The following is a 57,195-nucleotide window of genomic DNA, read 5'->3' on the forward strand; positions in this document are numbered from 1 at the left end:
ATGCGCACGGAGATCAAGGCCCTGCACCAGCGGCTGAAGACCACCACGATCTACGTGACGCACGACCAGATCGAGGCCATGACCATGGCCGACAAGATCGTGGTGATGCATGACGGCGTGGTCGAGCAGGTCGGCGCGCCGCTCGACCTCTACGACCGCCCGGCCAACCTCTTCGTCGCAGGATTCATCGGCTCCCCCGCCATGAACTTGATCGACGGCCAGGTCTCGATCACGAATGGCGAGCCTATTGTGATGACACAGGACGGCATCGCCCTTCCGGTTTCGGTTGCCCCGCGTCTGCTTCGGGATGGGCAGCGGGTGGCCTACGGCATCCGGCCGGAGCATATCTCTCTCGGGCACGGTGGCCCTGCAGCGCACGTCTCCGTGATCGAGCCGACAGGGTCGGAGACGCAAGCGTTCATGAAGCTGGGCGAAAACCCGCTGGTCGGCGTCTTCCGAGAGCGGATTGCCCCGCATCCGGGCGAGCGACTGGACATCCGTTTCGATCCGGAAAGAGTTCACCTGTTCGACAAGGCCTCCGGGCAGAGACTGGCCTGAAGGTCGCCGCGGCGGTGGAAATCCGGGGGCTTCCGAAAAGGGTATGCAGTTTCGTGCGACTAGATCGCAGGTTGATGTGTTGGTGAGGAACGAACATGGACTTCCAGGGAAAGAGTGTTCTTGTGACAGGGGCAGGGAAGGGGATTGGCCGGTCGACGGCGAAACTTCTTGCCGAGCGTGGTGCGCAGGTAGTGGCGATGACACGCACGAAAGAGGATCTTGACAGTTTGGAGGGTGAAATCGGCTGCCGCTCCATCGTCGTCGATCTGGCCGACGCGGCGGCCACGCGGGAAGCCGCGCACGCCGCCTTGCCTGTCGACTACCTGGTAAACTGTGCGGGAACAACCGCGCTCGATCCCTTCCTCGACGTGACTACGGAAACGTTCGATTTGATTTACACGGTCAATACGCGCGCGCCCATGATCGTCGCTCAGGAATATGCGCGGGACCGCGTGAATCGTGGCTTGCCGGGGGCGATCGTCAATGTCTCGTCGGTGTCGTCCTTCATCGGGTTTGCCGACCATGCGGCCTATTGTGCCTCGAAGGGCGCCCTCGATGCCCTCACACGCGTGATGGCCAACGAGCTGGGCCGCCATAGGATCCGGGTGAATGCCATCAATCCGACAGTCACCCTGACGCCGATGGCGACCAAGGCTTGGAGCGACCCCGACAAGGCTGCCAGGATGCTCGCGCGCATTCCTCTCGGGCGATTTGCCGATCCTGAAGATGTCGCGGAGGTAATCCTCTACCTGCTGAGTGATCGGGCCGCGATGCTGAACGGCTTGGCAATGCCGGTCGACGGCGGCTTCATGATCAACTGATCTCAAGGGCGAGCCGGCGGAGGCCTTCGCCGGATTCAGATGAAATGGCACACTCTATCGCTTGCACATCCCACAAGCCTTCTCGGGAAGAGGAATGACCTTCGCTCTGGCCCACGGACTCAATGCCCTGGAGGCTGGCGGCGGCAGGATCGGCAGCCTTTCCGTCGCCGGTCGCGCTTCTGCCCAGGCGTGCTTTGTTAAGCTGGCCATATTGCGACCTGAAATCGTCCTTCGCAGCGTCCGTCCCGATATGACAGGCTCCGGTGAAGCACAAGAGATCTGGTCCCATTTGCGTATCGATTCTGACAATAAAAACAGAGACAGGAGACGCACCGATGACACTCAGCGACGGCAATTCTCAACGTTCCAACCGGAGAATGACCGCAATCGTCTGTCACGGCCCGGAGGATTACCGCGTCGCGCAGGTAGAGCGTCCCGTGCCGGGAGAGCGCGAGATGGTGCTGCGCATCGCGTCCTGCGGCATCTGCGCCAGCGACTGCAAGTGCTGGTCGGGCGCCGCGATGTTCTGGGGAGGTGACAACCCGTATGTGAAGCCCCCGGTGATCCCAGGGCACGAATTCTATGGCCATGTGGATGAACTGGGCTCGGGCGCGGCGGAGCATTTCGGCGTCAGGATCGGCGACCGTGTCATCGCGGAGCAGATCGTGCCCTGCGATCAATGCCGCTTCTGCCGGACCGGGAAGTACTGGATGTGCGAGGTCCACAACATCTTCGGTTTCCAGCGTGTCGTGGCGGATGGTGGGATGGCCGAATATATGCGCATACCGCGCACCGCCCGCGTGCACAAAATCGACGAGGGAATCCCAGCGGACGACGCGGCGATCATCGAACCTTTGTCGTGTGCGATCCACACAGTCAATCGAGGCGATATACAGCTCGACGACGTCGTGGTGATCGCCGGGTCGGGCCCTATCGGCCTCATGATGGTTCAGGTGGCGAAGCTCAAGACGCCGAAACTCCTCATTGTCATCGATATGATCGATGAGCGGCTTCAACTCGCGAAGTCATTCGGCGCGGATGTGATCATCAATCCGCGCGAGCAGGATGCCCTGGCGGTCGTCCGGTCCGTGACCGACGGCTATGGCTGCGACGTCTATATCGAGGCAACCGGCTCGCCGACCGGTGTCGAGCAGGGGCTCAATCTCATCCGCAAGCTCGGTCGCTTTGTCGAGTTCTCCGTCTTCGGCGCACCCGCGACGGTTGATTGGTCGATCATCGGCGACCGCAAGGAACTCGATATTCGGGGCGCCCATCTCGGACCCTATTGCTATCCTATTGCCATCAACCTGCTGTCTCGTGGACTGGTCACCTCGAAAGGAATCGTCACTCACCGTTACCGACTTGACGAATGGGATCGTGCTATCGCAGTGGCGAACTCGCTCGACAGCATAAAGGTTCTGATGGAAGCAAGGAGCGGCAAGGGATAGACGTGCAATGGGTTCTCGTTTGCTGGAGCTTGACCGCATGAGCAAGGATGCGGAGTTCTGGGCGTCGCTCGAACCCTCATGATGAAGCGCCTCTTCCATGAAGGGTGCGCCTAGGACTTGGACTGCTGCCCTCGGCTGGTTCTTTGCTGCTTATGCGCTGCTCACCGGCAACTTCATCGTTCTGGAGAGCAGGCGCCCTCAGGCAACCCTCGCCTGGATGCTGCTATTCCTGACCCTGCCCGGAATCGGCCTTGTGGTCTACGCGCCGTTCGGACGCGACCGCAAGGCCCTTGGCCGCCAGCGCAAGCTCGCGCGCCAGAACCTGCGGGGCACGGCGGCGCCCATCGTGGAGCAGCTGCTGACGCGGCAGGATGAGGAAATTGGCGGGCTTGAGACGCAAGGCCCTGCCTGCCGGGGCTCATGTCACGGGTGCGGCGCAACTCCCATTCCGCTCTGACCACGCGCAACCGGGTCGTCATCCAGCAGAACGCATCCGCGTTCTGTCCCAGTCTGATGAAGGATCTGAGAAATCGGCTATACGGGCGTCATGAACATCGGCCAGGAGCACATCCACGGCGCGCCGACCTTCGACCTGTGGCGGGACACGCAGGTCCGCCGCGAAGGGGAGGGAGCGGCGGTGCTGCAGGCGGTGTTCCTCTTCGGCTGGTACAACGCCACCAGTGAGGACCTCTCCGCAGCGGATCGTTTCCCGTCGCTTGAAGCACTAGGGATAAGGCGGGAAGACGGACTTCCAGTCACGTTTCATGTCGACGACAACCCAACGATCCAACGCTGCAGCATCAAGCGCCTTGTCGAGCTTTCCCACATGCGACTGGCGATCGTAGGCATATTCCCGCTCCGCATCGGTATGATGCACCACGAGACCGAGCCTGCGCTTGCCGGCCTCGGTCGTCCATTGCAGCATCTCGAGATCACCATCCGAGTTCCCGAAGGCGGCGATCGGCCGCCGGCCGATCTCCTGGTTGATGCCGACCGGCTTGCCGGGGCCATCATCGATGAAGTCGACCTGCGGCAGGCGGAACAGGATGGGTTTGCCGTCGCGGCGCTCGAACTTGGTGACGATGCGTGAGCCGATGACCTGCTCGGGTGGGATGCCGTAGCGCTCTTCGGCAAAGGCCCGGATGAACTCGGCTCCGCCGCCGGACGTGATGTAGGTCTTGAATCCGTTGGCGCGCAGGTAGGTCAGAACCTCCAGCATGGGCTGGTACACGAGTTCGTCACAGCGGCGGTCGAAGCGCGGGTGCTTGGCGGTCACGAGCCACTCCTTGACGCCTTGCCGGAACTCCTCCGGCGTCATGCCCGCATGCGTCACGGCAACGATCTCAACCGCTCCTTTCTCGCCAGCCGCGGCGAGTGCCGCCATGTCGCCTTCGAGCACCGCCTTGAAGGGCTGTGTATTCTTCCACTCCGGATGCTGCGGCGCCAGCGCCTTCACCCGGTCGAGCGCATAGGCGAACTGCACGTAGATCGGCTGCTCGATCCACAACGTCCCGTCGTTGTCGAACGTGGCGATCCGCTCCGCAGGCGGAACGAAGTCCGGCGATCCCTCCCGGGTCACGTCGGTGACGAAGGCGACGATCGCCTGCTTTGACGGGCCGTCGTTCCATGACGGCAGCGGATCAGTCTGGGCGACCGCCGTGGAGGCCCACGCAATGACTAGGGCCATCGCCGCGAACCGGAATAACCGAACGTGCATGTGCGCCTCCCTTGGGGCTTCCAATCAATCGGGTCGTGCAATGCACCGCGTCAGGAGTCGTCGGACCCATCCTTGCAGCGGTAGCCGATGAAGCATTGCGGATTGTTCGAGCTCGGCACCCATGCCGGTTCGGGGAACTGGTCGACCGTGCATTCGGCGCCGCTTCTGACGAAGCGGGCATAGGTCGAGGGCCCGGTATCGAGGACGACGGCGCCGTCCCTCATGACAAGTTGGCGGTTGGCAGAGCAGGTTCGCTGCGACGTCGGCGGTCCAGCCTGCGCCATCGCCGTTGTCGTGACTGAAGCGAGTATAAGGGCTGACAGTAGAATTCTCATCGCCGTTTCCTCCTCGATTTCCGAACTGCGATTTTCCTCAGCAATCCGTGCAGATGCCTTTCATGACCTTGCGGTCGATCTGCCTGTTTTGCCGCTCCATCTGCCGGGCGGCGGCCGCGTCGTTCGTCGAGAACTCGTTTTTCGGCGACGTCACGGCGTCCCGCTCAAGGGTTCTTTCCGAAGGGATCGTGATTTCGCCCTGGCGCGGTGGGGGCCCAGAATCCTGGTTCTGAGCGCGGCTGGACGTGACCGCCACCAGACCGAGGAGAACAGCGAGCAAAATGACACGGTGCATTGTTGATCCTCTTGCTTTCGAACGGCTCACTCCAGCGCGCGTGATGGGCACGTCGATCTGAACCAGTCCATGATCGAGGTTTCTCGGCTTAGGTCGAAATGCGGGGAGGGCCATGCAGGGCACAGCCCTCCCCAATCAGGTCAGTTGCCGGTGGGCATCGGCACGTTGACGCCTTCCTTGGCGAGCACCTCGCGGACGGTCTGCAAGCGCTCGTAGTCGGAGAGTGTGATCGGGCCGGTGTAGCCGTAGCTCTGCACTTTCCGCGGCGGATACTCGACATAGGTCTTCATCACCTTCTTGAGTTCCTGCTCCATAACCACGCCCATCCAGGTGCGTTCGGTGAAGTTGTTCATGAAGATGTCGTAGCGCTCCTGCGGATCCTGGAAGAGGTCGAAGACCTGCGGGACCGTGGCGACGTACTTCTCGGCACCCTTCCAGCCGAGATTGGTGTCGACCGCGAGGCCGCCGGTGGAGGCGCCGTCGTCGCCCCGCAGGTTGAACAGGAACTTGTAGTTGTTGACACGGACCGCGCCCGGCGACAGCTCGTTCTCGGTGAAGTAGAACCATGACTTCCGCGGCGACTGGCCCGTCCCGAACAGCACCGGCGTCATGTCCTGGCTGTCGAAGATGATCGGCTGGCCCTCGCGGTCCCTCTCCGGCAGTTTCGTGCCTGCAACCGACGCGAACGTCGCCATCAGGTCGAGGCCGCCGAGGATCTCATGGTTCTTGGTGTTGGGCGCGATCCGGCCCGGCCACCATGCCATTGCCGGCACGCGGTTGCCGCCCTCGCGCAGGGTGCCCTTGGTGCCGCGGAACGGGGTGTAGCCGGCATCCGGATAGACATCCTGCCAGGCACCGTTGTCCGTGGTGTAGAACACGAGCGTGTTGTTGCCGCCGACCTGCCGGATCTTGTCCATGATGCGCCCGATCCGAGCGTCGAGCTCGACCACCGAGTCGGCGTACTTGCTCTTCGACAACGACTTGTGCTCGAACTCCGGCGCCGGCATGTTGGGCTGGTGCACCTTCATGAAGTTGATGCTCATGAAGAACGGCTCTCGCGACTGCGCCGCCCGGTCGAGATAATCGAGCGAGGCTTTCTCGACATACTCGTCGAAGAACGGGATCCCGACGACGCCTTCCTTGCCGTTGATCACGGGTGTGTTCACGTACTGGCCGTTGACCTTGAACTCCTCCCGCGCCGGCTGCCCGGCATTGCCCGACAGCGTGCCCTTGGTCACCCGCTGGAACGTCGCCCGCAGCTCCGGGGGCATGTCTGGGAACCAGGTCGGATCGGCATAGGTGTAGGCGTTGAGGTGGTAGAGACCGCAGTACTTCATCTCGTCATAGCCCTGGGCATTGGGCAGGGCATAATCGGCCTCGCCAAGGTGCCACTTGCCGGTGAAGAACGTCCGGTAGCCCGCCTGCTTGAGCACCGAGCCCAAGGTCCACTCGGCTGCCGGCAGGCCGCCGCCCTGGCCCTGGAACGCTACGGTGGTCATGCCGCTGCGGTTCGGAATGCGTCCGGTCTGCATCGCGGCGCGGCCCGGGGTGCAGCTCGGCTGGGCATAGAACGAGAAGAAGGTCATGCCCTCGTTGGAGAGCCGATCAAGATTGGGCGTCGGCATGCCGCGTCCGGGGCCGCCGCCGTAGGCGCCAAGATCGCCGTAACCTGTATCGTCGGAGACGATCAGCACGATGTTGGGCTTCTGCGGCTGCGGGGTCTGGGCGAAGGTCGGGACGGCCATTGTCGCCGAGACCAGGGCCGTGGCTCCGACGAGGGCAGCCTTGGCCCGCCTGCGCCGGAGGCGGAAACGTCCGCCCGGCATTTGTGAGGACGCACGATCACTGGTCATGGGATCTTCCTCTCTCTCTGATGATGCAGCGGAAGCCGACATGGCTCGTCGAGGTATCGACCGGCTGCGGGTGACGCGCTGCCGGACGGTAGCGACGGCAGTAATTAGGGGCGCACAGGTGTGAGCCGCCCTTCAACACCCGGCGAGGGATCCGCGTTTGCGGCTGGCAGGGGTCATAGCTCTGGCCTTCATCTCCGCCGCGCGGGTTCTCGGGAATGCAGCAGGCCTTGGGAGCGTCGGTCGGATGCTTTGGGGCGTAGAAGTCACTGGTCCATTCCCAGACATTGCCGATCATGTCGTAGAGGCCATAAGCATTGGGCGGAAAGGCGGTGACCGGCGACGTGCGCTCGAAGCCGTCCTGCGCGAGATTCTGGAACGGGAAGGCGCCCTGCCACGTGTTCGCCATCTGGCGTCCGTCCGGCGTGAGTTCGTCGCCCCAGGCAAACTCCGCCTGGTCCAGTCCACCGCGCGCCGCGAATTCCCACTCGGCTTCGGTCGGCAGGTACTTGCCGGCCCAACGGGCATAGGCGAGTGCATCGGCATAGGCGACATGCACGACCGGATGATTGTCGAGGCCGTGGATATTGCTCTTCGGGCCAGTGGGATGCCGCCAGTCGGCGCCCTTGAGCAGGATCCACCACTGGCTCCAGTCCCGAAGATCGACCGGATGATCGGGTGGCGAGAAGACGAGCGAGCCCGCATAGAGCATGTGCGGAGGGGCCCCGGGATAGTCCTTCGGATCGGGTCGCTTCTCGGCGAAGGTGACGTGTCCGGTGGCGCGAACGAAGTCGCGGAACTGACGGTTGGTGACCGGTGTGCGGTCGATGAGGAAGCCATCCACAGTGACGCGATGGACTGGCGCCTCTTCCGGATAATGCCTGTCCGAGCCCATGCGAAATGTGCCGCCGGAGATGCGGATCATGTCGGCGTATGAAGGCTCTGTTTGCCCGTGGCCGTGATGGTGCCGAAGTGTGGCCTGCGACATGGATGTTGCTCCTGTCCTGGCAGGACCGCAGTATCGTCCAGCGCCCAGTCATCGGGCTATCAGGGTCTCTCCTGAAAATGATGGAGGCAGACCCTGATTTCCGCCTCTCCCTGATCTGCGGACCGACGCATAGCCAACCGAGCGGGTGCGTCCGCCTATGGTAGGTCGACAGCAGGTGGGCTCAGGGTTTAACGTATGTTATCGGAGCGAGGGCCCCGTCGCGGCCCCGATCCTGTTGCGTTGCCCTTGCGGCCGGAGGTCGCCGTCATGAGCGATGGCACCGTGCCGATAGTTGCGCGCTCGCTCCCGGGCGTGCCGACCCGCTTGCGGGGCCGCGTCGCCCTGATCTTCGCGGCCATCATCGTGGTGACCTGCGTTGTCGCGGCGGCGCTGCTGCTATCGAATGCCCGGCATGAGCGCCAGATCGTCCGGGAGCATACCCTGGGGAACGCGATTGCGCTGTCGTTTGCGTTCGACCAGGAGGTGGCAGCAGGCAACGCCCTGCTGAAGGGCCTGTCCTCGTCGCCGGCCCTGAAGTCCGGCGACGCCAGGGGCTTCTACGACCAGCTCAAGGCAACGCCGATCCCCGACGGATCCTGGCTGATCCTTCAGGATCTGGACGGTCAGGTCGTCAACACCCTCCGGCCGTTCGGGGCGGCGCTCCCGCGGCACCGGGACTTCCCGACCTATCCGGAAGCCCTAAACCGGGTGCGGGAGCGCGGGTGGACGGTGTCGGGCCGCATGGCTAGCCTCGCGAAGCCCGGAACGACGATCATCGCGCTCAGCCTGCGGATCAACCACGACGACGGCACGATGAAAGGCTTCATCACCACCGTCCTGTCGCAGGATCGCCTCGGAGCCATCCTGGGAAGCCAGGACGTCCCTGCGGCATCGACGCGAGGCGTCTACGACCGCAAGCTCCAGCCCATCGTGACTACGAGGGGAGCCGAGACATCGTCGCGGGTTCCCATGCCAGTCGCCCTTGCCGCGCGCCTCGCCACCGCAAACGGGAACGAGACGGTCGAGGGCTTGATCGAGGATGTCGACGAGCGCGGCATCCCGATCCTGGTCGCATACCGCAATTCCGGAGCCACGAACTGGACGACCATGGTCGCGGTCCCGCTTTCCGGTGTGAACGCTCCCGTCGCGGGCGCCCTGCGCCAGATGGCCGGGATGGCGGCCTTCCTCCTTCTGGCCGGCGGCCTCGCCGCGCTGTTCACGGCCCGTCAGGTGGAGCAGCCGCTCCGAACGCTGTCCGATCAGGTCGCTGGCGCGAACAACAAGGTCAGCGAGCTGTCCGGGCAGTTGCTCGCCCTCCAGGAGGAGGAGCGGCAACGCATCGCCCGCGAGCTGCACGACTCGACGGCGCAGCACCTTGTGGCGGCAAACCTCGGACTGTCGGGCCTCGAGGCGGAGGTTCGGCAAAGCCCGGCGGGCCACAAGACCCTGAGGGAGGTCGAAGGCCTGCTGACGGAGGCGCTGCGGGAGCTGCGTATTTTCACCTACCTGCTGCATCCACCGAACCTGGAGAAGGACGGCCTGCAGGCCACGTTGCGGGATTTTGCCGAAGGCTTTGCGGGGCGAACGGGACTCGTTGCCCGGATTCGCATTTCGGAGGAGGTGGACGATCTGCCGCCGGACCTCCAGCGGACGATCCTGCGCGTGATGCAGGAGGCCCTCACCAACGTGCATCGGCACGCCGGCGCCTCGCACGTGTCGGTCGATGCCCGCATTGTCTCCGGTCGCTTGGTCGTGCGCATCCGCGACAATGGGCGCGGGATCACCGGTGCTGCCCGGCTGGAAGGACCGATCCGGCTCGGCGTTGGCGTTGCAGGCATGCGAGCCCGCCTGGAGCAGTTCGACGGCGAGCTGCGGATCCGAACCGGTCGCGGCGGCACCAGCATCGTCGCGATGGTCCCCGTCCGCGGGACTGGTCGAGCATCATCACGGGCCGGAAGCTTGCGGATGCCATGGCTGTCGAGCCGGGACAAGGCGGACGGCCAGGCCCTTTCCTGAAGTTTCAGGGTCTGCCTCCGGCACTTTCAGGGTTTCGCGCGGATGGGTTTGGCGGCCCAAAGGTGTATCCTGCCTCTGGGGCTCGGGGGACTCGGGGGCTCGGACGCCAGACCCCAGTCGGAGGAAGTCTTGCGATGACGCGCATTCTGATCGCAGACGATCACGACGTGGTCCGCTCTGGCGTCCGGACCATCCTGGAGGGGCATGAGGGTTGGGAGGTGGTCGGCGAGGCCCGGGACGGCAAGCAGGCCATTGACCAAGCCCTGGCCCTGCGACCCGATGTCGTGATCCTCGATTACTCGCTGCCTCTGGTGAACGGCGTGGAGGCGACCCGCCAGATCCGGGGCCGCGTGCCCGGCGTAGAGGTGTTGATCTTCACCATGCACGACACCGACAGCCTAATCCGGGATGTCCTTGAGGCCGGCGCCCGCGGCTTCCTGCTCAAGTCGGATGCCAAGGCACTTTTGGTCTCGGCGGTGGAGGCACTGGCGGCCCACAGGCCGTTCTTCACTGGCAAGGTCTCCGAAGCTCTGCTCGAAACCTATCTATCGAAGGGAAGCGTGGACGAATCGGCGCTGACTGCGCGGGAGAAGGCGGTCGTACAACTGATCGCGGAGGGCAAGACCAACAAGCAGATCGCCGACATCCTGAGCATCAGCACCAAGACGGTCGAGACCCATCGCGCCCTGGCCTTGCGCAAGCTCAACCTCGACACGACCGCGGCCCTGATCCGCTACGCGATCCGCAACGGACTGGTGGAGGCGTAAGCTCCGGAAAAGAGACCTCTGTACACGCGTGGCAACTTCGCCGTCCTCATCCGCTGCCGCGGAGCAGGAGAATGCTTTCGACAGGAGATCTATCATGAACCCGACGCTTCATCCTGCGGCTCCGCATCATCTGCCGGCGTTCATCGTCAGCCCTGGGGAGACGGACGTCTTCATGGTGGTCATGGCCGTAGTGCTGGTCATCGCCGTGATGGCCATCGGCCTGCTGTTCCTGCGCCTGCACACCTTGCCCGAGCGCATCGCTCACAAATCTCACAAGCTGCAGTTCGAGATCGTCGCCGTGCTCGGCCTGCTCGCCCTCTTCACCCACATCCATCTCTTCTGGGTCGCCGGCCTGCTGCTCGCCCTGATCGACATTCCCGATTTCGGCTGGCCCCTGCGCCGGATCGCCGGATCGCTCGAGACGATCGCCGGCATCCCGCCCGGCCGGGGCGCCGACGGGGAGCCCGATGCGATCGCCGCCGATCCCGCCCCGGACGACACGGCCGAAGTGCCGAAGATCATCACGCTCCCGCGCATGCCGAAGGACCGGACCGATGCTTGAGCTCCTTCTCTGCTCCCTGCTGACGATCCTGCCGGATTATCTTTTCCGCCGCTATGCCCAGGGCAAGCGGCTCGGCCGCGAGATCACGCTCTACTCGGTCTGGTTCGAGCTGCGCTGGGGCATCATCGCCTGCCTGATGCTCACGGTCGGGCTGATCACGGTGATCTTCTACAACCATCCCTCCACGACCAGCGCCACCCTGTACTACCGGACGGTGCCGATCCTGCCGGAGACCAACGGACGGGTCGCCGAGGTCTACGTTGACGGCGTGACCGGCGAGGTGAAGCAAGGCGCGCCGATATTCCGGCTCGACAGTTCGACCCAGGAGGCGGCGGCGGAGGCCGCCCGGCGCAAGATCGCCGAAACCGATGCGGCACTGGCCGTCGCGCGGACTGATGTTCTCGCGGCCGAGGGCCGGATCCAGGAGGCGCGCAGCGCCCATCAGCAGGCCGTGGACGAGCTGGCGACCAAGCAGGAGATCTACCGGCGCAACCCGGGCGCCGTGGCGATCCGGGACATCGAGCGGCTTCAGGTCGCCGTGCAGGGGCGCCAGGGCGGGATCGACGCGACCACTGCCGCCAAGAGTTCCGCCGAGGCGCAGATCTCCACGCTCCTGCCGGCCCAGAAGGCCAGCGCCGAAGCCGCCCTGGCGCAGGCCGAGGTGGAACTGGCGAAGACCGTCGTGCGCGCCGGCGTGACCGGGCGCGTAGAGCAGTTCACCCTGCGGGTGGGCGACATCGTCAACCCGTTCATGCGCCCGGCCGGGGTGCTGATCCCGCAGGGCGCCGGACGCAGGGCCATCCAGGCGGGCTTCGGGCAGATCGAGGCGCAGGTGATGAAGGTCGGGATGGTGGCCGAGGTCACGTGCATCTCGAAGCCCTGGACGGTGATCCCGATGGTGGTGACGCAGGTGCAGGACTTCATCGCGGCCGGCCAGTTCCGGGGCGGCGAGCAGCTGATCGACCCGCAGCAGGTGGTGCGGCCGGGGACCATCCTGGTGTTTCTCGAGCCGCTCCACGCGGGCGGGCTCGAGGGGGTGACGCCGGGCAGCTCCTGCATCGCCAACGCCTACACCAGCAACCACGATCTGATCGCCTCGGGTGAGGTCGGCGCGACCAGGGGCGTGGTGCTCCATGCGGTGGACGCGGTCGGGCTCGTGCACGCCATGATCCTGCGCATCCAGGCGCTGGTGCTGCCGATCCGGACCCTCGTGTTCACCGGACACTGAGACCTCGGTGCATCATACCGGCTGTCCCTGACCTCTTCAGAAGATGTCGGCAGTTGGTGAGCGACGGCTTGTGCACTGGGCTGACATCGCCCCTGCGTTCGGAGACGATGGGGTGAGGAGACGGTCGGGAAAGGCAGTTGAAGCACGCCTCTTACAACAGTCGCGGCGGGGCCCCTCCTGCTGATTGGACAGAGAGGGCACCCGCCTTGATCCCGGCGGTCAAGCTACCTCTTATATCGGAGGTGTCGAGCCAGGAATGCAGGAATCCTGCGTTGAAAGCATCGCCCGCTCCCGTGGTGTCGACCACGTTGACAGGAAGCGCCTCTGCGGAAACATAATCAGTCCCACAGGATGCCATGGCGCCGTGTTCGCCGCGTTTCAGGACAACCACCGGAAAATGCTTCTGCAGATGATGCAGGATGGCCTCAGCTGATCTTTCACCGGTCAGCGCCTCTCCCTCCTCGACATTCGGAAGGAAGACATCGATTCCTGAACATATCTCGAAGAAGCCTGTATCCCGACGGATCAGCTGGTCATCCCAACTCGGATCAAGCGAGATGGTCAGGCCCTGGCCCTTTGCCATGGCGATCACGTCGGGATTGTCCTTGAGCGTGGCGAACTCCGCGATATGTAGATGCGCGATATCGGGCACCGAGAGGGCTTTTTCGAGCGATGCCGGTCGGGATGTGCCGGCGCGTCGGGAAATGAAAGCACGCTCGCCGTCCTTCACCAGAGCGACGGTCGGCTGGGGCCCTGCGTCGTGAGAACGCTCGACAAGGGCGAGATCGATGCCGCTGGCTTCAAGCTCTGGATCGAGAGCCAGCGAGAGAGGGTCGGTTCCAAGGCGCGTAAGCAATGCTGCTGGCCGGCCAAGGGATGCAAGATGAGCCGCGGTGATATAGGCACCGCCGCCTGCGACGATGGTCACGTCCCTGGCAAAGCGCTCGCGGCCGAGCACCGGCATGTCATGCAGGCCCGTGAAGATGATGTCGCAATAGGTGCGTCCAAGGCACAAAACCTTGTTCCGCTCAAGGGACTTCGCGGTCATTGGGCAGCCAAGGCCTTCTCTGTCGCCCTGTCGAAGTAATAGAGCCTCTCGGCCGGAACGTGCAGGGTCAGCTGCTCGCCGATTTTCGGGATGTGCCGTCCGGGTGCCGAGCCGATGACGGTCTGATTGCCACTCTCGATGTGAACGAGGGTCTCGGAGCCGAGCGTTTCCACAACGACGACCGTGCCGGACACGGACAGGCCCGGCCTTCCAGATGTTCCCGGCGTGAAATCCTGAGGACGAGCTCCGATCAGGATCTCGGGCGACGATGCCGGTAAAGATGTGACTTTGACGGAGCCGCCTACCGATAGATCAGCTCGGTTCTCCTTCAACGATGCCGGAAGCAGATTCATCGTCGGGCTTCCGATGAAGCGCGCGGTGAAGACGTCGACAGGCTTCTCGTACAGCTCAAGAGGTGATCCGACCTGCAGGATCCTGCCGTCACGCATCACGACGATCCTGTCGGCCATGGTCATGGCCTCGACCTGATCGTGGGTCACGAACACGGATGTGGTGCCAAGCCGATGATGAAGTCGCTTGATCTCGATGCGCATCTGGGTGCGCAACTGAGCATCGAGGTTGGAAAGGGGTTCATCGAACAGAAAGGCCGCAGGATCCCGGACCATGGCGCGCCCGATAGCGACGCGCTGACGTTGGCCGCCCGACAGCGCCGACGGGCGGCGGTCCAGGAGTTGGGACAGGCCGAGCGTTTCTGCCGCCTGCTCCACCCGTGCACGCTTTTCGCTCTTCGAAAGTTTCGAGCGGTAAAGACCGAAGGCGATATTGTCGGCAACGGACACATGCGGATAGATGGCATAGTTCTGGAACACCATGGCGATGTTCCGATCCCTGGGCTGGAGCTCGTTGACGACGCGTCCGTCGATCCTGATCTGGCCGCTGCTGATCTCCTCGAGACCGGCGATCATCCGCAGCGTGGTCGACTTGCCGCATCCCGAGGGACCGACCAGCACAACGAACTCGCCGTCCTGAATTGCGAGGTCAATGCCGTGGACCACGGCTGTCTGCCCGTACTTCTTGACGAGGCGATCGATTTCGATAGTCGCCATTGTCAGGCTCCAAGAAGTGCGTGGAAACGGGATTGAAGATCTTGGGCAGATGCCTCGGCACGGCTCTTTGTGTCCTGCATTCGCGCACGGCATCCTGCGATTTCCTGACCGTATCCGTCAATCGCCTGAGCCAATGCCCTTGGCGCCGGTCCGCCGAACCGGTCGCGCACGGCCACGAAGTTTTCAGCGGAGACGATCTCGGCGAACCGGCCGGGCGTGACGCTCGCGTCACGACCCGTACAGCGGTTGAAGGCTCCACGAAAAGCCTCATAGCCATCGCTGGCAATGTCGCCGCCGATGGCGACGACCGCGCGTGCGACCTCGGCGGCAATCTCATGCGCCTCGCGGAAGGATAGACCTTCCAGGCGCACGAGGCTGTCGGCAAGTTCCGTCACCGTGATGCAGCTGCGGCGGATGTTCTGACGCACGCGTTCGGCATCGACCTTCAGCGCGGGAACCAGCGCGGCGAGCAGGTCGAGAACGCGCCCGCCGCTCTCGAAGGCGCCATAGCCGAAGCCCTGGCTTTCCCCCTCGCTGTCGTTCATGTCGGTGAAGGGCGTGTTGTGCATGATCGTGAGCATCGCCTGCGCTCGACCGACGGTTTGCGACGCGAGGTGGCGCATATGTTCAATGGGAACGGGATTGCGCTTCTGTGGCATGATCGACGAGATCTGCACGAAGGCGTTGGGGACATAGATCTGTCCGACCTCGAAGCTCGTCCAGAACTGCAAATCCTGGATGAAGCGGCCGAGATGCAGGAATATGAGCTCGATGGCCGAATAGGTGGATGTGATGTAATCGATGGATGCGATGCAGCTATAGGAATTCTGCAAAGGGCGGCTGAAGCCGAGCAGGTGGGCCATCAGTTCGCGATCGATGGGAAAGCCGCTCGTGGTGATGGCGGCAGCGCCCATCGGGCTCCGGTCGACGATGTCTCGGGCCGCTTCCAGGCGGGCAATATCGCGCAGCAGGGTCTCGAGAACGGCGGACAAATAATGCCCGAAAACGGTCGGCTGCGCCGGCTGCCCGTGGGTATAGGCAACGATCAGCGTTCGACTTTCCCGTTCCGCCACGGACGCGAGGGTCTCGGCCAGACCTACCAGGCGCGCCAAAAACGGGTCGATGCGATGTTTGAGGCCGAGCTTGAACAGGGTGTGATCGATGTCGTTGCGGGAACGTGCCGTATGTAGGCGCCCTGCGAGATCCGGCCCGAGGCGGGCGCGAAGCTGTTTCTCGATGAAGAAGAAGAAGTCTTCCACTTCGCCGGTATAAGTCAGGCTGTTCACATCGACCTCGCGCTCGATGGCTTCGAGAGCCTGGGCGATAGGCCGCGCCTGCTCGATGGTCAGGATCCCGGTTTCGTAGAGCATCACGAGATGCGCCCGGTCTATCAGCCGGAATCCGTCCACGTGATGGTCCTTTGCTCCGTCAAAAAGAGGGCGAAGGACGGTCTCCTTGTAGACGGGATCCGGGAAGGTGGATGTATCGTTGAAGGAGCCTGCGGTCATCGGCTTCACCCTTTAAGTCCGGCCAGCATCACGCCTCGGACGATGTAACGCTGGAGGAACAGGAAGATGATGAGGGTGGGGAGGGTGGCGATGCTTGCGCCTGTCATGATCTTCTCCCACTGGATGGATTGCTCTACCGCGAAGCTGGAGAGCCCAACCGGCAGCGTGTAGAGCTCCGCGCTCGTCGTCACGATGAGCGGCCAGAAGAAGGCTGTCCAGTTGCCGAGGAAGGTGAAGATCGCGAGTGCCGACAACGCGGGGGTCACGAGCGGCATTGCAATCTTCCACCAGATGGCGAATTCGTTCAGGCCGTCGATCCGTGCAGCTTCCAGGAAGTCGTTCGGTATGCCTTCAAAGAACTGTTTCATCAGGAAGGTGCCGAAGGCCGTCATCATGCCTGGGAACATGATGCCCCAGTAGCTGTCGAGCCATCCGAACTGGCTCGCCATGAGATACCACGGGAGCACAAGCATCTCGGTCGGGATCATCAGCGTGGACAGGATGGCGACAAAGACGATGTACCGGCCCCGGAAGCGGAACTTTGCCAGCGTATAGCCGACCAGACTGTCGAAGAACACATTCGAGAGCGTGACGATGATCGCCACGATCATTGAGTTGACGAACCATCGCGTGAAGCGGCCGTCGCTCAGGATCTCGATGTAATTGTCGAAGGTCGGTGCCGCCGGAATGATGCGCAGATCATAGACCTGCGAGGCGTCCTTGAGGGAGGTCGACAGCATGAAGAGCAGGGGCGTTACCATGATGACGCCACCGATGAACAGGAGCGTCCAGGCGATAATGCGGCCAGGCCTGACACGCGGCATGGGAAGAGAGGACCTCTGAGACGGTGCAGCGCGAGTCATCAGCGATCTCTCATGAGGCGCAGTTGAACGAGGGAGATCACGAGCAGGATCAGGAACAGAACGACTGTCTGGGCGGCCGCATAGCCCATTTCGTAGGAGCTGAAGGCCGTCTGATAGATCATCAGCACAAGTGGCTTGGTTGAATTCAGCGGGCCACCGGGATCGTTCGTGTTGATGTTGTAGACCTGATCGAAGATGCGCAGGAAGCCGATGGACGAGAAAACGACCAGGAAGACGAGGGTCGGCTTGAGCAGCGGAAGGGTGATCTTCCGCAGGATCGCGCCCTCCGACAGGCCGTCGATCCGCGCGGCTTCGTAATAGGTCACCGGAATGGCGCGCAGTCCGGCGAGGAAGATGATGATCTGGAAGCCGAGGCCCGCCCAGACGGCCGGCGCAAGAACTGCCGGCAGCGCCTGAGTGGTGGAACGAAGGAAGGGCTGCTGCGGGATGCCGAAACCTGCGAGGACGTCATTGATCACGCCGATGGGGACGGGCTGGTAGAACCAGCGCCAGACCCATGCCATCGCAGCCGCGGTCGTGAGAAACGGCAGAAAATACAAGGCGCGGATGAACGTGTGCATGAACCTCACCCGGTCGAGATAATACGCCACGATGAACGAGATCATCAGGCTGATCGGCGTACCGAGAATCAGGTATACGAAGGTATTGCGAAACACCTGCCAGAAGAGCGGGTCCGCAAAGAGCCGCTTGTAGTTCTCCAACCCGACGAATTCGGCCGGCTTGGTGATGGTCCAGTCCGTCACCGACAGGTAGAAGGCCTGGAATGTCGGCCAGAAGCGAATGACGACGTAGAAGAGAAGGGGAACTGCGAGGAAGCCCCATGCCCATATCAGCTGTTTCTGGCCAAGGCTCGTTCTCGACCAGAAGCCGCCGGTGGTGGCCTCTCGATGCGCGACAACGGACATGAGATTGTTCCTCGCGGCTCGCTTGATCAGCGCTTGGCGCGGTCGAGGATCGCCTGCTCGGCTTCGGCAGCCTTCGCGAGCGAGGCCTTTGGCTCTTCATTGCCGATCAGGACGCGGTTGACCATGTCGATGGCAACCTGACGCTGGGCAAGTTCGTCCTTAAAGAGCGTGGTGTGAGCATATTCCAGCCCCTTGAGGAACGGGCCATAGATCGGGTGCGCGATGTTCTCGGGCGTGAGAGCCGCGGTGCGGCGTGCCGGCAACTCACCCACGACCTCCATCCAGATGTTCATGGCTTCCGGAGAGGAGACATAGGCCAGAAACTTCTCCGCCGCCGCCAGCTTCTCGCCTTCCGCCTTCGTGGTGATCGCATTGGCGAAATAGCTCGCATAGTTGCTGCGCACGCCTTGGGCATTGGCGGGAAGCTCGGTCACACCCCATTCGAAGCTCTTGATCGTGCCGAAGGAGCCAAGACGGAACGTGCCGTCGATGGTCATAGCGGCGAGGCCAGCGCGGAATGCAGCTTGACCTTCATCCATGAAGCCAGCTTGACCGACCTTATGCTTCTTCTGGAGGTCCGTGTAAAAGGTGAGCGCTTTCAGGCCTGCCTCGTCGTTGTAGGTGACCTTGGTGTCATTCTCGGTGTAGGGAGTGCCGCCGAACTGGCGGATCAGGACTTCGCGCCACCATTGGTGATCCTGCCCGGTCATGTCGAGCGTCATGCCGGCGGAAGTGATGTTGCCGCTGCCGTCGCGCTTTGTGGTTTTCTCGGCGGCCGCGATGAGCTCCTCAAGCGTCTTAGGCGGGTTGTTGGGATCGAGGCCTGCGTCCTTGAAGGCCTTCTTGTTGTAGAAGAGCGCCAACGAGCGCACGGCCGTCGGCAGGCCATAATAATCGTTGCCGCGCTTCATGGCGCTGACGATCGGGAAGAAGTCGCGCTCGATATCTGCGGCCGGGAAGGCTTCGGCCCGCAGAGGGCGGATCATCTTGCCGGCGATGAAATTGTCGGTCCAGCCATAGAAAAGCTGCACCACGTCCGGTCCTTGACCGGCAAGGATCGAGGCGGCGACCTTCGTCTGATAATCGGCATAGGGAAAGGTGGTCTGCTTGACCTTGATGTCCGGATTGGCCTCCTGGAACTTCGCGATCAACTGGTTCATCGCCTTGACGCGCGTGTCGAAGACATACTGCCAGTATTCGATCTCAACGGCCCTTGCGCCAGAGGCTGCCAGAGTGGCGACGCCCAAAGCGACGCTCGCGATCAAGTGACGAAAACGCATATCCCTCTCCATTCTTCTGGCGCGGGGCGCGCCGACATTTCTCTGGTGGCGGTCTTCGAGAGGACCGTTCCAGGACCAAGGCTCCTCTAGAGTCCTGAGACTGTCAATAAGATAATTCACTTGAGTTATTCGATGCCCCGGGCCATCGTCCACTGCACGGAGTGGTGGAGATGCTGAGAAAAGCAGAAGGCGGAATGTCATCGACGATCGGCAGCAATCCGGAGCGGAATCGCTCCCATAACCGGCGCGTGGTGCTCGACGTCGTGCGCCAGCTCGGCCCTGTCGGGCGGATGGAAATTTCGCGTCATGCGCATCTGAGCACCCAAGCCGTCTCGAATATCGTCGAGGAACTCGTTGCTGACGGGCTGCTGATCAAAACCGGCCGGCTTAGGGCCGGCCGTGGCCTGCCGCCGATCCAGTTCGCGGTCAATCCGAACGGCGGGATGACGGCGGGGGTCGAAATCGCGGCCGATCACATCTCCACGCTTCTGGTCGATATCGGCGGCCGCATTCGCGCGCAGCGAAGCGTCTCGATTCGGCAGAACGATCCCGGGACGGTGCTTCCCGTCATCGAGACCGAGATCGAAGCCGCGCGGGCGCAGTTGAAGTCACCTGTGCCGCAGCTTCTCGGCGTCGGTATCGTCATGCCGGGTCCCTTCAACGTCGAAGGCATGACATCCGTCGGGCCGACGACACTGTCCGGATGGCTCGACTTCGACGCAGTCGCCAGCATCGGGCGGATGCTGGATGTGCCGATCACGCTTGAAAACGATGCCACCGCCGCCGCAGTCGGCGAGCGCCTTCACGGCGCGGCCAAGGAGCTGAAGAACTTCTGCCTGATCTACTTCGGGCAAGGACTGGGCTTAGGGATCATGATCGACGGCCGTCCGTTTCGAGGTGCGAACGGAAATGCCGGCGAGATCGGGCATGTGCTGGTCGAGAAGGGCGGGCGCCTCTGCTCGTGCGGGCAGCATGGCTGCCTCGAAACTTATGCCTCGTTTCATTCCCTAGCGCAGCAATTATCCGGGGCTGGAGTCGAACGGGTCGAATACGCGGACTTGGAGCGGCTTCACCGCGAGAAGCACCCCATCGTCCTGGAATGGATCGAGGTTGCCGCAGGTTATCTGGCGCCACAGGTCGCGATGCTCGAAAACCTGTTCGATCCTGAGGCCATCATCCTCGGCGGCGTTCTTCCGACCGGCCTGCTGGAGGATCTCGTGCAGGCGATGCACCCGCTTCCCCTATCGGTCGCCCGGCGCAGGAACCGGAGCGAGGCCCGCCTGATCCATGGGCGAACCGGCCGCATGACGGCGGCGCTCGGCGCCGCCGCCCTGCCACTCCTGGAAACGATGACCCCGCGTCTCGACACCGCCCACGCGGCCAGACGTGAGCAACCGAACGAGGAGATTTCCCTTGCTGGATGACCATAGCCGTCTCGCCCGCGCTGTTCATCAGCCAGCTCTTGTCCGTCTGCATCGTGCGTTGAGCCGGCTCCCGTCAGTGCTGACCGTGATGAACACGGGCGCGCATCCCGACGACGAGGCAAATGGACTGCTCGCAGCCCTGCGTTTCGCTTATGGCATGCGGATCGTGGTTGCGTGCTCGACCCGGGGCGAGGGAGGTCAGAACGCGCTCGGACCGGAGCGGGGTGGCGCGCTCGGTGTTTTGCGAACCGCCGAGATGGAGGAGGCCGCCCGCCGCATCGATGCCGATGTGGCATGGCTCGGTCATGGACCGGACGATCCGGTTCATGATTTCGGCTTCTCCAAGAATGGCGACGACACCCTCCTGCGATGGGGCAAGGAGCGGATCCTCGAACGGCTCGTCCGAGCCTATCGCCAGTATCGGCCCGACATCGTGATCCCCACATTCCTGGACGTGCCGGGACAACATGGCCATCATCGCGCGATGACCCGCGCCGCCGAAACAGCGTTGGCGCTGGCGGCCGATCCCGCAGCCTTTCCGGAACATGCGGAACTAGGCCTCACACCGTGGCAGGTGTCCAAGTTCTATCTGCCGGCCTGGTCCGGGGCGGGCTACGCCTATGACGACGAAGTGCCGCCGCCGCCTGCAACGTTGAACATGCAGATTGTTGGCGGCGATGCGGTGACCGGCCTGGCTTATAAGCAGCTCGGCGAGTGGTCCCGCGCCGCCCATGCCTCGCAGGGAATGGGTGTGTGGCGCGATGATCCGGTCGACCAATGGAGCCTTCATCTAAAGCTTCGTGCCGGCGCTTCGCCGGGCCCCGAGCACGACATCCGTGATCACCTTCCTGCGAGCCTTCGCGATCTTGCCGGAACGCCGGGCCTGATGGACGCTGCGGGCTCGGCTCTGCGCGAAGCACAGGCGCGCATCGATGCTGCTATCGCGGCATTCCCCGATCGCAAGCTCATCGGCGGCTCGCTCGCTCACGCGGCGCTGTTGATCGAGGATGCACGGAAGGGCATGGATCGGTCGATTCTCAATCAACCGGGGCATCGTCTCGACCGCAAGCTTCGCGAGATCGATGCTGCCCTTTTCGAGGCGAATGCCAACACCGCAAGAGCGTTCTTCCATGGTGCAGGATATCCCGGAGCACAGGTTGGGTTAGAAGTCTCCATCGATGCGCCCGGCCTTGCGAACCTCTCGGTCGAGCCGCGGCTTCCCGAGGGGATCGAAGCAAAGGAGGTTTTCCATGAACCGCGGCGTGTTCGCTATGCTATCGCGATCCCAGAAAAGGCTTCTTATACGGGACATTATCCGCCAGCCTTCGATCCCATGGGCGGCAATGGCCCGGCCGGCCTTCATATCACCGGTGATCTCGACGGCCGCAGGATCGAGATCGATCTCGATCCCGAGAAACTTCTGACGATCGGTCCGCAGCAATCCCTGTCGCTCGATCCGGTTTTCGCAATCGTGAGGGCCGATGCACCGGCATCCAGCATCCGTGTCCAAGCTGCGGGCGCAAATCCCACGGTCTGGCAGGTGCCGCAGGGCTGGAGCGTTCGACGTCAGGACAACTATTGGGTCATCGATCCGCCGCAGCAAGCGAAGGCCGGCGTGTCAACTCTCGTTCCGATCCTCGACGGCAGGCCGGCAAGCTCTGTGCGAATCATGGCCTATCCGCACATCCAGCCGGTTCCGTTCATTGCGCCGACGGAAGTAAAAATTCTGACGCTTGACGTCGCTCTGCCGAACGGCGCCCGCATCGCATATGTCGGTGGCGGCAGCGACAATGTCGGGATGCATATGCGCCGCCTCGGGCTCGATGTGACGGATCTCGGGGAGGCGGATCTGAGAACCGGATCCCTTTCCGATTTCACCACCATCGTCATCGGCATCTTCGCCTTCGGGCTAAGGCGCGATCTGCAAGATGCGGCCGGCCGGCTGCATCGGTTCGTGGAGGAGGGCGGCCATCTGGTGACGCTCTACCATCGCCCGACGGACGGCTGGGATCCGGATCGGACGCCCCGCCGTCTCGTCATTGGCTCGCCGTCACTGCGGTGGCGCGTGACCGACCCGTCGGCTCCCGTGACGGTTCTTAAACCGGACAGCCCGCTGCTGACCTCTCCGAACAGAATCGATGCGGGCGATTGGCATGGCTGGGACAAGGAGAGGGGACTCTACTTCGCCGCCGATTACGATCCCGCCTATGAAGAGCTTCTGTCTCTCAACGATCCGGATGAGCCTCCTCTGAGAGGTTCGCTGCTTTCGGCTCGAATCGGTCGCGGGCGGCATACCCATGTGGCGCTGGTGCTGCATCATCAACTGGACAAACTCGTTCCCGGCGCCTTCCGACTCCTGGCCAATCTCGTTCAGCCAGCCTGAGGGGACATGGAGCCCGAGCCGGAAAGCAGGTCGAGCGCACGTCCCGTTCCTCTGGGGATCAGCGCAGGATGGTTGTTGCTCGACATGGCGCTGGTCACGACCATGCAGGCCATCGTCAAGGCCGAGGGCGAGACCTATCCGGCAGTCCAGTTGGTCTTCCTCCGCTCGCTCGTCGGATTCATCTCGGTGGCGCCGCTGGTGTGGCGCCACCGCCGGAAGCTGACGAGCCTCTCGAATATTCGCGGCCACCTGGTGCGGGTCGCCTTCAACTCCGCCGCATTGACCCTCAACTTCGCAGCCTTCGCGGCTTTGCCTCTGGCACTGGTCACCGCCATAGGATTTACCCGGCCGCTCGTGCTGCTCGTGATGGCAGCCATCATGCTGGGAGAGCGGGTAAGCCGGACGCGCTTTGTTTTCACGGCACTCGGATTTCTCGGCGTCATCGTCATGCTGCAGCCGGACGCGATCCCCTGGAACATGGGAATTCTCGCGGCTTTCGGATCGGTTCTCTTCGGCTCCCTCGCGGTCGTCCAGACGAGACGGCTCGCCGGTGAGAGCACGGTCATCCTGATGCTCTTCTACACGGTCGGGCTCACGCTCCTGACATCGATTCCCGCTGCGGTCGTTTGGGTGCCGATCCCGTGGAGCGAGTTGCCGAACATCATCCTCGTCGGCGTGCTGGCGCAACTCGGGCAATATTGCTGGCTGCAAGCCTATCAGAAACAGGAGGCGCGTCTCCTCGCGCCGATCGGCTACCTGTCGATCCTCTTCTCGGGATCTGCGGGATGGCTTTTCTTCGGCGAGATCCCCTCCCTGTCCCTTTGCATCGGGGCCGCAATCGTGGTTCTGACCACGGTCCTGAGCACGCCGGCCGAACGCTGGCTGAAGAACAGGAACAGGGCTTAAGACCCTGGCCTGATGCCGGCCACGATTGCCATGTGCCAGCCACAGTCCCGTTTCCGTGCAGGAGGCTTGGCAATCGCGCGCCTTGGAGAGATCTGCGTTCGCTTCGAGGGCATAACTATTCTTATCCGACCGGCATCCTCGCACAGGCGGGCGACCGTGCGGGATCGCAGGACATCGGCCTTCCCGGAATCTCCGATGCTCGCGAGCGAGGCGGCCGATTGCAGGAAAGCTCGAACGAGGTGCCGAACGCCGAGGTCGCCGTCGTACGCCTCGACCCCACAAGCGCAGAGCCGCAGGTGGTCTTTTCGTCCTTATCGGCCGGCGCCCCAGGCGGTTTGCGGCAGGCCACATGGGTACCGGAACCAGGCGGCGGGGGTTATCGGGAATAACCCCGAAGCGAAGCCACGGATGACCCGGGTTCGCATGCAAATAATCTCTCCTTCGGCAGGTGATCGCCGGATCCCTGCGAAAGGGAGTGGGCGCTTGGGGCGGGATTCGGAGACCGCGACGCCGGCTTGACCTTTCAGGGAGGTCCACCGCGGCATGGCGGTTCTCCCCGGCCTCCATGGCGGCTCTGCGCGCTTTCTCGGTATTGACCTGAGCAACATCGCTCGCAGCGGCGGCGTTACGTTCCGATCGCAACCAGGGGCAGGGAGTCCGCCATGCGCCTCCCGATCGTCATGATTACGTCCCCCTCCCTCCGTTGAGAGACCGCCTCTAACGTATGCTACATCGGCAGGACCCAAGGCACCATGATCACGCAAACGATAAGCACGAGGATGGAAAAAGGCACGCCAAGCCTTATGAAATCTCCGAACAAGTAATTTCCTGGGCCGACGACAAGGGTGTTCACCGGCGACGACACCGGGGTCATGAAAGCGGTTGATGCGGCCAAGGCGACGATCATGGCAAATGGATACGGCGAGGCATTCAGCTCCTTGGCGATCGCAAGGGCGACCGGTATCATCAGGACTGCGGTCGCGGTGTTGGAAATGAACATGCCCAGCAGGGCGGTAATAATAAAGAGGGTCCCGAGGACAACACGCGGCCCTGCGTCGCTGATGACGCTCATCAGGAAGTCAGCAGCCAAATCCACTCCTCCGGTTCTCTGCAATGCGATCGAGAACGGCAGCATGCCGACGATGAGAACGATGGTTTTCCAGTCAATGGAACGATAGGCGCTGGGAAGATCGATGCACCCCAGAAGCCCCATCAGCAGGCACCCGATCAATGCAGCATGTACGTTCGGGATGACTCCGCTGACCATCAGCCCGACGACGAGCGTCAGACAAGCAACAGCTTGAAGGGCCTTTCCGGGTACTGGAAGAACCTCGTCGAGTTCCGAGGGGAGCCGGATAATGGCCAAGTCTCCGTCATCCGACCGAAGTTGCTCGATGTCGTTCCAGGTCCCGACGAGCAGCAGCATGTCGCCAACCTCGAGCCTTTCATTGACGAGATTTCGGTCGTGCACGATACGGCCTCGCCTGAGGCCGATGACCGAAAGTCCGAAGCGACTCCGGAAATGCGCTTCGATCACCGAGCGTCCAACCAGATCCGACGATGGCGGTACGATGACCTCCGCCAATCCGATTTCCTGCGAACGATCGCTGAAATAGGTTCCGTCCAGCGGCAGCTCCTCGAGGAGGAAATCGTCCCGAATGGAGTGGATGTCCCTGCTGTTCGGGAGCAAGTCGATCAGCAGTACATCGCCGACCTTGATTTCCATTTTTGCGGTCGGCCGGAGCAGTTCCCTCGAGAAGTTGCGGCTTCTCTCTATGGCGATGATGTTTGCTCCGGACGAGCCACGCAGGTTGAGCTCCTCCAAGGTCTTGCCGGCGAGCGGCGAGCGGTCGGTCACGAGAAGGCGATATTCGCGGTTCGCGAGGCCATACTCGTCGACCCACGCTGCGAACGTCGGCCGGTTGGCGGTCTTAGCCCGATTTCCAGCCGGCAACCAGCGCCGTGCGAACGCCATGTAGATGATGCCCAGCACCAGGACGGGAACGCCGAAAGGCGTGAAGCTGAAGAACGAAAAGCCCGCGATGCCGTGACGCTCGAGTTCGCTGTTGACCACGAGGTTCGGTGCCGTTGCAACCAGGGTCGTCATCCCGCTGATCAGGGCCGCGAAGCTGATCGGCATCATCAATCGACCGGGCGGAATGCCAGTGCCTTGCGCGATCCGCAGCGCCACCGGGATGAAAATCGCAGTCACGGCAGTCGAACTCATGGTCGCTCCGAGAGCGCAGACGACCGTCATCAGTAGAGTTGTCAAACGCAGTTCGTTAGCCCCCGCCTTCGTGGTCAGCCAGTCGCCGAGCCCCTGAGCCACGCCCGTTCGCACCAGTCCCTCACCGATCACGAACAGGGCGGCAATCAGGACGATATTGGGATCGCTAAAGCCTGCGAGCGCTTCCTGCACCGTGAGCACGCCCGTCAGGGGCAGCGCCGTGAGCATGATCAGCGCCACGGCGTCCAGGCGAGGCTTGTTGATGGCGAACATCACGATCGCGGCGGCAAGCAGTCCAAGGACGACAGCAAGTTCGGACATTCCGGGATTTCTTCGTATGGCCGATCGTTACGCTAGTGAGCGCCAGATTGAGTTGACGCAGCGCCGACGGCAACCAAATTCTGGGGGGGGCGACGACTGAACGGGACGCTCGGCAGGCTTTTGGGATGGGAGGCTAAGCAACTTAACCCTTGGCCACTCATGGAACGGCAGACGATGTACTCCTGATCGAAAGTTTTCTTCCCGATGAAAGATCGGAACATCACCATGATGAGTGTTGTAACTCTTCCCGCGATCCGTTCACGCGCTCTTCCGACGGACGCCATCCCTGAGCATTCCTCGCTCCGCAGACGCCGGGGCGGCGAGAAATGAATGGCCGTGCGGCCCCTAAGACTGTGTCGGTACTCACAGACGGCCCCCGGCCCATAACCCCGCGAGTCCGGTGCTCGTGACATAGATGACCAGGAAATAGAACAGGACATAGAGGGCATAGGTCTGACCGTTGCCAGAATAGAGCCCCCGTGCCCAATCTGCTACGGCAAGCGTGCCGTCCGCGACGCTCCGCCAGAAGACGATAGCGACAGGGGGCGAGGCGATGCCGATGATGGGACGATAGAAGGCGAAGAACCGATGAAGATCGGCGACGTTCCGCTGGCTGCCCGAATATGCGAGCCAGGCGATCAGCCCAAGGACCGCCGCGACCGTAACGGCGCCAGTCATGATCGGCGTCGGATTCCAATAGCCATAGACCGTCTCCAGGGACATCCCCTCCCAGACCAGCGTCGAGGCAAAGTGCGGGTCGATTGCAGCGGAAACGGGATCCATCAGCAATTTCGGGTAGAGTGATAGAACGAGGATACCCGTGATCAGCACGAATTGCGGGACGAGGAGAGCCGTCGGCGCCTCGCTGACTTTCGTCTGCTCGCCCCTATACGGCCCAAAGAAGAGGCCGCTGACGAGACGAATCATGTACAGGAAGCCGAGAAAGGTCGCCACAAGCCCGGCGACGGCGAGAAAGTGCCAGCCTTTCTCCGTCATGGCGCTCAACAGCAACCACTTGCCACCAAAGCCCATCAGTGGCGGCAGGCCCGACATCGAAATGACAGCGACGAGCACGGTCGCGAAGGTCACCGGCATCGCGCGGAGGAGCCCGCCCCCTTCCGGGAGGCTGCGCGAGCCGGTGCGGAGAATAATGCCGGCGATGGCGAGGAAGAGGACTCCCTTCACCATCACGTGGTTGGCGACAAGATAGAGCGCAGTAACCCAGCCCAGATGGCTCATCAGCGCTGTTGCGGTGATGATATAGCCAAGCTGGCTCATGCTGGAGAGGGCGAGGAGACACTTGATATCGGTCTGCTGGAGCGCCATCAAAGCTCCGGCAATCGTCGTCAGCATGCCGACCCAAGCGATGGCATGTGCGAGCTCCAGCCCAGCCTCGGACCGGATTGCGAGATAGGTCCCCATGAGCAGACCGAAGACAGCAACCTTGCTGACCACGCCCGAAAGCACTGCGGTGAAATCGTCATCTGCCTCGGAATAGGCTCCCGGCAGCCAAACATGTACACCGATCGCACCCGCCTTGATCAAGAACCCGGCCGCGAGGAACGCGAAAGCGACGCTGGCGTCCGGGCCGCTGGTCATCAGCGCGCCGAGGTGGATCGAGCCGCTGACCGCGGCGATTCCGGCGAATCCCGCCAGCACAAGAAAGGCAGACAGCAACGAGAACAGCAGGAAACTCAGCACATGCGGCCCCGCACCCCGGCCCTTCGCTATCAGAAAGCAGGTCGATAAGGTTATGATCTCCCAACTGAAGAAGAACTCCAGGCTCGTGGACGATCGAAGCAGCGCTTGGATGGAAAGCATGAGGATCGCCAGCATCGGATAGTAGCCAGGGCGGTCATCAACTCTGTAGAGGCCCGCTGCGGCTATGACGAGGCTGCCAGCGAGCAACAGGATCGCGAAGAGCCAGGCAATGCCCTGGGCGGCTTGCGCCAGGAAGCTACCGACGGCAAGAACGACGGCAAGCATCAGCACATTCTTGGCACGGCCCGGCATGCGGTCGAGCGCGTAGAGGATGATGCGGGAAAGGAGCGGGCCGAACATCCAAGGTGCGCCTGCTCCCGAGGCGCGTGCCGCTACATAGCCGGCGATACACAGGAGGAGTGCGACAGTCACGATGGGAAACAGCGCGGATGCGGACGGCATCTCTGTCGGTCCGCTTTCCTGTGTGCAGAGGGCGCGGGTGAACCAGCGGAACATATACGCCGCTTCCAGCAGCGAACCGCATAGGATCAGCACAACCCAGGGCAGCTTTGCAGCGCTGGTCAGTTGCATGATAAGCGCCCATTTGGCCCAGAAACCGGGGAATGGTGGCAGTCCGGCAATGGCCACGAGGAAGAGGGTCAGCAGCGCTGCTAGGAGGGGATGGCCGGCGATGCCGACTGGCACATCGATATCGCGTTGGCGAATGACGCTGGCGATCCAGAAGAGGCCGGCCTTGGCGAGAAGATGATTGAGAAAGAGGCCACCCGCCACCAGCGGAATCGATGCCACTGCGCCGACCTGATGGAGAAGCGCCAGTCCGAGGAGGAGCAGGCCCATTTGACCGATCGACGAATACCCGAGAAGCCGCTGGATACCAGACTGCTTCAGACCGATCAGGTTGGAGAAAAGGAACGTGGCTCCGCCTGAGACGGCCAGGATGGGGAGTTGGTCTTCAAAGAGGGGAAGCAGTTTCACGAGCGAGAAGAATACACCAGCGGAGACACCGACGGAGATCATCGTGGCGACGCCGCTCGGCGCGGTTTCATAGACGTCGAGCCCCCAGCCATTCGCGGGGAAAGGCTTCAGTTCGATGACGAGGCAGGCAAGCAGGAGAAGCAGTGCAGCCACGCCGATCGGTCCGGTGATGTTGGACTTGGTAGCTACCAGGGTATCGATGTTGAGGGTGCCGGTGACATAATAGAGCAAACCCGTGCCGAGCAGGAAGAGCGACGACGCAATGACCGTCGCCATGATGAACTTGAATGCCGCCCCCAACGCGGCTGGTGTGCGCTCAAGCCCGAGAAGGCCGTAGGTCGCGATGGAGACGATCTCCAAGAAGACGAAGAGATTGAAGAGATCCCGGGTCATCACCATGCCGTTGATGCCCATGGTGAGTCCCAGGTAGAGCAGCAGCGCCGCGTAGTTGCCGCGCAGCCGATCCCAAAGATGCAGCGCTCCCAGAATGGCCATGACATTGACGCTTGCGGTGACAAATCCCTCGGACAGGCCAAAGCGCAGATTGATCGAGACCGGCGGCAGCGATCCTGCCGTGAAGATATCGATGGGTGGCTCGCCACCGAGAATGCGAAGCAGCGAAACGGCGCTGATGACCGCGATCCCGACGAGTGCGATGAAGAAGCCGGCGGAAAGCCAGCCGTTGCCGATCCGGACGAGCAGCGGAATGGCGAATCCGCCTGCCAGTCCAAGAAGGAAGATGTTCAGCGGATGGAACAGGCTCGCTACCATTTCGACTCCGTGAAGGCACGGATGTCGAAGGACTTCCTGGCTGAATGGAGACGGACTGCATAAGCGAGCATGATGGCCGTCACCGCGAATCCGATGACGATGGCCGTCACCACCAACGCGGAGGGAATGGGATCGATCGCACGCCCTGCCTCGGCCTGGCTGAGCGCCCCGTCGATGATCGGGGCCGTACCTCCGGTCACATAGCCGGTTGCAACGATGACGATGTGGAGTCCGGTGCTGAACAGGGCGAACCCGATGATGATGCGAAGCAGGTGACGGTGGATCAGGATACCGCAAAGACCGATCAGGGCGAGCCCGAAGCCCGTGACCAGCAGGATGGAGGACACTGGGATGATCGTTGTCATGTCCTGGCTAACTCAACGTCCGAAGCGGTTGATGATGACACTGAGCTCTGCCCCGACCTTGATGCCGAGCAGCGCCGAGACCAACGGAATGGCGCCGGCGCTGAGGAAGGTGCCTGCTTCGCCAGGCGGCAGGAACCGCGGGTCGAGGAAGCCGCCGGCGAGGATCAATCCCAAAATGCCGATCGCGACATACGTTATGCCGGCAAGGGACTCGATCACGCTGAGCGCCGCTGCATTAAGCCGGGCTCCCGGGTCGGCCAAAAGCAACAGCATAACTCCGGAGGCGACGATGGCGCCACCTTGGAACCCACCGCCTGCGGATAGATGACCGTTGACGATGACGTAGGCACCGAACGTGAGGATCACGGGCAGCAAGACCTGAGAGCCTGTCATCACGATTTCGCTGGCAGGCCTGCGCCTCCGTTCCTCCGCTTCCTTGAAGCCGGCATCGTCCTTCCTGAGAAGCAGGCCGACGCTGGCCGCAACCATGAAAAGCACGGCAACCTCCCCCAGCGTATCGAAGCCGCGATAGGCGATGAGGATCCCGGTGACGATATTCGAAACCCCGAGTTCGAGAGGGGCCCGCGACACGTAGTACTCCGCAAGCGCGCGAAGAGCCAACCGCTCCGTATAGCCTCCGGTCAATCGGATGAAGATCAGCGCGAACAGGGTGACGGCGACCAGCACGCTGACGCGATAGATCATGTCGCGCCCCCCGCTTCGTTGGTCTTCTGGTCGTCCGCAAGCGCGTCCATCACGGTTGCCGGTGCCATCGGCGTGCGGATCCGATGCGCGGCGCGCGAGAGCGCGTGGGAGGAAACGGGGTTCGTCATCAACACGAAGAAGATGACGAGGACCAGTTTGAGTGTCCATCCCGGATGGTAGAAGGCAAGGCCGACCACAATCAACACGTTGCCCAGGGTCGTCGCCTTGGTGCCTGCCTGGATGCGGGTGAAGGAGTCCGGCATGCGCACGAGGCCAAGACCTGCCGAGAACAGGAACACGGCGCCGGCCAGGATCAGCAAGCTTCCGATCAGCTCGATCATGGCTCATGTTCCCCGCGGCCCGCGTGGCGGACGGCGTAGATGAAGATGAAGGTCGTAAGACCCGAGCCGATCGCCGCCTCCGCCATTGCGACGTCTGGAGCCGCAAGCAGCAGGAACGACACGGACGCGAACAGCCCGGCCAGGCCCGAACTCACCATCGCAGCCATGAGGTTGTTCAGGCACACCGCGAGAAGCCCGCTGACGAGAATGCCAGCACAGACGACCAGGAGGAGAAGCTGGAGCATGCACTAGAGTCCCTTTTCAAGAAAGCGCGCGACCGCCAGCACCGCCAGGAAGCTCAGCAAGCCATAGACGAGGGCGACATCGATATAGACGAAGCGTCCCGAGACATGGGCATACAGGACAATGAGCGAGATCGAGATGATCGTCAGCATGTCGATCGCGACGATCCGGTCGATCAGCGTGGGGCCGAGCACCAGCCGGGTGATCCCAAGCAATATAGCGCCGAGGATAAGGGCAGCCGCGACCTGAACGATGGTTTCAGCCAAAGACGTGCTCCAAGTGCCTTTCGAACGGTCTGACGATCGTTTCGGTCATTGCTTCGGCGTCGATGCCGTCAATGTCGAGCAGGTGAATGAAGAGCGCGTCGCCCCTCAATTCCATCACGAGCGAGCCCGGAGTCAGCGCAATCGTATTGGCAAGGGCCAGCCGGCCGATCGGCGATTTGAGCCGGGTGCGGACCTTGACGATGCCCGGCTTGATATCGATGCGCGGGGCATAGACGTAACCCATCATGGCGATGTTGGCCTTGACGAGCTCGACGAGGAATGTCGCTCCGTAGAGCGAGAAGTGCAGCAGCCCGTCGGGGGTCCAGCGGATCCGACTCCACGTACTGCCGGAGGACGTGAGGATCCAGGCGATGGGCATCGTGATCGCCGCGCCGAGCAATACGACGACGGCCGCCACCGTGGAATTGGCAACCGTCCAGACGACGAGAAGCACGGTCCATAGGCTGATCAGTCCGTGTGAGCGTAAAGGGGTCTCGGTATCCTTGCGATTCGAATCCGCGTCGCTCATTGATGATCACCGCCTGAATTAGCCGATCAGAACCGCCAGATCAGCGGCACGAGGAAGACCGATACGACGAAAAACCAGATGAGCAGAGGCAATCCCAGCTTCCAGTAATCGCCGAACGCATACCCTCCGGGGGCCATGACCATCAGGTTCGTCGGCGTTGCGATCGGGGTCAGGAATGCCCCGGCCGCGGCGACCGCGGTGCTCATGAGAATTGGGCGTGGCGAGATTCCCATGCTTGTCGCGGCAGCCAATCCGATGGGAATGACGATCAGCGCAGTCGCCGTGTTGCTGATCAACTGGCCCATGACGGCAGTCAGAACGAAAAGGCCGGCGAGCAGGGCAACGGGCCCGGCGTCACCGACGAGCTCGACCAGGCCTTCGGCCATGAGCTGCGCCGCTCCCGTTTGCACCATCGCCGTCGATAGCGGCATCAGCGCACCGACGAGGATCACCGTCGTCCAGTCGATGGCGCGGTAGGATTGCTCGACGGTCAGGATCCGCGAAAGAATGATGGCCCCGGCGGCGAGAAGGCCGGCGACGGCGGGCGGCACGAGGCCGGTTGCGAGCAGGATGACCATGCCGAACAGGACGGCAATCGCCCGATAGGCTCCCGGTCCCATGGGAACCGCCTGACGGCGCACCAGTTCGGGCGAGTTGACCACCAGCACATCCGGATCACTGAGATGCACGTCGAGAGCCTTCCAGGTTCCCTGGAGCAGCATCATGTCGCCGGCACGTAGTGTCATGCCGCCACGACCGAACTCCGGCGCTCCGGTGTCGATCTCGGCTCCGGCGCGCTGCACGGCGAGAACGATGAGGTCGCCGCTGTCGGTGATCATGCCCGGGAACATGGTCTGCCCGATCAGGCCCGAGCGGGGCGGGATCACCACTTCGGCGAGGCCGGACCGGCGGTTGAACAGGGTCTCCTCACCATGGTCCGACGCCGTGTCCTCGCGGAACGACAGATGCATTTGCTTGGCGAGTGCGGCGACTGATTCCGCCGTCCCGCGAACGAGCACATGATCTCCATCCCCCACCGGCCGGCGCAGCGGGGCGGCGCTCTCGCCGTCCTGGACGGCCACGAGCTGCATGCCCGGAAAGGCCGAGAGATCGACCTGCGCCGGCGAGAGACCGACATAGGGCGAGCTTGCGCGCACGCGCATCTGGAAGACGCCGTCGGCTAGGCCGTACTGCTCCACCAGCGTCTTGGCATGACGGCTGAGGTCGGCCGGCATCTTGGCGCCGTTGCGCTGGGGCAGGAGGCGCTCGCCGAAGAGGACGATGATGGCCATCGTGCCGGCAAGCAAGGGGATGCCCACAAGGGCGAACTCGAAGAAGGCAAACCCGCCGACCGCGGCGTCCAATCCTGCCTCGGAGACGAGGACGTTCACGGGCGTGCCGGTCAGAGCGAGCATCGATCCCGCATGGGCGGAGAACACGAGTGGCATCAGGAGCTGCGAGGACTTGCGTCTGAGGCGGACCGCCATGACGACGACGACCGGCAGCAGGGCGGCAACTGCGCCGTTGACGCTGATCAGGGCGGTCAGCACGGCCACGAGGCTCATAGTGAGAAGGAGGAGACGCGTCCGGCTCTCTTGTCCGGCGCCGCGGATCAGAAGCTGGCCGGCCCATGCGGTGACTCCCGTCGTCTCGAGGCCCGCGCTGACGACGAAGAGGCAGGCGATGAAGATCACGGCGGGATCGCCGAAGCCGCCCAGCGCCTGGCCCAGGGTGAGAACCTGCGTCGCCCACAGCGCCAGGGCTACTCCCATGGCGACGACGACGACGGGCAGCTTGTTCCAGATGAACAGGGCGACGGTAGCGGCGATGATGGCGGCGATATAGGTGATCGGGCTCAATCGCTCGTCTCCTCGTCAACCCGACATTTGCGGAGTGCGCGATGGGTCAGGGTGCCAGGCATGTGGCGCCCTTGTGTTCCCGAATCGAATATGTCGTCCCCTCTGCCCACCTAGTCCTCGATCGTGGCCAACAGCAGCGCGAGGCGGCACCCCGTCGCGAATTCCGGCAGGTTCACATATTCCTTGATGGTGTGAATTTCCGCTTGGCCGGCACCGATGGTGACGGTGGGAACGCCGTGCTTGTCGAGCCAGTTGGCATCGAGTCCGCCGTTCGAGAACAGGTAGTTGGGATTAAGACCGAGCATGGTCATCGCCCTGGTCGCCCGCCGCACCACGGGCGAGCTCTCATCCAGATTGAAGGGCGGATAGGATGGGGTGTGCGTGAAGGCCAAAGCGGCCGTTTCACCCTCATGGTCCTTCACTTCTCCCTTGGCCTTCTGAAAAGCCTGGCCGAATCCCTCTGCGATCGCCGCTGCAAAGGCGGATGTCGGGCTTCGGGCCTCTCCCTTGATGAAGGCGTAGTCGGTCACGACATTCGTCGCGTCTCCCGCAGCCTTGCCGTCCTTGCCGCCGAAGATCCCGACATTGCTCGTGCCTTTGCCGTCGGCCTTGACGACCTTGCCGAACCACCCTTCGCGCTTCGCTTCAGTGAGAGCGATCGCGCCCACCAGCGTCGCCGAGATGCCTCTCTCGGGCGCCACACCCGCATGCGAGGCCTTTCCCGTGATCTCGACCTCCCAATTCTCCTGGCCGACCGCCCCGACGATCAGGTCCGACGGATCCTGGCCGTCGACATTGATGCACATCACCGCGCCGCCGAGATCGGCAGCATCGAGCTCGCGCGCGCCGTGCAGGCCGCTTTCCTCGCGCACCGTGAAGAGCAGCGTGATGGGGGGATGCGGCAGGTTGTGCTTCAGGAGCGTCTCCGCAAGGATGACGAGAATGGCGCATCCGGTGCGATTATCCCCTCCGAGGGCCGTCGTCCCGTCTGAAACGATTCGGTCGCCCTCGCGCCTCGGCTTGGCTCCGGCACAGAGCGGAACCGTATCGAGATGGGTCGAAAACAGCAACCGCGGTCCGGGCCGCGTTCCAGACAGATCGACAATGAGGTTTCCCGTTTCCGTCGGAACCGGAATGCGTTTGTTCACTTCATCGAAGCGGATCGCGGAAGCCGGTACACCCGCCTTCTGAAGGGCTTCCGAGACAGCCGCGGCGATTTGGGCTTCCTGCCCGGTCACGCCCTCGACTGACAGAAACCGCATCAGGTGCTCTTCCGCGGCGGCGACGTCGAGTGAAATTGCAGAGTTGCTCATCATGCCGCTCCGTTGCTTACGATTGCCTTAGTCAGAAAACTGCCGGCCGACCCTTGGCATGGACTCACAATCCCCACGGAAGCCCGAGGATCTTCCAGATGGCGAAGAGGACGGTCCAGAGAACGAAGATCCACGCGACGTAGGGGAGCATCAGCGACACGACTGTGCCGACGCCCGCGGTCCGGTCGTATTTCTGGGCGAACCCGACGACAAGAGCGAAATAGGCGTTCAGAGGCGTGATCGAATTCATCGGCGAGTCACCGACGCGATAGGCCGCGAGCACCGCCTCCGGCTCAACTCCGAGCTTCATGAGCAACGGCACGAAGACCGGGGCGAAGATCGCCCATTTGGCGATTGCGCCGGTCAGCAACAGGTCGATGATCGCAACGACGACGATGAAGCCGAGCAGCAGCGGCAACGCGCCGATATTGGCCGCCTGCAGAGCACCCGACAGGCTGAGCGCCATCACCGTGCCCATGTTGGTGTAGGTGAAATAAGCCACGAACTGGCTCAGAACGAAGAACAGGAAGATCGTGCCGCCGAGACTCTTGATTGACTTCTCGATCGCCGCGATCACCTCGGGCAGTGTCTTCAGGGTGCCGGCACCGATGCCATAGGCCCAGCCCGTGGTGAGGAACATGAGCATGATCAGCGCAATCAGCCCATTCATGAAGGGCGAGTCGCCGATGAGCTCTCCGGTGTCCGGATTCCGCAGGGGTGCGCCCGAGGGAATGGTGAGGAGGCAGAAGACCGCGATCAGCCCGAGCAGTCCAAGGCCGGCGAACCGCAAGCCGCGGGATTCCTGATCCGACAGCACGGCGCCTTGCTCCGTCGTGGTTCCTTCCGCTGCGAGTTTCGGGTCGTATGTCCCCAGGCGGGGCGCGATCATGCGGTCGGTAATGAACGCGATGACAACGGTGAGGAACAGCACCGAGGCGAACGAGAACCAGATATTCGACGTGAGACCGATGGAACGGCTGGGATCGACGAGACGGGCCGCGTCATTGGTGAATTCGACAAGCACGGCGTCCAGCGGCTTGATCAGCATGTTGACGGTGAAAGCGGAGGCCACGGCGGCGAAGCCAAGCGCGAGGCCGGCCAGCGGATGCCGCCCGACGGCCAGATAGGCGATGCCTGCCAGCGGAATCAGGACCAGATAGCCTGCGTCGGCCGCGATGCTGGAGATGATCCCGACGAAGGACAGTATATAGGTCAGGGCCCAGGCCGGCGAGACGATGACGAGCTTCCGGATCAGCGCGGTGACCAGACCGGACTCTTCTGCAACTCCGGCGCCGATCATCGCGACGATCATGAGCCCGACAGCCGTGAAGCTCATGAAGTTCGGGATCAGCGACGAGTATATGAAGCGGATGCCGTCGGTGTTCAGCAGACTGCGGATCTCCGTGGTAGCAGTCTCGATCTGGTGCGTGTCGGGGTTGATGCGTTCGAAGGAGACAGCCGCTCCGAACAGGCTGAGCAGGGCGGACAGGACGATGACAATGGCGATCAGAACGAGGAAAATCACGACCGGATGGGGAACCATGTTCCCGACCTTTTCCACGCCGTCAAGAAAACGCTGCATGAAGGTCTTGGGCTGAGTGTCCAGAGACTTGGGCGCCGTGTGAATGCTTGCCATCAGTCTACGAGCCTCAAGCGAAATGATCGTCGCGCCGGGGGGCGGCTTACCACAGCAGCACGGACGCAACTGAGTTTAGCTCGCCCGGCCGGAAATGCATCGGCGCAGCGTCCCAGACCTAGACGGGCAGTCCCAATTTGTCGGATGAACCTCGTCACCAAGGGAAGACCAGGATCACCGGAGATCCAGGATCTAAAAATGGGATGCAGCGCGTAGGGTTGGGATGATGAGCTAATCTGCGCCATCGGGAACTTCTGATACCCTGTACCTGATGGGCAGGCGTGACAACTCCTGACGTTGGATTGCGCCAATCGGTTGGCAGCCTCCGCCGATTGCTGCCCCATCGTCGTAGGAGTCGGCCAAGGCCCGCCGAAAACTTGCGGAAGAAGTCCAAGGTCTGGAACGACCCAAGCAGGATGTGGGATATGATGCGGGATTCCAACTCTCGTCCTCCTTTGCAAGTCGCCGTTCCGGTCGCCCTCGCGCTGTGGTGCACGGCATGCCAAGCCGAGGTCGAGGCGCCGGCACCGGTTCGACCTGCCCGTGTCATCGTGGTCGAGCCTGCCACCAAGTCAGCGGATGTCGGTTTCGCGGGCCATATCGAGCCCCAGGACCAGGCATCCCTGGCGTTCCGGTTGGGCGGCCGGTTGGTCGAAAGACCTGCCCGCGTCGCAGTGTCGGTGGGCGACGGAGAGGTGGTCGCACGTCTCGACCCGGAGAACGAGCTCAACGAACTCCGCTCCGCGCGGGCGGCGCTTGCGGCGGCCCAGGGGGCCCTGGGACAGGCGGACAACCAGTATCAAAGGCAGCGTCATCTTCTCGAACGCGGCATCACCACGCGAGCCGATTTCGAAGCCGCCGAACAGGCGCGCAAGGCCGCACAGGCACGGGTGGACGCGGCCCAGGCCCATGCCCGGACAGCAGAGGATGGCGTCGGGTTCACCACCCTGAAGGCGGATGCGCCAGGCGTTGTCACGGCAGTCGGGGCGGAACCCGGAGAGGTGGTCGCAGCCGGCCGGATGATCGTGCAGCTCGCCCGGCGGGATGGTCGCGATGCCGTCTTCGAGGTCCCTGCCGACTTGGCTCGGGTGGCAGCACCAGGCGTCGAGGTCATCGTCGGTTTGGTCAGCGACCCTGGCGTCAAGGCCCATGGCCGGGTCCGGGAGATCGCTCCGCAGGCGGATCCCGTCACCCGAACGTTTGCCATCCGCGTCGGCCTCACCGATCCGCCGCAATCGTTCAGGCTCGGCACGGCCGTCTCGGGCACCCTCCGGAGGAGCGCAGATACGGCGCTGGCGATCCCCTCCACGGCACTGGTGCGGCGGGGGCAGGACATCGGCGTGTGGGCGGTCGATCCAAGCACGACCAAGGTCATCTGGCGCACCCTCGACGTGATCAGTGCGGGTCCCGCAACCGCACTCGTCGCGAAGGGGATCGCAGCGGGCGACATCGTCGTGACCGCCGGCGCCAATCTCCTGCACGAGGGCCAATCCGTGAAGCTGCCGGGGATGGAATCGCAATGACCTTCAGTCTGTCGGGACTGGCCCTGAGGAACCGCTCCGTCGTGGCCTACCTCATGATCGTGGCCATCGCCGCCGGCCTCCTGGCATTCTTTCGCCTCGGCCGCAATGAGGATCCATCTTTCGTCATCAAGACGATGGTCGTCTCCGCGGCCTGGCCCGGTGCGACGATGGAAGATACCCTGACGCAGGTCACGGAACGGCTCGAGCGTCAGCTCGAGGAAACACCCGGCCTCGACTTCCTTCGAAGCTCCACCACGCCGGGACTGACCACGATCTTTGTCAACCTGAAGCAGTCGATCCCGGGATCGGACGTGCAGGATACCTGGTATCAGGTTCGCAACCTGGTGACGGACATCCGCCACACGTTGCCGAACGGCACGCTCGGGCCGTTCTTCAACGACAGGTTCGGCGACACGTTCGGCATCATCTATGGCTTCACGTCCGACGGCTTTACCCGCCGTGAGCTCCGGGACTACGTCGAGGACATCCGCTCCACGCTCCTGCTCGTTCCCGACGTATCCAAAATCGAGATCATCGGTGCCCAGGACGAGCGGATCTTCGTCGAGTTCTCGGTGAGGGAACTGGCCAACCTGGGCATCGACCGGTCGGTACTCCTGGCGGCCTTGCAGAGCCAGAACCTCGTGCGGCCGGCGGGTGTGCTCCAGACCCGGGACGAGACCATGGCCCTGCGCGTATCCGGGGCTTTCGAGACGGAAGCGGATCTTCTCGACGTGAACTTCCCGGTGGGTGACCGCATGGTCCGGCTGGCCGACATCGCAACGGTGCAGCGCGGACCGGCCGACCCGCCGCAGCCGATGTTCCGTGTCAACGGGCGGGAGGCGATCGGCCTCGGCATCGCCATGAGGGACGGCGGCGACATCCTGGCGCTCGGCGACAATATCCGGAAGGCGATGGCGGGGATCACCGCCGACCTGCCGCTCGGCATCGAACCGCATCTGGTGGCAGACCAAGCCGTAACCGTCGACCACGCGATCACCGACTTCATGACGTCGCTTTGGCAGTCGGTTGCCATCATCCTCGTCGCAAGCTTCGTCAGCCTCGGGATCCGCCCCGGCTTGGTCGTCGCCCTGTCCATCCCGCTGACGCTTGCGGCCGTGCTCGCGATCATGGATGTCGTCGACATCGACATGCAGCGCATATCCCTGGGGGCGCTGATCATTGCGCTGGCCCTGCTCGTCGACGATGCCATGACGACCACCGACGCCATGGTGACCCGCCTCGCGGCGGGCGACGAAAAGGTGAAGGCCGCGACCTATGCCTTCGAGCGGTATTCCATGGCCATGCTGGCCGGAACGCTGGTGACGATCGCCGGATTCGTCCCGATCGGCTTCGCCGCAAGCTCGGCGGGCGAGTATACGTTTTCGCTCTTTGCCGTCGTCAGCATCGCGCTGGTCATCTCCTGGCTCGTGGCGGTGGTGTTCGCGCCGGTGCTCGGCGTCGCGATGTTGTCCAAGCCGAAGACCTCTTCAGCCGACGCACCACCCGGCCGAGTGGTCGTGCTTTTCCGGCAGCTCCTCTCCGGCGCCATCGGGGCCCGGTGGCTCACGATTGCCGTCAGCATCGGCCTGTTCATTGCCTCGCTGTTGGCGCTGCCGCTGGTGCCGCGTCAGTTCTTCCCAGCGTCCGACCGCCCGGAGCTTCTGGTCGACCTGACGATGCCGCAGAACGCATCAATCTTCGCGAGTGAGGAACTCGTCGGTCGGTTCGACGCCGCCTTGAAGGACGATCCCGACGTCGTACGGTGGAGCACCTATGTCGGACGCGGCGCGATCCGCTTCTATCTTCCGTTGAATGTCCAGCTCCCGAACGATTTCTTCAGCCAGGCCGTGATCGTTGCAAAGGATGTGCCCGCCCGGAACAGACTTCAGGTGAAGCTGGAAGCGATGTTGGCCAACGAATTCCCGAATCTGGTCGGGCGGGTCTACCCGCTGGAGCTCGGACCTCCCGTCGGCTGGCCTCTGCAATACCGCGTGAGCGGACCGGATACCGGCGAGGTCCGCACCATTGCCATGAAGCTTGCCCAGGTCGTCGCCTCGAGCCCGCAGGCCAAGCAGGTCAATTTCGACTGGATCGAGCCATCCCGCAAGCTTCAGCTGCGGGTGAACCAGGATGAGGCGAGGCGCCTCGGCCTCAGCTCGGCGGCGCTCGCGTCCATTCTCAACACGGTCGTGTCCGGAACGGTTGTCACCCAGGTGCGTGATAGCATCTATCTCGTCAATGTCGTCGCTCGCGCCAGGGACGACGAGCGGGCCTCGATCGAGACGTTGAGGACCATGCAGGTCGCCTTGCCGGGTGGCCAATCCGTACCGCTGTCGCAGTTCGTCACGTTCGACTATGGACTCGATACGCCCCTGGTCTGGCGCCGGGACCGGGTGCCGACGCTGACCGTCGCCGCCGATGTCGCGCCGGGAATCCTTCCCGAAACGGCCGTCTCTGCCCTGACCCCGAAGATCGATGAACTGAGGCGGACCCTGCCGCCCTCGTACCGGATCGATGTCGGCGGAACCGTTGAAGAGAGCGCGAAGTCGCAGGCATCGGTGATCGCCGTGGTACCGCTGATGCTCCTGATCATGTTGACGGTCCTCATGGCCCAGTTGCGCAGCTTCAAGCTGCTTGGCCTGGTCCTCTGCATTGCCCCCCTGGGCCTCGTCGGCGTCGTCGGGGCCCTGTTGTTATCGGGTAAGCCCCTTGGCTTCGTGGCGCTGCTCGGCATTCTCGCCCTGATCGGCATCATCACGAAGAATGCCGTCATCCTCATTGGGCAGATCGAGGCGGAGAGATCCGGCGGCAAGGGCGTCGTGGAGGCCGCGCTCGACGCAAGCACGACGCGGTTCCGTCCGATCATGCTGACGGCGATCTCCACCGTTCTCGGCATGATCCCGATCGCTCCAACGGTCTTCTGGGGCCCGATGGCCTATGCGATCATGGGAGGGCTCCTGGTCGCCACGGTCCTCACACTGATCCTGTTGCCCACACTCTATGTCACGGTGTTCGACAGGCGTTCATCCGCCGCTGGAAACGTGGACGCCGTTCCGACGGTTGCGGGAGCGTCCCGATCATGATCAAAATGACCGCCCTGATGTCACAAATGGCTGCATGGGTCCGATCGGGGGCGGCGGTGACCGCCATCATCCTTTCCAGCCTGGCCGCATGCGGCCAGGCTGAAACGCCTGCGCCGAGCACCGGCCGCCCGGTCGATGTCATCTCCGTGGAGGAGAGCAAGCTGGCAAACGAGATCCAACTGTCGGGCGAAATCCAGGCAGAAAACAACGTCGCGCTTGCGTTCCGCATCGGTGGCCGCGTCGCGGAGCGACCTGTGAACGTCGGCGACCGGATCGCGGCTGGGCAGCTCATTGCCCGGTTGGACCCGCAAACCGAACAAAATGCCCTCACTGCCGCGAAGGCAGCCCTGTCAGCCGCGAGAGGCGAGGTGAGCACGACCCGCAGTGCCTTTGACCGCCAGGAACAGCTCATGGCGCAGGGCTTCACGACCCGGCCGCGCTTCGATCAGGCCTTGCAGGCAAGGAACACCGCCGAATCCGGCCTCGAGGACGCAGAGGCCCAGGTCGAACTGGCGCGCGATCGCCTCGGCTTCACGGAGCTTCGATCCAGCACCGCCGGCGTCGTGACGGCCCGAAGCGCCGAGCCCGGTGAAGTCGTGCAGCCGGGCCAAGCCATCGTGCAACTGGCCCGCGAGGACGGACGCGATGCCGTATTCAACTTGCCCGCGCGCTTCCTCGAGCAGCAGGACGAGGATCCAGTCATACGCGTCGCCCTCGCCGATGACCGCTCCGTCGCCGCCGTCGGGCGCGTTCGCGAGACCACGGCGCAGGCCGACCCCGTGACTCGCACATTCGAGGTTCGGGTCAGCCTGCAAGATCCTCCGGAAGCCATGCGGCTGGGATCGACCGTCATCGGGACAATCGAACTGTTCTCTCCAGCGGTCATCGCGGTTCCGGCGAGCGCCCTGACACGGGTCGGGCAATCACCCGCCATGTGGATCGTCGATCCTGCGACATCTACCGTTTCGCTGCGGACCGTCGACATCCTGCGCTTTGATCCCGACCGAGTGATCATCTCGCGGGGGCTCGACCCGGACGATGTCATCGTCACTGGCGGTATCCAGGCCCTTCACCCAGGTCAGCTGGTGGCTCCCCTTCGGACGCGGCCGGCGGCGGCCGAGGGGCAGAGGGCTGGCGCAATATCCCATTTCGAATGAGGCCGAAGCGGGGTCAGCCTGGAAGACAGGGACAGGGCTCGGCCTTGCTCCGGGCCGATGGTGTGGAAATGGCGATGATGATCGTTGTCGGAATTGGCGAAGTGTTCCTCCAGGCCGTCCCATGAACGGCGGTCAGATCTTTCCAGGAAGCATGGAGGGACTGCCGCGGCCGACCGTGGGTGTCAATCTCGATGACTTCCGACCTTTGCTGCCGGCTGAGGAAGTGGTCCTGTCCCGCCTTGCGAGCGGCGGACTTGATCGTCTGGGCGACGGCGTGCGGCCGGGTGCGGATGACCCTGAGCGCGCCATCCGGGCCTCATTCCTGCGCTTCCTCATGCTTGGTGGTGAGGAAGGCTATCGGCCGCACGAAAAGGGCATCAGGATCAGCGGGGCCTGGATCCAGGGCGTCCTCGACCTCGAAGGCTGTCGGGTATCTCGCGATATCCGGCTGAAGGACTGCCGCTTCGATGCCGTTCCGATCCTCCGGTCGGCGGTCATCGATCGGCTGTTCCTGGACGGGTCGTCACTGCCCGGTCTGCAAGCAGAGCGGCTCGAGGTCCGGGGCGGACTTTATCTGCGCGGTTCGCATGTCAGCGGGGAGGTTCGCCTCACTGATTCACGGCTCGGCGGCAATCTCGTTTGCGATGGTGCCATGATCCAGTCGGTCGGCGGATTCGCGCTCAATGCCGAGGGCCTGGAGGTGCGCAACGTCTTCTGTCGCGACACGGACTTCCGTGGCGGCGTCAACATGCGCGGTACGCGGCTCGAAGCCAGTTTCGATTGTGCCGGATCGACCATCTTCCGTCCGGACGGAATCGCCATTGCCGCCGACGCAATCCACGTGCAGGGCGCTATCCTGCTGCGCTCGGCCAATGTCACGGGCGAGGTCAGGCTTACGGGCGCCCGGATCGCGGGCGACCTGGACTGCACCTCTACCGTCATCACCAACTCCGGCCGCGACGCCGTGCAGTTGAGCCGCGTTGTGGTCGAAGGCGCGTTCTTCCTGCGCAGGGAGGCAAGGATCGACGGGACACTTGCCATGACCGGAGCCACGGTCGGCACCCTGCATGACGAAGCGCCGTGCTGGCCCAAAAAGGGTGAACTTCTGTTGAACCGCTGTCGCTATGGCGCCTTCATCGATGGCCCGGTCGATGCAGAGGCTCGCCTCGAGTGGCTGTCGCGTCAGGCGCCGGATGGACGCGGAGAGGAATTCTGGCCGCAACCCTATGAGCAACTCGCATCGGTCTTCCGGGACATGGGCCATGACGAGGACGCCACCACGGTGCTCATCGAAAAGGAACGGCTACAGCGGCGCGCCCGTCGCCGGCGCGCCCGTCACCCCCTTTGGCGTGCAATGCTCGCCGTCAAGGACGGGATGCTCGCCATCACCGTCGCCTATGGCCGCCAACCCCTGCTTGCCTTGGTCTGGCTCGCCTTTTTCTGGGCTCTCGGCGTCGCCGTCTTCAGCTTTGCGGAACGGCAGGGAGCCTTCAAGCCAAACAGCGCTGTCGTCCTGCGATCGCCCGAATGGACGCTATGCGGGGTGGAACAATCAGAACAGCGCTTCCTCTCATCGACCCAGACGGCTGTAGACGGACGCGCCGAAAGGGGACAAACCCAGTTTTCATGCTTCCGGCAGCAGTGGGAGGCATCGAGCTATCCGAACATCAATCCGTGGATGTACTCGCTGGATGTCCTCTTGCCGGTGCTCGAGATGGATCAAAAGACATTCTGGCGGCCTGATCCATCCAAGCCTTCCGGAGGATCGGCCCTGAGCTATTACTATTTTCAATCCATAGTGGGATGGGTCCTGAGCCTCCTGGCCGTTGCCGGATTCTCCGGCATTGTCAGATCACGATGACGCGATGTGTCGGCGGCACTTCGCGGCACAGGAAGCCCGGCTCCGTGAACGTCCAAGATCCCCATGTTCGAGCCGGCCCTCTTCCGTTGGCGGTCATATCTTACTTCCGGTCGGCGTCATGTCGGTCTCCGCGTGCATAGAGAGGATGATGGGCTGAAGCCATCTCCCTGAATTCCGTGGGACTGCTGCCATATCTCAGCTTGAATGCCCGGCTGAACGTCGAGTGCTCGAGGAACCCGACCTCTCCCGCCAACGTCCTGATCGAGGTCCTGTCGTCAATGTCGGCGAGGCGTTGTCTGGCTACGCCGAGGCGCTCGTCCTGGATGAACCGCGCAACGCCGCCGGTACCCTCGAAAATCCGATAAAGTTTGGATCGTGACATCGCGGCAAGCTGCCTCAGCGCCTCTGGGCCAAAGTCCGGCGAGGCCATGTTCTGTCTTACGACATGCCGCAGGCGCTCGCGGAGAGCTGGGGCTCTCGACGCGCCAGTCCGTGCGGAACTGCCTTGCGCGGGAACGAGGCAGGCCTGAACCAGGGTGCAGGTCGCTTCCCCCAGCATCGACCAATGCTCCTTCGGGACGGAAGGCAGTTTACGGGTCAACGAGAGGAGATGGTCCTCAAGGATGGCCCCTTGCCACGAATCCAGGGCCACCATGTGTTCACTGCTCAGCGACAGCATCGATTTCGTGAGCAGGGTGCACGGAAGGAATGCGGTCAGGAATTGCCAGGACGCACCCTCGTCGAATGTGGCGATCCGGATCCGGAAATTCAGGTCAGGTGGTGATCCCTGCTGCCAATACGCTGACGCACTGGACTGACTATGTCCCCCACGAGACACGGCATCAGCCCAGTGGTTGCCGCGGTGATGCGTCTTTCCCGAATCCTGAAACAGTGAAATCCGTTCCAATCGTACGGCGCCCAGGTCCCATGACACAAAGTTGAGTTCTTCCGTTTGGATTTTGCGATCGAGCGAGGCATCAGCCTCATCGAAGTATCTCGACACCGCCCGGATCTTGGCCTCCTGGCCATCACCAAGCTGGGGTGTCATGGATCGGGCCATTGCCGAAACGGCATTGCTCCTTGAAGCCACACTACCTTTCAGCATCGGACATCTCCTCGAAGCGTTCCGGGTTACCGATGAATGTCACTCCTGTTGCCTTTGATCGGAGGGCCGCTCAGTCATCGCCCCTGTCAGTGCCGTTGTGGAACCCGTTTCCGGACAGGGCCCATGGGCCCGACCCAGCGGCGCGCCCGGCGAGCGGAACAAGGGACGGCGGGCCGATAAGGCTGTCACACATGGCTCCACGCAAGCCACCCATGGTGGCACCGAGGCTCCCCAGGTTGATGCCCTGCTTGAGGCGCATGGCCCCATCCAGGCGTCGCCCTCTGGCGGGAAAGCCTCATGACGGGAGGCAAGGCTACGGGCCTTATCGACTGACAGGCCAGGCAGCCGGCGACGGCCGCAACCAGTGAAGCGAGTTCGTCCCTCCTGACGGAATGGAAATCCATTCATCGGCAAAAGAGATTGCCGCGGGCATCCCGGAACGTACCACGGGGGCACGGGCTTCGCGGGGCTGTCGCCGCGCCGACGATCGCGCCCCCGGCACCGCCGACGGCCGCTCCGGCCAAGGCTCCGCTCGTCCGGCCCGTTGCCGCCCCGCCCACTGCGGCCCCGGCAAGCCCGCCGATGACGGCGCCGCCGGCTGCCCGTTCCCCCGATGTGTTGCAAGCAGTAATGGAGAGCGTAAGCGCACCCGCCGCGATGATCGTGATGACCCTTCTCATCTGATCTTCCTTTCGAGCCACGGGAAACCTGCCGGGCGTCTGGCCAGGCGGGGTCCAGCTTGGTCGGTCGGGGCCTGCGTGGCTATCCGTGTAAACCCTGGGTTTCAGAGGGGAAACACTTGGCCAGGGCTGTCGGTGACGGGATACGGATGGCATTCGCGCAGGCCGGCGACTGCGCCGGCGTTTTTGCGCGGCTTCCCAGGTCAATTCCCGCGCCGATCCAGGGTTTGTCCCGATGGACGGGCGATCACCCCGCGGTACTCTCACGGCTCGCGACGACCTCGCGTCGTTGCCCTTCGGAGGACAGTCATGGCTGAACTGGTAGTTGTCGGGTTCGACAACCCGAATGACGCGGACCGCGTCCTGACGGAGCTGACCCGCCTGAAGAGGGAATACCTGATCGATCTCGAAGATGCCGTCGTCGCCATCCGCGATGCCGAGGGAGCGGTCCGCATCAAGCAGAGCGTCAACCTGGTGAAGCTCGGAGCCGCCTCGGGCGGCCTGTCCGGGGCGATGTGGGGCAGCCTCATCGGGCTGCTGTTCCTCAATCCGCTCGCCGGGTTTGCCATCGGGGGGGCCGTCGGGGCCGGCTCGGGCGCCTTGTCGGGGAACATGATCGACTATGGCATCAACGACGACTTCATCAGGTCGATCGGCGATACGCTGAAGCCCGAAACCTCGGCTCTGTTCCTGCTGGTGCGGAAGTCCCAGCCCGAGAAGGTGCTGGCCGAGTTGTCGGGGTTCAAGGGACACGTGATTCGCTCCTCGCTGTCGCCGGAGCAGGAGGCCAGGCTCCAGGCCGCCCTGTCGCAGGCGCACCCGCCGAGCCCGAGCGATGGCGTCGAGGCGGCCGGCACCATGGCGGCACAGCCAACCTGACGCGACGATCCACGCAGGAAAGGAGATCGATATGCTGTCCCGACGTTCCCTCCTGGCCGGATTACTCGGCGCGGTGGTGGCCATCCCGCTCGGCACGATCGCATCGACCGACGCGGAGGCCCAGCCGCGGCCTGACCGACGTCCTGAAAGGCCAAGGCGCGGCCGACCGCCGCCACGACGGCGGGAGCGTCGGCCACGGCCCCGTCCCGGTTTCGTCTGGGTACCGGGCCGCTGGAGCTGGAGCGCCCGCCGCGGTCGCTGGGTCTGGGTGTCAGGTCGTTGGGTCCGCCGCAGGGGCCGCTGGTAGGCGGTAGGATGCGGCCGGTATCGCTCCACGATTGCGAGAGGGGAGTGAGGGATGGAACTGCTGAACCCGATCGTGAACCCCGGAACCTCATACATTTCCACCGGCCGTCTGCCGTCCGCGGAGACCGTCAAGCGGCTCACGACGGAAGCCCATGAACGGTTCCGGTTCATTGACCAGGGACACGTCTCGCAGGTCTATCCGGCGCTCGCCCGCGTGCCGGCCGACCTGTTCGGGATCTGCGTCGTGGGCACCGACGGCGGCGTCTTCTCGGTCGGGGACTCGGAGCACGAGTTCACCATCATGAGCGTCTCCAAGCCGTTCATCTTCGCGCTGATCTGCGACCTGATCGGTGCGACGGGAGCCCGCGAAAGGCTTGGTGTGAACAGCACGGCGCACCCGTTCAACTCGCTTGCAGGCATCGAGCGCAATGCCGACGGCCGCACGAACCCGATGGTGAATGCAGGCGCGATCGCGACCACAAGCCTCGTGCCCGGAGAGAGCATCGACGTGAAATGGCGCTTCATCCACGACGGGCTTTCCCGTTTCGCCGGCCGGGAATTGTCACTGAATGAGGAAGTCTACGCCTCGGCCTCTGAAACGAACTCCCGCAACCGGAGCATCGCCTGGATGCTCGAGAGCGTCGGCCGCATCTATTGCAACCCCGTCGAGGCCGTCGATCTCTACACGCGTCAATGTTCGCTCAACGTGAGCGCCAGGGATCTTGCTGTCATGGGTGCGACGCTCGCCGATGGAGGCTTCAATCCGGTCACGCGGGAGCAGGTGGTCAGTCCCGACACCTGCCACTATGCACTCGCCGTCATGTTGACCGCTGGAATGTACGAGACCTCCGGCGACTGGCTCTACGAGATCGGTCTACCGGGCAAGAGCGGCATCGGCGGCGGCATCGTCACGGTCTCCCCCGGCAAGGGCGGCCTCGGCACCTTTGCCCCGCCGCTCGACGAGGCGGGCAACAGCGTGAAGGGCCAACTGGTGGCGCAATTCCTGTCGCAGCGCCTTGGCCTCGACCTTCTGGTCTCGACACCGGAGACATGACGATACCCTGCCATGTCGTCGACGCCTTCAGGCCGCTCATCTGCTGAGGCATCCATGACGGGCGCAACGACCCTCAATCACGTGCGGTCGGAAGAGCAGGCCTCCTGGATTCGCATGACCGCCCTCGCGCTCGGCTAGGCGATCATGTCCTTCAACCGATCATCAGGGCGGCCAACGCGCCGATCAGGGGGGTTGTTCGAGCCTGCCTGCCAGAAAGCGGAACAGGAGCGCGAGCAAGGCGCAGATCGCGCTGCCGATCAGGTCCGCGGAGACGGTCATCGGGAGGCTCGCCACGCCCAGGGCCGTCGCGATCGCGAGGATCACCATCAGCACGGCGGCGCCGAGCAGGATCCAGCTCAGGCTATACAGCAGGTGAGCCGAGATGTTGAACCCTATGCGGATGCGCATGTCTCGCTCCCGTCACGATCGACTTGCCCTCGCTGCGGCGGATCCCTTAACCGGCGGCGCACCAGAGGCATGCCCCTGCACGAGACTACCGACGGTGGGTCACGACGCCATCAGGTGTAACCCCAGTCGGACGTGGGAAATGTCCTGAGGACGCGGTGAAAATGCAGCCTTTGTCAAACCGCCATGCCATGCCTCCACTGCAACCGGCAGACTGTCCCGCATCTTCAGGCTTCCGCAACGGTCCGCCGGAGGATGGTTGAAACCGCCCCGATTGGGGCCTCGCACCCGACGATCCCAGGGTTTCCCCCAATATGCGAGCGCGAGGCAATGGCGGAATCTGATGTCATCCGTGGCTCATCCCGGGTCTGCGATCCGTAAACGAGAAGGGAAGGTCCGATGAGGAAGATCACGACAGCCATCGCCGCCGGTGCGCTCACGCTCTCCGTCGCGGCTTGCGAGACACCCGGCGAACGGGCGGTTGGCGGCGCCGCCCTCGGCGGCCTCGCGGGGGCCGCAATCGGCGGCGCCGCGACGGGCCGGGTGGGCGGAGCCCTGGCCGGAGGGGCGATCGGCGCGGCGGGCGGCGCCATCGTCGGCAGCGCGACCGCCCCGCGGAATCCATGCCCCTACGGCACCTATCGCGATCGCTTCGGCAACATCTACTGCCGCTGAGGCCGGGAACCCGGCGTCAACCGAGGATCGCTTCGGTCGGACCCGCTGGGCGAATGTCCATTCCACGTCAACAGCGCCAGACACTGTACCGGCAACGGGCAGGGGGGGGGGCCTCTTGGGCTGGGGCACCCGACCAAGCCCAAGAGGCACCCGCCGAACCGGGATGGTGCCGCAGCCCACCGCCGTCGGACCGTCATCGAAGCCACTCTTCGAGGCGCGGTCGGTCCATCGCTCAGGGTATGTCCTCCCGATTTTCAGGGTTTTCCCCAATGGTCCCGCCGACGGAGCCACGGCATAGTTTCCCCGCCCGCGAAACGGATGCGGGGAACTCTGCGGGAGAGAGACGTCATGCGGGGTCGATACGCTCTGTCCGGCACGGTCATGGCGCTTGCCGTTGGCGGATGCATGTCGACAGCCGACGAGAGCCCGGCTGCTGGTACCGGCCCGATCGTACCTGCCGCCTTTGAACGGGAGCGCCTGATCGGACGGTGGGGCGTGGCGTCCTTCCACGACGAGAAAGACCGAAGACGCACCGAGAGCGAGGCGCGAGCCCAGTGCGGCCAGGCCTATGCCATCACGAAAGGGCCGACGGACGGGGTGATGATGCACGTCGCCGACGACCCGAAGCGCTACGAACTGCGGCTCAAGGGCAACGCCGCGGGCCGGACGTATCTCGGGTTCGAGGCGCCTCCGGGCCATCCGCAGGACCGCGAGATCCTGTCCTCGACCGCCGACCTGATGACCATGCGCTTCGTCGATCCGGACGCGAACCGGCGATATGGCACATTCGTGTACGTCCGCTGCCGTGCCTGACGATCGAAGCCGCTCATTCATCCGGGAGAACACCATGATCCAAAGGACGCCGTCGTCACTCACGGCACCTGCAAAGGTGCTCCAGGGGCTTGCCGTCCTGGCCAGTGTCGGCCTGCTGGCCTGCCTCCCTGTTCCCGCAACGGCCCAGGCGCGCATGCCGGTTGCGGCGCCGGAGACGCTTGACGTCGGTGACGAGCCGGGTCGCATCTCGACGGAAGAGACCGTGATTCACGGAGGGCCCTATGCCCGGCAAGCCGTGCTCTTCCGGTCGAATGAGCCTCCTGGGACGCTCGTCGTCCACACCTCGGAACGGTTCGTATATCTCGTCCAGGGTAACAACCGCGCCTTGCGCTACGGCATCGGTGTAGGCCGCGAAGGCTTCCAGTGGTCCGGGCTCGTGCGGGTCAGCCGCAAGGCCGAGTGGCCGGACTGGCGCCCTCCGCCGGAGATGATCGCCCGGCAACCCTATCTGCCGCGCTTCATGGCTGGCGGTCCGGGCAATCCCATGGGGGCCCGTGCCCTCTATCTCGGCTCGACGGTCTTCCGCATCCACGGAACCAACCAGCCGGAAACCATTGGTCAGTCGATCTCGTCCGGCTGCTTCCGCCTGGCCAACGGCGACATCATCGACCTCTACGCCCGCGTGCCGCTCGGCACGAAAGTGGTCGTGCGCCACGGTGCCAGCCTGTGACTAATACGGGTTCGCGGACCCGACCGTCGCTCATGGAGTCCATGTCTCATGTGGAACGTCGCCAAAGCCTTCGGATCTTCCGCCACAGCGGGCCTTACCGCTGCCTTGCTGCTCGCTTTCGCCGCGCCCGCCGCGGCGGGAACGCTCGAGACGGTCAGACAGCGGGGCGTCCTGCAGTGCGGTGTCAGCGAAGGCCTGTATGGCTTTTCCGAGAGGAACGGCCAGGGCGAATGGTCGGGCTTCGACGTGGATTTCTGCCGCGCGGTGGCGGGCGCGGTCCTCGACGATCCCGGGAAGGTGACGTTCGTGCCTCTGTCCGCGAGTGAGCGGTTCGAGGCCCTCCGCGCGGGCCGGATCGATCTGTTGTCCCGAAACTCGACCTGGACCCTGGAGCGGGAGGCCGGCCTTGGGCTCGCCTTCGCGGGCGTGACCTACCACGACGGCCAGGGCTTTATGGTCATGCGAGACCTCAACGTCATGTCCGCCCTCGAACTCGATCGGGCCAGGGTCTGTGTCGAGGCGGGAACGACGAGTCAAGCCAACGTCGCCGACTTCTTCGCCGCCAATTCCATGACGTTCGAGGAGCACGCCTTCCCGAATGCGGCGGCCGCGCTCGAGGCGTTCCGATCGGGCCAGTGCAATGTCCTGACGAGGGATCAGTCCGCCCTCTACGCCGAGCGCCTCAGGCTGCCGCGACCCGCCGATGCCGTTGTCCTGCCCGATGTCATCTCGAAGGAGCCGCTCGGGCCCGTGACGCGGGCCGACGACTTCGCCTGGTTCAACGTGGTGAAATGGGTGAACTTCGCCCTCGTCAACGCGGAGGAAATCGGGATCACGGCGGGGAACGCTGGCGAGGCGGCGGGCTCGCGCAAGCCGGACGTGCGCCGCTTCGCGGGTGCAGAGGGCGGGCTGGGCCGGCTGCTCGGACTCGACGACGCCTGGGCGATCCGCGCGGTCCGGGCCGGCGGCAACTACAGTGAGATCTACGAGCGGAACATCGGGGTCAAGTCGCGCCTCGGCATCCCGCGTGGCCTCAACCAGCTCTGGAGCATGGGGGGCATCCTCTACGCTCCTCCGCTCCGGTGAGTGCGTGGAGGCCGTCAGTTGCCTGAGTTCTATCGGCTGCTCTGGCGCCAGACGAAACCGACGCAACTCCTGCTGATCGGGCTCTCGCTCGCTATTGCCGTCCTTGCCGCCGTGCCGCTCTATTTCCAGCAGATGCTGATCAATGGGCTGGCGTACGGCGGCATCTCGCTGCATCAGGTGCTGGTGCTCGGCGCTCAATACGCGGCGGCAGCCCTGCTCGCCATCGGCCTCAAGCTTTACCTGCAATACCGGAGCGCGATGCTCGGCGAGACCATCGTCCGCCGTATCCGCGGCCGCATTCTGTCCAATCACGCCCGCAAGCGCTATGCCGGTGACGCGAACCGGACGGCGGACGGGACCGTCGTCAGCATGCTGACGTCCGAGGCCGAAAACGTCGGCCTTTTCGTCGGCGAGGCGATCACGACGCCGCTCCTGGAATTCGGAACCCTTCTTAGCGTCCTCGTCTTCATCACGATGAGCGAGCCACTCCTGGGCGCGTTCATCGTTGCCATCGCGGTGCCGCAAGCCGTGATCGTGGTCGCTGTCCAGGGTCCGGTGAACACTCTCGTGAAAAGGCGCTTGGAGCTTATGCGAACGGCAGCGGACCGGACGGTCGATGCAGCGAATCCATGGCCGGAGGCGACGATCCTGGAGGTCTTCGACGATGTCTTCCGCACCCGCCGGCGGATTCACATCCGCAAGCTGTCCTCGAAGGCGGCGCTCAATGCGCTGGCTGCCCTCGGCGTCGTCGGCATCCTCGTGCTGGGAGGCTGGCTCGTGCTCCGGGGCGAGACCGACGTCGGGACGGTCGTAGCCGCTCTGACCGGGATGTCCCGCATCGACCGCCCCTGGAAGACCCTGGTCAAGTTCTACCGTTCGCTCGGCATGATCATGGTGCGCTACGGGATGCTGGCGGACGCTCTCGCGTGACACGGCCCATCCCGATACCGGTCGCGTCATGGGCAGGCAAAGGAACGTACTGGACGATCCTGTGATCTTCTCCGAGCATCGGGGCTCCCGATCGGGACGCACAAAGAGGTTCGCCTCATGTAGAGCGACAGCTTCCGGCCGTTCCTGCCCGCGGAGGACGAGATCGTCAGTCGCCTCAGGGGCGATCTCGATCATCTGGGCGATGGCCTGCGCCGCAAGATGGATCCCGATTGATAGGCCTTCGACAGTCAGCGCGGGAGGCGAACTGGCTCGGAAAAGCGGAGGACACGATCAGAACCGGGCACTGATGCCAAGGATCGGCCCATGCTGGAGCATGTCGAACTCGTAACGCTGTCGACCCTCACCCTCGGTGTAGTCCGCGTAGAGCGCCCGGTAGCCGATCATGCCCGAGAAGGTGATGCCCTGGTACGTGCCCAACTCAAATCCGTAGGCGCCGATGGCCTGCCAGGAGAAGTCGCTGCCGACCCCGAAGCCGCCGATGTCGCCGCGCAGGAGGAGTTCATGACCCGGTGCCACGGTGTAGCGCACTCTTGCGCCGATCATGGGATCGAGCCAGTTGACGGAGCCGGAGCGGACCAAGGCCCGCGCGCCCGCTACCTCAAGATCGCCGATGTCGACCGTACCTGCGATACCGAGCGAGAGGTTCGCCTCCTGATACCAGTAACGCGCGCCGGCAAGGATGTCGAAGGCGACCGGCCCCGAGCGGGCGACCTCGTAGGCAGCGCCGACTTCGACAATGGCCATCTCGATGTCGAGGTTAAGGGATGTGCCGAGCGCTCCCGTCACGCCCGGCGCCAGCGAGCGGGTCCGGACGCTGGCGCTATCCGCCCCGATCTTGCTCCAGACCGCATTTCCCAGGAGGGCTAAGGGGCCGTTGCGCGCCTCGAAGTCTCCCATCAGGGCCACGAGGGTGTCGCTCTCCCTGACGATATCAGCAAAACTCGCATCGACCTTCACCGAGCGCCCACGCACGGTCGTCGTGCCGTTCAGGCTGGTGAGCCAGCCGTAGGGCACGAAGCGGAAACTCCATGCGGGCGGCAGAGCAGGCGGCGCTGCAACGGCGGGTGGCGGCACGGCCGACAGATCGGCCGCACCGACCGTGCTTCCTGCTCCGGCGAGGACGCACAGCGTCAGGAAGACGTTGCAGGACAAGCACCGCAGGCGCACGCCAGCCGGTATGCTTCGAGCGAAACGTCCCACAGGATCCTCCCCGCAATTCCCGTTGGGCATCAGATCACACTCATCCTCGGATGACCATAGATCACCTGCAACGGCGTCGTTGCCGATGGCCCTTGAGCGTATTGCACGGCCGGATCGCGGATGCGATGACGAGCCGGGCGGAACGGCGACGACGAGGTCGCGGTCCTCTCATCATCCGTCCCACGACCGTCGAGCTATAACCAGCCCAGTGCCGAGGGGATCGCCTGCCGGAATGTCAGGGTTTCCCCCGGTGGTTCCGCCTCCCGCGTCCGGTATACTTTACCGAGCTCTCGGTGCGGCCTTTGCGGTCGGCAGCCACATCGTCTTGAACGAGAGCCCGGCACGGGCCAGGATACCGCGCCGCTCAATGGCCACTTCCATCCCAAGGGCAAGGCTTCGTCGCGGCATACCCTGGAGGCCCTGAAAGAAGCCCGGACAGGGTCGCCGTTTGAGGACAGCCGCAAGGCCGAAGGCATGAGGTTCGCCATCAACCTCGTCACGTCCGATAACGGCGAGAAGTTCATTGTCGAATTAGAGCGCCACGCCCGCCAGCATCGCGGGGTTCCAGGCAACGAGCCCGGATCTCACCCTGACCATCAACCGCTCCGACCTGGAGCTTGCCTCGACTATGGTCGACTTCGATCCGCGGTTCGAGGTCACGCCAGGCACCCGTGAGAAACCGCCGGTTGTATACCGCGCGGCAACCTACCAAGCCGTGCCGGATCAGATCATCGCGGAGTAGGAAGCAGAAGCCTGTATGCTGATCGCTGTTGAAGCGGCTGATGAATGGGTTCTTCCGTAGCCGTTCGGACTGGTGAGGCACTCACAGCCAAAGGACGTTCCGCTCCCAAAGCCGGTCTGTCGGCTCGAGCATTGGTGCGCGAGCTTTGATCGAGGATGCCTTCACGTCGCCTGAAAGGCAGCTGATGGCACTCCTGGGACCTAAGCTCAAATTCTGCAGTCCTCGCGTACTCAGACGTTCTTCACAGTCGGTGAATTCTACTGCCTGACTTGTAGGCGACGTTGAACCGAAACACCCCGGTCCGGAGGCACGGTTTGTTGTATTGCCGCTGAGTGGCCTCCCTCCATTCGGGGATCAACATGTTGTAACTTGCGCTCGTGACCGTCCTCAGCTTAGCCTTGCCGCCGCTGGGGACATGCGTGAGACGGGGAAACCCTGCCATCACGGTTCTGAAGTGCGTCAGTGCAGACGACATCTGGTCTTTGCCCGGCAATGAACTTCAAATGATGCAGCCGGACGAGGGCGAGGAGGAAGCCTTGAGCCTCGGTAGCGACATGCCTGGATCGAGAGCCGCGCCTTCAGACGCCGGGCAACAGGCTGGGCCGCCTGCGCCGGCATCCACCGAATTCGGGCCATTCCGGCTGTTCCCCGCTGAACGGCGTCTTGCCAGGGCGGGAGCGACCATTCCGCTCGGAGGCAGGGCCTTCGACATCCTTATTCTGCTGGTCGGGAATGCCGGCAAGGTGATGACCAAGCAGGAACTCATGGCCGAGGTATGGAAAGGGGTGAGCGTCGACGAGAGCGGCCTGCGTGCCCAGATCGCATCGCTCAGGAAAGCCCTGGGAGACGGGGCGGACGGAGTGCGTTACATCGTCAATGTCGCCGGACAGGGATACTGCTTCGTCCATCCCCTGACGGCCCCCGGCTCGCCAGATCCCATATTGTCCGGTGGTCCCGATAGCAGGAACCGTCGAAGCTCATTACCGTACCGTTCGATCTCGATGATCGACCGTGACGATGACACGAATGCCATCATCGAGCTTCTCGGGCGACATCGCTTCGTGACGATCCATGGCGCCGGCGGGATCGGCAAGACCACCGTGGCCCTGGCTGTGGCTCATCGATTGCTCGACGCATTCCGGGAGCAGGTTTGCTTTCTCGACCTCGGCCTGCTCGGCCCCCGCGCCTCCGTTCCCGACGCGCTGGCGTCCGCCTTGGGCCTGATTATCCAAAGCCGCGATCCGACTTCGCACATCGCCAGGCACTTGCGGAACCGCAACATGCTTCTCGTGCTCGACTGCTGCGAGCACGTGATCGACTCGGTCGCTCCATTGGCCGAGTCGATCATGCAGGAGGCGCCGCACGTCAGCATCCTGGCAACAAGCCGCGAGCCACTGCGTGCCGACGGAGAGCACGTCTACGCGATCGCGCCCTTAGGAATTCCCCCTCACGGCATCGTTCTCAGTGCCGAGGACATACTGCGCTATTCGGCCGCCTCCCTGTTCATAGAACGGGCCTTCGCGGGCGGCCTGAGACGGACGTTGAGCGATAGCGATACGCAGGTGATCGCCGACATCTGCCGGAAGGTCGACGGCATTGCGTTGGCCTTGGAGCTTGCGGCCGGCCGGGTCAGCGTCCACGGCCTGAAGGAGACGGCATCGCTGCTCGACGGCAGGCTCAAGCTCCTGTGGCAGGGGCGGCGGACAGCGGTTGCGCGTCAC

At 63.5% G+C, this 57,195-nt stretch carries 51 protein-coding genes (1 of these 51 only partly in view); 24 read left to right on the forward strand and 27 right to left on the reverse strand.

Features of this window, described 5'->3' with window-relative positions; translation table 11 throughout:
• The 4 genes from KHP60_RS16455 to KHP60_RS16470 form a co-directional block, all read left to right on the forward strand.
• Window positions 1-558, forward strand: a 558-nt coding sequence (locus tag KHP60_RS16455) for an ABC transporter ATP-binding protein (RefSeq protein ID WP_213565414.1), incomplete at its 5' end; no start/stop codon positions are given.
• A 95-nt stretch (window positions 559-653) separates the two neighbouring features.
• Window positions 654-1,379 carry an SDR family oxidoreductase gene (locus KHP60_RS16460; RefSeq protein ID WP_213565415.1) on the forward strand — a complete coding sequence of 242 codons (726 nt, stop codon included), beginning with the start codon at window positions 654-656 and terminating at the stop codon, window positions 1,377-1,379.
• 335 nt (window positions 1,380-1,714) lie between these two features.
• Window positions 1,715-2,827 carry an alcohol dehydrogenase catalytic domain-containing protein gene (locus KHP60_RS16465; protein WP_213565416.1) on the forward strand — a complete coding sequence of 371 codons (1,113 nt, stop codon included), beginning with the start codon at window positions 1,715-1,717 and terminating at the stop codon, window positions 2,825-2,827.
• Between the two features lie 97 nt (window positions 2,828-2,924).
• Entirely contained in the window at window positions 2,925-3,284 is a 360-nt protein-coding gene (locus tag KHP60_RS16470; RefSeq protein ID WP_213565417.1) for a PLDc N-terminal domain-containing protein, read from the forward strand.
• 267 nt (window positions 3,285-3,551) lie between these two features.
• Here the strand turns inward: KHP60_RS16470 and KHP60_RS16475 are convergent, their stop codons facing one another.
• From KHP60_RS16475 to KHP60_RS16495, 5 genes are all read right to left on the reverse strand, one after another.
• The gene (locus tag KHP60_RS16475) at window positions 3,552-4,544 is read right to left on the reverse strand and encodes an HAD family phosphatase (RefSeq protein WP_213565418.1); all 993 of its coding nucleotides are present in this window, start codon (window positions 4,542-4,544) and stop codon (window positions 3,552-3,554) included.
• A gap of 50 nt (window positions 4,545-4,594) precedes the next feature.
• Window positions 4,595-4,879: a hypothetical protein gene (locus KHP60_RS16480; protein WP_213565419.1), complete on the reverse strand. Its 285-nt coding sequence runs from the start codon at window positions 4,877-4,879 to the stop codon at window positions 4,595-4,597.
• A 37-nt stretch (window positions 4,880-4,916) separates the two neighbouring features.
• A complete protein-coding gene (locus KHP60_RS16485) occupies window positions 4,917-5,174 on the reverse strand; it encodes a hypothetical protein (RefSeq protein ID WP_213565420.1) in 258 nt (85 codons plus the stop codon).
• Window positions 5,175-5,314: 140 nt separating this feature from the next.
• Window positions 5,315-7,027, reverse strand: a complete 1,713-nt coding sequence (locus KHP60_RS16490; RefSeq protein WP_213565421.1) for an arylsulfatase — start codon at window positions 7,025-7,027, stop codon at window positions 5,315-5,317.
• Window positions 7,017-7,949: a formylglycine-generating enzyme family protein gene (locus tag KHP60_RS16495; RefSeq protein ID WP_213565487.1), complete on the reverse strand. Its 933-nt coding sequence runs from the start codon at window positions 7,947-7,949 to the stop codon at window positions 7,017-7,019. The genes KHP60_RS16490 and KHP60_RS16495 overlap by 11 nt, the downstream gene beginning before the upstream one ends.
• A gap of 330 nt (window positions 7,950-8,279) precedes the next feature.
• Here KHP60_RS16495 and KHP60_RS16500 point away from each other — a divergent pair, with 330 nt between their 5' ends.
• The 4 genes from KHP60_RS16500 (at window position 8,280) to KHP60_RS16515 (ending at window position 12,585) form a co-directional block, all read left to right on the forward strand.
• A complete protein-coding gene (locus tag KHP60_RS16500) occupies window positions 8,280-10,028 on the forward strand; it encodes a histidine kinase (RefSeq protein ID WP_213565422.1) in 1,749 nt (582 codons plus the stop codon).
• A gap of 134 nt (window positions 10,029-10,162) precedes the next feature.
• A complete protein-coding gene (locus KHP60_RS16505) occupies window positions 10,163-10,795 on the forward strand; it encodes a response regulator transcription factor (RefSeq protein WP_213565423.1) in 633 nt (210 codons plus the stop codon).
• Window positions 10,796-10,889: 94 nt separating this feature from the next.
• Window positions 10,890-11,357 carry a DUF3302 domain-containing protein gene (locus tag KHP60_RS16510; protein WP_213565424.1) on the forward strand — a complete coding sequence of 156 codons (468 nt, stop codon included), beginning with the start codon at window positions 10,890-10,892 and terminating at the stop codon, window positions 11,355-11,357.
• Window positions 11,350-12,585 (forward strand): HlyD family secretion protein, encoded by a 1,236-nt coding sequence (locus KHP60_RS16515; protein WP_213565425.1) that lies wholly within the window; start codon window positions 11,350-11,352, stop codon window positions 12,583-12,585. Before KHP60_RS16510 ends, KHP60_RS16515 begins: the two co-directional genes overlap by 8 nt.
• Window positions 12,586-12,736: 151 nt before the next feature.
• Here KHP60_RS16515 and KHP60_RS16520 read toward each other — a convergent pair whose 3' ends face one another.
• From KHP60_RS16520 to KHP60_RS16545, 6 genes are read right to left on the reverse strand one after another with little or no spacing between them, the layout of a single operon-like run.
• Complete coding sequence (locus KHP60_RS16520) at window positions 12,737-13,633, reverse strand: carbohydrate kinase family protein (RefSeq protein WP_213565426.1); 897 nt, start codon at window positions 13,631-13,633, stop codon at window positions 12,737-12,739.
• Window positions 13,630-14,700, reverse strand: coding sequence for an ABC transporter ATP-binding protein (locus KHP60_RS16525; protein WP_213565427.1), 1,071 nt, complete (start codon window positions 14,698-14,700; stop codon window positions 13,630-13,632). The genes KHP60_RS16520 and KHP60_RS16525 overlap by 4 nt, the downstream gene beginning before the upstream one ends.
• 2 nt (window positions 14,701-14,702) lie before the next feature.
• On the reverse strand, window positions 14,703-16,208 hold the full coding sequence (argH, locus tag KHP60_RS16530) for an argininosuccinate lyase (protein ID WP_213565428.1): 1,506 nt from the start codon (window positions 16,206-16,208) through the stop codon (window positions 14,703-14,705).
• 5 nt (window positions 16,209-16,213) lie between these two features.
• Complete coding sequence (locus KHP60_RS16535) at window positions 16,214-17,071, reverse strand: carbohydrate ABC transporter permease (protein ID WP_213565429.1); 858 nt, start codon at window positions 17,069-17,071, stop codon at window positions 16,214-16,216.
• On the reverse strand, window positions 17,071-17,997 hold the full coding sequence (locus tag KHP60_RS16540) for a carbohydrate ABC transporter permease (RefSeq protein ID WP_213565430.1): 927 nt from the start codon (window positions 17,995-17,997) through the stop codon (window positions 17,071-17,073). The genes KHP60_RS16535 and KHP60_RS16540 overlap by 1 nt, the downstream gene beginning before the upstream one ends.
• A gap of 26 nt (window positions 17,998-18,023) precedes the next feature.
• Window positions 18,024-19,289, reverse strand: a complete 1,266-nt coding sequence (locus KHP60_RS16545) for an extracellular solute-binding protein (RefSeq protein WP_409366291.1) — start codon at window positions 19,287-19,289, stop codon at window positions 18,024-18,026.
• A gap of 182 nt (window positions 19,290-19,471) precedes the next feature.
• On the opposite strand from KHP60_RS16545, the gene KHP60_RS16550 reads away from it, so the two are divergent.
• Genes KHP60_RS16550 through KHP60_RS16560 form a run of 3 tightly spaced genes read left to right on the forward strand, consistent with a single transcriptional unit; the run spans window position 19,472 to window position 23,990 of the window.
• Window positions 19,472-20,701, forward strand: coding sequence for an ROK family transcriptional regulator (locus tag KHP60_RS16550; protein ID WP_249688853.1), 1,230 nt, complete (start codon window positions 19,472-19,474; stop codon window positions 20,699-20,701).
• The gene (locus KHP60_RS16555) at window positions 20,691-23,084 is read left to right on the forward strand and encodes a PIG-L family deacetylase (protein WP_213565433.1); all 2,394 of its coding nucleotides are present in this window, start codon (window positions 20,691-20,693) and stop codon (window positions 23,082-23,084) included. Before KHP60_RS16550 ends, KHP60_RS16555 begins: the two co-directional genes overlap by 11 nt.
• Window positions 23,085-23,090: 6 nt before the next feature.
• A complete protein-coding gene (locus tag KHP60_RS16560) occupies window positions 23,091-23,990 on the forward strand; it encodes a DMT family transporter (RefSeq protein WP_213565434.1) in 900 nt (299 codons plus the stop codon).
• Window positions 23,991-24,717: 727 nt separating this feature from the next.
• Here the strand turns inward: KHP60_RS16560 and KHP60_RS16565 are convergent.
• The 11 genes from KHP60_RS16565 to KHP60_RS16615 all read right to left on the reverse strand — a co-directional run bounded on the left by KHP60_RS16565 (window position 24,718) and on the right by KHP60_RS16615 (window position 37,209).
• The gene (locus tag KHP60_RS16565; protein ID WP_213565435.1) at window positions 24,718-26,538 is read right to left on the reverse strand and encodes an SLC13 family permease; all 1,821 of its coding nucleotides are present in this window, start codon (window positions 26,536-26,538) and stop codon (window positions 24,718-24,720) included.
• A 363-nt stretch (window positions 26,539-26,901) separates the two neighbouring features.
• Window positions 26,902-30,006 carry a proton-conducting transporter membrane subunit gene (locus KHP60_RS16570; RefSeq protein WP_213565436.1) on the reverse strand — a complete coding sequence of 1,035 codons (3,105 nt, stop codon included), beginning with the start codon at window positions 30,004-30,006 and terminating at the stop codon, window positions 26,902-26,904.
• On the reverse strand, window positions 30,000-30,371 hold the full coding sequence (locus KHP60_RS16575; RefSeq protein ID WP_213565437.1) for a sodium:proton antiporter: 372 nt from the start codon (window positions 30,369-30,371) through the stop codon (window positions 30,000-30,002). The genes KHP60_RS16570 and KHP60_RS16575 overlap by 7 nt, the downstream gene beginning before the upstream one ends.
• 12 nt (window positions 30,372-30,383) lie before the next feature.
• Entirely contained in the window at window positions 30,384-31,076 is a 693-nt protein-coding gene (mbhE, locus tag KHP60_RS16580; protein WP_213565438.1) for a hydrogen gas-evolving membrane-bound hydrogenase subunit E, read from the reverse strand.
• A complete protein-coding gene (mnhG, locus tag KHP60_RS16585) occupies window positions 31,073-31,417 on the reverse strand; it encodes a monovalent cation/H(+) antiporter subunit G (RefSeq protein ID WP_213565439.1) in 345 nt (114 codons plus the stop codon). Before mnhG ends, mbhE begins: the two co-directional genes overlap by 4 nt.
• Window positions 31,414-31,662, reverse strand: coding sequence for a hydrogenase subunit MbhD domain-containing protein (locus KHP60_RS16590; protein ID WP_213565440.1), 249 nt, complete (start codon window positions 31,660-31,662; stop codon window positions 31,414-31,416). The genes mnhG and KHP60_RS16590 overlap by 4 nt, the downstream gene beginning before the upstream one ends.
• A gap of 3 nt (window positions 31,663-31,665) precedes the next feature.
• Complete coding sequence (locus tag KHP60_RS16595; RefSeq protein ID WP_213565441.1) at window positions 31,666-31,926, reverse strand: monovalent cation/H+ antiporter complex subunit F; 261 nt, start codon at window positions 31,924-31,926, stop codon at window positions 31,666-31,668.
• Window positions 31,919-32,455 (reverse strand): Na+/H+ antiporter subunit E, encoded by a 537-nt coding sequence (locus KHP60_RS16600; RefSeq protein ID WP_213565442.1) that lies wholly within the window; start codon window positions 32,453-32,455, stop codon window positions 31,919-31,921. The genes KHP60_RS16595 and KHP60_RS16600 overlap by 8 nt, the downstream gene beginning before the upstream one ends.
• Before the next feature lie 26 nt (window positions 32,456-32,481).
• On the reverse strand, window positions 32,482-34,314 hold the full coding sequence (locus tag KHP60_RS16605) for an SLC13 family permease (RefSeq protein ID WP_213565443.1): 1,833 nt from the start codon (window positions 34,312-34,314) through the stop codon (window positions 32,482-32,484).
• Between the two features lie 110 nt (window positions 34,315-34,424).
• Window positions 34,425-35,627, reverse strand: a complete 1,203-nt coding sequence (locus KHP60_RS16610; RefSeq protein WP_213565444.1) for a M20/M25/M40 family metallo-hydrolase — start codon at window positions 35,625-35,627, stop codon at window positions 34,425-34,427.
• A 64-nt stretch (window positions 35,628-35,691) separates the two neighbouring features.
• Complete coding sequence (locus KHP60_RS16615) at window positions 35,692-37,209, reverse strand: AbgT family transporter (protein ID WP_249688856.1); 1,518 nt, start codon at window positions 37,207-37,209, stop codon at window positions 35,692-35,694.
• A gap of 479 nt (window positions 37,210-37,688) precedes the next feature.
• Between KHP60_RS16615 and KHP60_RS16620 the strand changes: the two genes are divergently transcribed.
• The 4 genes from KHP60_RS16620 to KHP60_RS16635 all read left to right on the forward strand — a co-directional run bounded on the left by KHP60_RS16620 (window position 37,689) and on the right by KHP60_RS16635 (window position 44,887).
• The gene (locus KHP60_RS16620) at window positions 37,689-38,786 is read left to right on the forward strand and encodes an efflux RND transporter periplasmic adaptor subunit (RefSeq protein ID WP_249688858.1); all 1,098 of its coding nucleotides are present in this window, start codon (window positions 37,689-37,691) and stop codon (window positions 38,784-38,786) included.
• Window positions 38,783-41,869: an efflux RND transporter permease subunit gene (locus KHP60_RS16625; protein WP_249688859.1), complete on the forward strand. Its 3,087-nt coding sequence runs from the start codon at window positions 38,783-38,785 to the stop codon at window positions 41,867-41,869. Before KHP60_RS16620 ends, KHP60_RS16625 begins: the two co-directional genes overlap by 4 nt.
• Window positions 41,866-43,026: an efflux RND transporter periplasmic adaptor subunit gene (locus tag KHP60_RS16630; protein ID WP_249688860.1), complete on the forward strand. Its 1,161-nt coding sequence runs from the start codon at window positions 41,866-41,868 to the stop codon at window positions 43,024-43,026. Before KHP60_RS16625 ends, KHP60_RS16630 begins: the two co-directional genes overlap by 4 nt.
• Window positions 43,027-43,147: 121 nt before the next feature.
• Entirely contained in the window at window positions 43,148-44,887 is a 1,740-nt protein-coding gene (locus KHP60_RS16635; RefSeq protein ID WP_249688861.1) for a hypothetical protein, read from the forward strand.
• 100 nt (window positions 44,888-44,987) lie between these two features.
• On the opposite strand, the gene KHP60_RS16640 is transcribed toward KHP60_RS16635, so the two are convergent.
• The 3 genes from KHP60_RS16640 to KHP60_RS16650 form a co-directional block, all read right to left on the reverse strand.
• Window positions 44,988-45,992, reverse strand: a complete 1,005-nt coding sequence (locus KHP60_RS16640) for an AraC family transcriptional regulator (protein ID WP_213565447.1) — start codon at window positions 45,990-45,992, stop codon at window positions 44,988-44,990.
• A gap of 70 nt (window positions 45,993-46,062) precedes the next feature.
• On the reverse strand, window positions 46,063-46,251 hold the full coding sequence (locus KHP60_RS16645; RefSeq protein WP_213565448.1) for a hypothetical protein: 189 nt from the start codon (window positions 46,249-46,251) through the stop codon (window positions 46,063-46,065).
• 145 nt (window positions 46,252-46,396) lie between these two features.
• Window positions 46,397-46,672: a glycine zipper domain-containing protein gene (locus KHP60_RS16650; protein WP_213565449.1), complete on the reverse strand. Its 276-nt coding sequence runs from the start codon at window positions 46,670-46,672 to the stop codon at window positions 46,397-46,399.
• A 309-nt stretch (window positions 46,673-46,981) separates the two neighbouring features.
• On the opposite strand from KHP60_RS16650, the gene KHP60_RS16655 reads away from it, so the two are divergent.
• The 3 genes from KHP60_RS16655 to glsA are packed head-to-tail and all read left to right on the forward strand — an operon-like array spanning window position 46,982 to window position 48,911.
• Window positions 46,982-47,551: a DUF1269 domain-containing protein gene (locus tag KHP60_RS16655; protein WP_213565450.1), complete on the forward strand. Its 570-nt coding sequence runs from the start codon at window positions 46,982-46,984 to the stop codon at window positions 47,549-47,551.
• Window positions 47,552-47,582: 31 nt separating this feature from the next.
• Window positions 47,583-47,858, forward strand: coding sequence for a YXWGXW repeat-containing protein (locus tag KHP60_RS16660; protein ID WP_213565451.1), 276 nt, complete (start codon window positions 47,583-47,585; stop codon window positions 47,856-47,858).
• A gap of 51 nt (window positions 47,859-47,909) precedes the next feature.
• On the forward strand, window positions 47,910-48,911 hold the full coding sequence (glsA, locus tag KHP60_RS16665; RefSeq protein ID WP_213565452.1) for a glutaminase A: 1,002 nt from the start codon (window positions 47,910-47,912) through the stop codon (window positions 48,909-48,911).
• Between the two features lie 183 nt (window positions 48,912-49,094).
• Here glsA and KHP60_RS16670 read toward each other — a convergent pair whose 3' ends face one another.
• Window positions 49,095-49,319 (reverse strand): hypothetical protein, encoded by a 225-nt coding sequence (locus KHP60_RS16670; protein WP_213565453.1) that lies wholly within the window; start codon window positions 49,317-49,319, stop codon window positions 49,095-49,097.
• 396 nt (window positions 49,320-49,715) lie between these two features.
• Here KHP60_RS16670 and KHP60_RS16675 point away from each other — a divergent pair, with 396 nt between their 5' ends.
• The 5 genes from KHP60_RS16675 to KHP60_RS16695 all read left to right on the forward strand — a co-directional run bounded on the left by KHP60_RS16675 (window position 49,716) and on the right by KHP60_RS16695 (window position 53,511).
• On the forward strand, window positions 49,716-49,991 hold the full coding sequence (locus KHP60_RS16675; RefSeq protein WP_213565454.1) for a hypothetical protein: 276 nt from the start codon (window positions 49,716-49,718) through the stop codon (window positions 49,989-49,991).
• A 348-nt stretch (window positions 49,992-50,339) separates the two neighbouring features.
• Complete coding sequence (locus tag KHP60_RS16680) at window positions 50,340-50,804, forward strand: hypothetical protein (RefSeq protein WP_213565455.1); 465 nt, start codon at window positions 50,340-50,342, stop codon at window positions 50,802-50,804.
• Window positions 50,805-50,838: 34 nt separating this feature from the next.
• A complete protein-coding gene (locus KHP60_RS16685; RefSeq protein WP_213565456.1) occupies window positions 50,839-51,495 on the forward strand; it encodes a L,D-transpeptidase in 657 nt (218 codons plus the stop codon).
• Between the two features lie 48 nt (window positions 51,496-51,543).
• A complete protein-coding gene (locus KHP60_RS16690) occupies window positions 51,544-52,581 on the forward strand; it encodes an amino acid ABC transporter substrate-binding protein (protein ID WP_213565457.1) in 1,038 nt (345 codons plus the stop codon).
• Window positions 52,582-52,599: 18 nt separating this feature from the next.
• Window positions 52,600-53,511 carry an ABC transporter transmembrane domain-containing protein gene (locus KHP60_RS16695; RefSeq protein ID WP_213565458.1) on the forward strand — a complete coding sequence of 304 codons (912 nt, stop codon included), beginning with the start codon at window positions 52,600-52,602 and terminating at the stop codon, window positions 53,509-53,511.
• A 291-nt stretch (window positions 53,512-53,802) separates the two neighbouring features.
• Here KHP60_RS16695 and KHP60_RS16700 read toward each other — a convergent pair whose 3' ends face one another.
• Window positions 53,803-54,732 carry a hypothetical protein gene (locus tag KHP60_RS16700; protein WP_311925083.1) on the reverse strand — a complete coding sequence of 310 codons (930 nt, stop codon included), beginning with the start codon at window positions 54,730-54,732 and terminating at the stop codon, window positions 53,803-53,805.
• Window positions 54,733-55,977: 1,245 nt separating this feature from the next.
• Here KHP60_RS16700 and KHP60_RS16705 point away from each other — a divergent pair.
• Window positions 55,978-57,195, forward strand: the 5' portion of a protein-coding gene (locus KHP60_RS16705; protein ID WP_213565459.1) for a winged helix-turn-helix domain-containing protein. The gene runs 264 nt beyond the window's last position; 1,218 of the gene's 1,482 nt are visible here — the first part of the coding sequence; its start codon is at window positions 55,978-55,980; the stop codon falls past the right edge of the window.

It is taken from the genome of Microvirga sp. 3-52 (genome assembly GCF_018383585.1).
Lineage (GTDB): Bacteria > Pseudomonadota > Alphaproteobacteria > Rhizobiales > Beijerinckiaceae > Microvirga.

Coding starts and splice junctions, on each gene's coding strand:
- KHP60_RS16560 (WP_213565434.1), top strand. CDS start 23,091: ATGGAGCCCGAGCCGGAAAGCAGGTCGAGCGCACGTCCCGTTCCTCTG.
- KHP60_RS16625 (WP_249688859.1), top strand. CDS start 38,783: ATGACCTTCAGTCTGTCGGGACTGGCCCTGAGGAACCGCTCCGTCGTG.
- KHP60_RS16690 (WP_213565457.1), top strand. CDS start 51,544: ATGTGGAACGTCGCCAAAGCCTTCGGATCTTCCGCCACAGCGGGCCTT.
- glsA (WP_213565452.1), top strand. CDS start 47,910: ATGGAACTGCTGAACCCGATCGTGAACCCCGGAACCTCATACATTTCC.
- KHP60_RS16535 (WP_213565429.1), bottom strand. CDS start 17,071: ATGACTCGCGCTGCACCGTCTCAGAGGTCCTCTCTTCCCATGCCGCGT.
- KHP60_RS16650 (WP_213565449.1), bottom strand. CDS start 46,672: ATGAGAAGGGTCATCACGATCATCGCGGCGGGTGCGCTTACGCTCTCC.
- KHP60_RS16475 (WP_213565418.1), bottom strand. CDS start 4,544: ATGCACGTTCGGTTATTCCGGTTCGCGGCGATGGCCCTAGTCATTGCG.
- KHP60_RS16655 (WP_213565450.1), top strand. CDS start 46,982: ATGGCTGAACTGGTAGTTGTCGGGTTCGACAACCCGAATGACGCGGAC.
- KHP60_RS16510 (WP_213565424.1), top strand. CDS start 10,890: ATGAACCCGACGCTTCATCCTGCGGCTCCGCATCATCTGCCGGCGTTC.
- KHP60_RS16460 (WP_213565415.1), top strand. CDS start 654: ATGGACTTCCAGGGAAAGAGTGTTCTTGTGACAGGGGCAGGGAAGGGG.
- KHP60_RS16630 (WP_249688860.1), top strand. CDS start 41,866: ATGATCAAAATGACCGCCCTGATGTCACAAATGGCTGCATGGGTCCGA.
- mbhE (WP_213565438.1), bottom strand. CDS start 31,076: ATGATCTATCGCGTCAGCGTGCTGGTCGCCGTCACCCTGTTCGCGCTG.
- KHP60_RS16520 (WP_213565426.1), bottom strand. CDS start 13,633: ATGACCGCGAAGTCCCTTGAGCGGAACAAGGTTTTGTGCCTTGGACGC.
- KHP60_RS16495 (WP_213565487.1), bottom strand. CDS start 7,949: ATGATCCGCATCTCCGGCGGCACATTTCGCATGGGCTCGGACAGGCAT.
- KHP60_RS16470 (WP_213565417.1), top strand. CDS start 2,925: ATGAAGGGTGCGCCTAGGACTTGGACTGCTGCCCTCGGCTGGTTCTTT.
- KHP60_RS16610 (WP_213565444.1), bottom strand. CDS start 35,627: ATGAGCAACTCTGCAATTTCACTCGACGTCGCCGCCGCGGAAGAGCAC.
- KHP60_RS16680 (WP_213565455.1), top strand. CDS start 50,340: ATGCGGGGTCGATACGCTCTGTCCGGCACGGTCATGGCGCTTGCCGTT.
- KHP60_RS16590 (WP_213565440.1), bottom strand. CDS start 31,662: ATGCTCCAGCTTCTCCTCCTGGTCGTCTGTGCTGGCATTCTCGTCAGC.
- argH (WP_213565428.1), bottom strand. CDS start 16,208: ATGACCGCAGGCTCCTTCAACGATACATCCACCTTCCCGGATCCCGTC.
- KHP60_RS16490 (WP_213565421.1), bottom strand. CDS start 7,027: ATGACCAGTGATCGTGCGTCCTCACAAATGCCGGGCGGACGTTTCCGC.
- KHP60_RS16465 (WP_213565416.1), top strand. CDS start 1,715: ATGACACTCAGCGACGGCAATTCTCAACGTTCCAACCGGAGAATGACC.
- KHP60_RS16565 (WP_213565435.1), bottom strand. CDS start 26,538: ATGTCCGAACTTGCTGTCGTCCTTGGACTGCTTGCCGCCGCGATCGTG.
- KHP60_RS16635 (WP_249688861.1), top strand. CDS start 43,148: ATGAACGGCGGTCAGATCTTTCCAGGAAGCATGGAGGGACTGCCGCGG.
- KHP60_RS16500 (WP_213565422.1), top strand. CDS start 8,280: ATGAGCGATGGCACCGTGCCGATAGTTGCGCGCTCGCTCCCGGGCGTG.
- KHP60_RS16480 (WP_213565419.1), bottom strand. CDS start 4,879: ATGAGAATTCTACTGTCAGCCCTTATACTCGCTTCAGTCACGACAACG.
- KHP60_RS16640 (WP_213565447.1), bottom strand. CDS start 45,992: ATGCTGAAAGGTAGTGTGGCTTCAAGGAGCAATGCCGTTTCGGCAATG.
- KHP60_RS16600 (WP_213565442.1), bottom strand. CDS start 32,455: ATGAGCGACGCGGATTCGAATCGCAAGGATACCGAGACCCCTTTACGC.
- KHP60_RS16645 (WP_213565448.1), bottom strand. CDS start 46,251: ATGCGCCTCAAGCAGGGCATCAACCTGGGGAGCCTCGGTGCCACCATG.
- KHP60_RS16570 (WP_213565436.1), bottom strand. CDS start 30,006: ATGGTAGCGAGCCTGTTCCATCCGCTGAACATCTTCCTTCTTGGACTG.
- KHP60_RS16575 (WP_213565437.1), bottom strand. CDS start 30,371: ATGACAACGATCATCCCAGTGTCCTCCATCCTGCTGGTCACGGGCTTC.
- KHP60_RS16550 (WP_249688853.1), top strand. CDS start 19,472: ATGTCATCGACGATCGGCAGCAATCCGGAGCGGAATCGCTCCCATAAC.
- KHP60_RS16515 (WP_213565425.1), top strand. CDS start 11,350: ATGCTTGAGCTCCTTCTCTGCTCCCTGCTGACGATCCTGCCGGATTAT.
- KHP60_RS16525 (WP_213565427.1), bottom strand. CDS start 14,700: ATGGCGACTATCGAAATCGATCGCCTCGTCAAGAAGTACGGGCAGACA.
- KHP60_RS16660 (WP_213565451.1), top strand. CDS start 47,583: ATGCTGTCCCGACGTTCCCTCCTGGCCGGATTACTCGGCGCGGTGGTG.
- KHP60_RS16615 (WP_249688856.1), bottom strand. CDS start 37,209: ATGCAGCGTTTTCTTGACGGCGTGGAAAAGGTCGGGAACATGGTTCCC.
- KHP60_RS16620 (WP_249688858.1), top strand. CDS start 37,689: ATGATGCGGGATTCCAACTCTCGTCCTCCTTTGCAAGTCGCCGTTCCG.
- KHP60_RS16685 (WP_213565456.1), top strand. CDS start 50,839: ATGATCCAAAGGACGCCGTCGTCACTCACGGCACCTGCAAAGGTGCTC.
- KHP60_RS16675 (WP_213565454.1), top strand. CDS start 49,716: ATGAGGAAGATCACGACAGCCATCGCCGCCGGTGCGCTCACGCTCTCC.
- KHP60_RS16485 (WP_213565420.1), bottom strand. CDS start 5,174: ATGCACCGTGTCATTTTGCTCGCTGTTCTCCTCGGTCTGGTGGCGGTC.
- KHP60_RS16545 (WP_409366291.1), bottom strand. CDS start 19,289: ATGGAGAGGGATATGCGTTTTCGTCACTTGATCGCGAGCGTCGCTTTG.
- mnhG (WP_213565439.1), bottom strand. CDS start 31,417: ATGATCGAGCTGATCGGAAGCTTGCTGATCCTGGCCGGCGCCGTGTTC.
- KHP60_RS16540 (WP_213565430.1), bottom strand. CDS start 17,997: ATGTCCGTTGTCGCGCATCGAGAGGCCACCACCGGCGGCTTCTGGTCG.
- KHP60_RS16505 (WP_213565423.1), top strand. CDS start 10,163: ATGACGCGCATTCTGATCGCAGACGATCACGACGTGGTCCGCTCTGGC.
- KHP60_RS16670 (WP_213565453.1), bottom strand. CDS start 49,319: ATGCGCATCCGCATAGGGTTCAACATCTCGGCTCACCTGCTGTATAGC.